The sequence below is a fragment of the Indolivaga macrotermitis genome, from assembly GCF_900128985.1.
GTDB classification, from domain to species: Bacteria; Bacteroidota; Bacteroidia; order Bacteroidales; family Dysgonomonadaceae; genus Dysgonomonas_A; species Dysgonomonas_A macrotermitis.
This window is the reverse complement of the sequence record NZ_FQUC01000008.1, coordinates 115,205-172,875: the sequence shown is the minus strand read 5'-3', so window position 1 is coordinate 172,875 and position 57,671 is coordinate 115,205. Positions and strand designations below refer to the sequence as shown.

The window sequence follows — 57,671 nt, the reverse complement described above, 5'->3', positions numbered from 1 at the left end:
TATTTATTGTTTTTCAGAAATATTTTTACCTGAGCATCAGGTATTGCCTGACGCATTTTGTTTTGAACCGTTTCTTCAGCTTCAGGAATACTTTGTCCTAATAGATGGATATCCCCAAAGAATGGGACTGTGATATTCCCTGTATCATAAATTGTATAGGATGAACTGGTTGTTGCATCAGCGCTTATTATTCCATTAAAAACATCTGTAAAATCTTTATTGTTCGTGAAGATAGAACAATAGATTTCGTCATTTATTTGCAGTTTGTAGTCCTTATATGGTTTCGCCGGATAAACAGGTGTTTTTTCCTGTAATAAATTAGTTGTTTTGGGAGACGTACAAGAATTGTTAAGTAGACCTATAGTTACAATTAATCCCAAAAGAAAATAAAGGTTTATGTATTTATATATTGTTTTCATTTTGTCAATCTGCTGATTAAAGTTACTGCTCCAACTATAGTACCCAGAATACCAAAAAGGCCAAGAACTCCTGTAAATGATGTTACTCGTCCAAAGAATGTTCTGGACATTTCACTCACATATATAACGTCATTAGGTTGTATGTAATAATATTCAGAGTCAACAATATCTTTAGATCTGATATCAAAAGTTTTTACTTCTGTTCCATTCGGGGTTTGTCTTATAATTTTGACTCTTGTCCTGTCACCAAATTTATCAAAAGGTCCTGACAGAGCCAATGCCTGAAAGATGTTGATTTTGTGTAACGGCATAGAGACCCGTCCTTGTCCGGCTTTTCCCAGAACCGAGAAATATCTGTTTTGAAGGTTTACATCAACGGTTAGGTTTGGTGAAAACGATGTGAATTTATCTTCCAGTATTTTCTTTATTTCTGGTATTGTATATCCTTCTACTAGTATATTGCCTAAATATGGTATTTTAACAGTTCCGTCCGAATATACGTTCAGAACATTATCTGTTCTTTGTGATGTGTTTGCTGATACTATGCCGGTTGACTTGGTTTCTATATAGGCTGAGAAAAGTTCCTGCATACTTTCATCAAGTGTAAATATCTTTAATACAAGCTGATCGCCGGGAATGACTTTATAGTCATTGTTCAAATTGACATCAATAGGATAATTTTTAGGTATATCCTGCAATAGGTTAGTATCTTTGGGGGTTACACAAGACCCCAAAAATAACACCATTAGTGTTGTTAATAAAAGCAGTTTGGTCTTCATAAAGTTATTATGGTTTATTTTTGAATTGCTTTTGTTCTGTAAGAACAGTTTACCCGTCCCTTTATCAGATTGTTGAGTTTTGATTTTATTAATTGTTTTCTGATTCCTGAAATCTTATCGATAAAAAGTTTTCCTTCCAAATGGTCGTATTCGTGCTGGATACAACGGGCAAAGAATTCGGAATATACCTCCACATGTTCGACAAAATTTTCATCGACATATTTTATTGTGATAGTTTCTTCTCTGGATACGGTTTCGTTAATGCCTGGTATGCTAAGACACCCTTCTTGAATGTTGACAATTTCGCCTGTCCGGTCGAGTATTTGAGGGTTTATAAATACCTTTTTAAATCCATGATATTGGGGTTCGTCTTCCGCAAGCGGTTCTAAATCTATAACAAATATACGGATGTCTAACCCTATCTGTGGGGCTGCCAATCCTACACCATCTGCATTGTACATAGTTTCAAACATGTTTTCGATAAGATTAGCAAGATTGGGGTAGCTTTTGTCAATATCGTGAGCTACTTTCCTTAAAACAGGCTGGCCATATAAGTATATAGGGAGTATCATAAATTTTTATTTTTGTATATTAGGCTTTCCATATAATCCTGCAGAATAATGGTTGCGCTTATTTCGTCAATAAGAGCCTTGTTCTGCCGGTCTTTCTTTTTTAAGCCTCCTTCAATCATACTTTTCTGGGCGAGGGCTGAGGTGAATCGTTCGTCGTAACCAATTATAGGCATGTCCGGGAAATTTTTAATGAATTGAGATATGAAAATTTTAACATTTTTCATGTTTTCAGACGATTCATTATTCAATTTTTTAGGCATCCCTATTATGACTTCTTCAATACTTTCCCTATTAAAATATTCTTTCAAATAAGTCAAAAGGGTGTGGGTTGGTACAGTTGTAAGTCCAGTAGCAATGATCTTGAGAGGATCAGTTACCGCTAAACCAGTACGTTTAGTCCCATAATCTATCGCGAGCAGTCTCCCCATTCGAAGCAAAGATATATCTTTTTTTTTATTCTACAATTCTCGAAGATGTTCGGTCGGTCTTCTCTTTAATTCGAAATCCCGTCCTAAATATTTTTCTTTAACAATTTCATTTGCCGCTAATTCCTCGGGGGTACCCTGAAATAAAACCCTACCCTCGAACAGGAGATAGGCGCGGTCGGTAATGCTCAATGTTTCGTCTACATTGTGGTCGGTAATTAAGATCCCAATGTTTTTATATTTTAACTTGGCTACGATTTCCTGTATGTCTTGTACTGCTATCGGGTCTACTCCGGCAAAAGGTTCGTCAAGCATAATGAATTTTGGGTCTATAGCCAAACAACGGGCGATTTCAGCTCTTCGCCGTTCTCCTCCGGACAACCGGTCTCCCAGGTTTTTGCGGACTTTTTGTAATCCAAACTCAGCAATAAGGTTTTCCAGTTTTTCTTTCTGGTATTCTTTCGGTTGCCCTGTCATTTCCAATACCGCCCGTATGTTGTCTTCGACGGTCATTTTCCGGAAGATGGATGCTTCTTGCGCCAGATAACCTATACCTTGTTGTGCTCTTTTGTATACAGGGTCTTTTGTTATTTCGGTATTGTCCAGGAATATCCGCCCTGCATTAGGCATAACAAGGCCTACTGTCATATAAAAAGTTGTGGTCTTACCCGCTCCGTTAGGGCCGAGAAGACCAACAATCTCACCTTGTTTAACTTCAATAGATACATGGTTGACAACTGTCCGCGATTTGTATTTTTTCACAAGGTCGTCGGTTCTTAATATCATTTGTGGTTGCTCGTTATCCATATGCACGTAACTATTTTATTTATTGCTGTAGGTAATTACAAAAATGGAATATTTATTCCACAATTGTAACCCAATTATGAGTGTCGGGCTCATCTCCGTATTGGATTGCCCTTAGTTTGTTGTATAATTTAGTGGAAACAGGGCCTGCTATTCCGTCTTTTGTGAATTTATACGATTTATTTTCTTCAATATCGTCGATACGTTCAACCGGACTGATTACGGCTGCCGTTCCGCAAATACCGGCTTCGTCGAATGTAGATAGCTCTTCTTCGAGAACAGGTCTGCGTTCTATTGTCATACCCATGTCTTCGGCTAACTGAATCAGACTTTTGTTAGTAATCGATGGGAGTATTGAACTTGATGCAGGGGTTATGTATGTATTACCTTTTATTGCAAAAAAGTTTGCAGGGCCTCCTTCATCAATGTATTTTTTTTCCTTTGGGTCAAGGTATAATACAGCAGAGTATCCCATCTGATGTGCTTTTTCTCCGGCAACGAGGCTGGCGGCATAGTTGCCTCCTATTTTATATGTGCCGGTTCCCTGGGGTGCCGCCCTGTCAAAACTCCTTAAGATAACAAGTGGGGTTGGCTTAAAGCCTTCTTTGAAATATGGTCCGACCGGAGTAACAAAAACAAGGAATAAATATTCTTTGGAAGCTTTTACTCCTACTTGAGGGCTTGTGCCTATCAGTAACGGACGGATATATAATGCTGCTCCACTCTCGTATGGCGGTACATATTTTTCGTTTAGTTTGACTGCTTTTAGAACAGTCTCTTCAAAAATTTCAATTGGAAGTTCTTGCATGAGTATGCCGCGGCACGATGACTGCATGCGAAGTGCATTTTCTTCTAGTCTGAAGATACGGATTTTTCCATCTTTTCCTCGAAATGCTTTTAGTCCCTCAAAAGCTTCTTGTCCATAATGGAGACATGTTGCAGCCATATGGATGTCGATACTTTCAGATGTTGTTTCCTGAGGTTTGCTCCACTGACCGTCTTTGAAATAGCTTCTGACGTTAAAGTCGGTTTTCAAATAACCGAATGATAAATTTTTCCAATCAATTGTGTCCATGTACCGAAAATTTTATAATAATCTGAGGATAAAGCCAAACACATTATGGCTGATAGTCTGCAAAAATACGATTTTACTTTAATTAAAGTATCCTATTATATGTAATAAATGTCTTATAAATTCATTTTATAAGTATGATTCTGTTAATAAAGATGTCTAATGAATATTGTTGATAGCTTTTATTTATATCTTTTCTTTTGTTCATTAAAAAAAAACTTTACTTTTGCATCGAATATGACAAGTGCAGTTTATAATTTGGGCTATCATTTGTCTTTTCCGATTGATAATGCTTGAATTTTTGAATATCAAAATATGGATTCTTCTCTTTTTTTAGTTGTATTCATTACCGGTTTGACTTTAGTTTGCGCAGGATTGGGAATGGCTATATTGCTTTCTCCTAAATCATTTAATGCCCAAAAAGGTCAGGCTTATGAGTGTGGGGTGCCTACTAAAGGTACTTCATGGATGCAGTTTCGTGTTGGTTACTACCTGTATGCTATACTTTACCTGATGTTCGATGTCGAAACTATATTTCTTTTTCCATGGGCAACAGTGGTTCGTAGCTTAGGTATGCCGGGGCTGTATAGTATACTGTTCTTTATATTTATTTTAGGTTTAGGTCTGGCTTATGCATGGAAGAAAGGAGTATTACAATGGAAGTAAAAAAAATCTATATAAAAGGTATTCCGAACGAAGAGTTCAGAGATAATGAATACCTGGAAAAATATGCAGAAGAGTTGCGCGCCGGTGGTGTGCCTATCGTGGTTGGCGCTCTGGATGATCTGATCAACTGGGGACGTTCCAATTCGGTATGGCCTTTGGCTTTTGCAACAAGCTGCTGTGGTATCGAGTTTATGGCGGCAGCAGGTGCTCACTTCGATATTGCCCGTTTTGGAATGGAGGTTACCCGTAATAGTCCCCGTCAGGCCGATACAATGGTTGTTGCCGGAACTATCGTGCATAAAATGGCTCCTTTGTTGAAGCGCGTATACGATCAGATGGCTGAACCAAAGTATGTTGTTGCTATGGGTAGCTGTGCTATTTCAGGAGGTCCGTTTGTGGATTCATACCATGTAGTTAAAGGTGTAGATGAGATAATCCCTGTGGATGTATATATCCCGGGCTGTCCGCCTCGCCCCGAATCTTTATTTTACGGGTTGATGCAATTGCAGAGAAAGATAAAGCTCGAAAGATTCGTGTTCAAAGTGAAAAAGTAATATCGAAAGATCGATTCTTATAAGTGATCAATGGAAAATATCAAAAGTATAATCTTAAAAGCAGTACCCGAAGCGATTGTTGCAGAAGATAAGCAGATATTGACTGTAATAGTAGAAAAGGATAAACTGCATCATTTGGCGAAAACTCTTCGTTACAATGCAGATCTGCCTTTCGACTATTTGGCTATGCTGACCGGAGTTGACCGGGGAGAGACACTTGGGGTTAACTACGTGTTGTCTTCATCAAAAGACTTAACCAAAGAAGTAGTTCTTCAGGTAAGTACAGATGATCGTCAGAATCCGCTCTTGTATTCAGTTACTGACCTCTGGGAAACAGCTCACTATAACGAACGGGAAGTATATGCGATGCTTGGTATCAGGTTTATTAATAATCCTGATATGCGACGCTTCTTCTTGAATTCGGATTGGAGAGGTTTTCCGTTGAGAAAAGATTATGACCCGGATCCTATATTGAACCCTGTAGTTGTGGAAAGTAAAGAGATCGAGGATATTGCTCCCCGTATCATGGAAACTCCGCAAGGGTTGAAAGAAGATATCGTAGAGATATTTGAAAAAGATGATTATATAATCAATGTTGGACCTCAACACCCTTCGACTCACGGAGTAATGCACTTCCGTATGGCTTTGGATGGTGAAATTGTGAAAAAAATAGATGTTCACAGTGGTTATATACACAGAGGGATCGAAAAGTTGAGCGAAAAGCTAACTTATCCTCAGATATTACACTTTACAGATCGTCTTGATTATTTATCGGCCAGTATCAACCGTCATGCCTTGTGTATGTGTGTGGAAAAGGCTGCGCAAATAGAAATTCCCGAAAGAGCACAATATATACGTACCATCATGGACGAACTAAACCGTGTCGATTCACACTTGATAGGTTGGGCCAGTATGTGTATGGACTTAGGTGCTACTACTGCTTTTATTTATGGAGTTCGCGAACGTGAGCACATATTGCAGATTTTCGAAAAGACCTCGGGAGGTCGCCTTATTGTCAATTATAATGTGGTTGGTGGTGTGATGTTCGATATTTATAATGACTTCCAGAAAGATGTGAAGGCTTTCATTATATATATGAGAGAGAGACTCACCGAATATCACCGTTTATTTACAGGAAACGTTATCGCTATCGGTCGTATGGAGGGATTAGGTATCTTGTCCCGCGAGGATGCTATTTCGTACGGAGTAACAGGTCCTGCCGGACGTGGTTCGGGCTTCTCTTGCGATGTGCGGAAATATCATCCTTACGCCCTTTACGATAAGGTCGAATTTAAGGAGGTAATCCGTACAGAATGCGATGCATTTGCGCGTTACAAAAACCGTCTGGATGAGATTGAAGAGTCATTGCATATTATAGAGCAGTTGATCGATAATGTTCCCGATGGAGATTTTCAGGCTAAGACCAAAGCTATTATTAAATTACCGGAAGGCGAGTTCTATCAAAAAGCAGAAGCTGGTCGTGGTGAATTCGGTGTTTTTATTGAAAGCCGGGGCGATAAGTTTCCTTATCGCTTGAAATTCAGGTCTCCGTCTATGGCTGCCGTTTCGGTTATGCCTTTGATTTGTAAGGGCGAAAAACTTTCGGATTTTATCAGCATCGGAGGGTCTATGGACTATGTGATTCCTGACATCGACCGTTAACTTTAGATTACTTATATTATCAATATACAAATATGTTGTTAGATATTTCAAGACCATTGGAGCTTTCAAGGTTGACAACTATGTTCGATACATTCTTAAGCGAGAATCTTCCTACCTGGGGGGTATTGGCTATTGAGTTTGTTCTTATCGGAGTTGCTCTATTGACAGCTTATGCAGTTATAGCTCTGATTCTTATCTATGCAGAACGAAAAATTACAGCATTCTTTCAGGCTCGTTTAGGGCCTAATCGTGTAGGTAAATACGGTATGATACAGAGTGTTGCCGATATGATCAAGATCCTGATAAAGGAGATTATACATGTTGATAACGTCGACAAGTTCTTGTTTTATACAGCTCCTTTCTTTATGATTGTGGCTTCTATGCTTACATTCGGGGCTATCCCTTTTGGAGAAGGCTTGCAGGCTCTCGATTTTAATATCGGAGTATTTTATGTGATAGCTGTATCTTCGCTCGGTATTGTAGGGGTTCTTTTGGCTGGGTGGTCCAGTAATAATAAATACTCGATGATCGGTGCAATGCGAAGTGGGGCACAGTTTATCAGCTACGAATTGTCTGCCGGATTTTCGTTGATGACCATGGTTGTTCTTTCAGGGACTATGCAGTTTTCGACAATGATCGAAAGTCAGGCTTATTGTTGGAATCTATTTAACGGACATATTGCTTCGGTTATTGCATTTGTGATTTATCTGATCTCAGGTCATGCCGAAACTAACCGCGGGCCTTTCGACTTGCCGGAAGCCGAGTCGGAGTTGACTGCCGGATATCATACCGAATATTCGGGGCTTCAGTTCGGGTTCTTCTATTTGGCCGAATACTTGAATATGTTTATTATCGCTGCCATTGCCACTACTGTGTTCCTCGGGGGCTGGATGCCTATTCAGGTACAAGGTTGGGATGGATTCAATCAGGTGATGAATTATATACCCTCTTATGTATGGTTCTTTGGTAAAACCGGAGTATTGGTATTTATAAGCTTATGGGTGCGTTGGACATTCCCCCGTTTGCGTATCGACCAGTTACTTACATTGGAGTGGAAATACCTGCTTCCGATCAATATGTTCAACATTTTGTTGATGGTTATTATTGTATTGGCAGGTTTGACATTGAAAGATATTTTTAATATACTTTAACTAGAAGGAAATGAGTTCAGTTTCACAATATTTTAAAGGCTTATTTCAGGGCATAGGATCATTGCTTACGGGCATGACGGTGACTTGGAAAGAGCTGGTATCGAAGAAGGTAACCTCTCAATATCCCGAAAACAGGGATACGTTGGTTATATCTGACCGTTTTCGTTGCGAACTTGTAATGCCTCACGATGATAACAACGAGCACAATTGTACTGCTTGTGGTATCTGTCAGATAAACTGTCCGAATGGTACTATTGAGGTACGTTCAAGAATGATCGAGACCGAAGACGGTAAAAAGAAGAAAATTCTGGATGAGTATCACTACAATCTGGGTTTATGTACATTCTGTAACCTGTGCGTATTAACATGTCCTTCGGATGCGATTGTTTTCAGCAATAACTTCGAAGGTGCGATGTTTACCCGCAAAGGATTAGAGTTGACGTTAAATCGTCCGGGGTCTAAGCTGAAAGAAAAGAAGAAACCGGAGCCAAAACCTGCTGCTCCTAAGCCTGTAGCGGAAGCTCCTGCTGTAAAGCCTGAGCCGGCAGAGCCTGCTGTTGCAGTAGAGGCACCTGTTGTAGAGAAAAAAGAAGATAATGTAACAACTGCTCCGTCTACAGATGCCGGAACAGATAATGTGACTAAAGAATAAATAATCGAATACGTATAGATTGATTATGGCACAGCTCATTGTATTTTGCGTTTTAGCGTTAGTAATAGTCGGATGTTCTCTGATGGCTGTCACTTCGCGATTGATAATCCGCTCGGCAACTTATTTATTGTTTGTATTGTTGGCGACCGCCGGATTATACTTGATGATGGATTACCAGTTTCTGGCTGCAGTACAAGTTGCTGTTTATGCCGGAGGTGTGATGGTATTGTTCATCTTCTCTATTTTATTAACTAATCGTCCGGGTGAAGATGTACAATTCGAAAAACCGAAGAGGATGATTCTGGCTGCTGTTGCTGCTCTCGCAGGTTTAGGTATTTGCGGACATATAATTTACTATAATGTAAATCGTGTTTATGTTTATATGGAGTCGAACCTTGATATGACACAGTTAGGTACTGCTATGATGGGTACCGATAAGTACCAATACCTGTTACCTTTCGAGGCTATCAGTTTGTTGCTGCTGGCATGTATCATCGGAGGTATCATGATTGCCCGTAAACGTTGATTTTTCGAAAATAGAGTCAAAAGCTTAATAATAAAATAATATGAATGGATTTCTTGTAGAAACCTTTACTGTTCCGATGGAAGCATATCTTGCAGTAAGTACACTGATGTTTTTTATCGGAGTATACGGTTTTCTGTCTCGAAAAAATATGCTGATGGTATTAATGTCGATAGAGTTGATGTTGAATGCTGCCGACCTGAATTTTGTGATCTTTAACCGGTTTCTTTATCCGGGGCAGATGGAAGGCCTTTTCTTCGCATTGTTCGCTATTGCTATTGCCGCAGCCGAAACAGCTGTAGCTATTGCTATCATCATAACTATTTACCGCAATGTGAAGAGTGTGTATATAGATGAAAATATAACCACGATGAAACACTGATAAGGATTGTTTTTTCGGAATTAATAATCAAAAGGATACAAAATAATAAATAGGTCTGCGACCTTAAACGATATAGATATGCCTTATTCGTATACGTTATTAATAATTGTTCTACCTGCTGTCATGTTCTTGATATTAGGACTACTGGGGGGCAAAATGAAACCGATAGTTGCCGGGGTACTGGGCACTTCATCACTAGCTGTGATGACGGTGCTGGCATATATGACCGGGTATGAATATTTTTTCAAAGTTGGCAGAGGTGCTTCGGGTGCGTTCGAAAGTGTAATGCCTTATAATTTTGAATGGTTGAAGTTTACTGAGCATCTGCATATTGATCTCGGTATTATGCTCGACCCGATATCAGTAATGATGCTGGTTGTTATTACAACAGTTTCATTAATGGTGCATATATATAGTTTAGGCTATATGAAAGGAGAAAAAGGATTTCAGCGCTATTATGCGTTCTTATCTTTGTTTTCTTTTTCGATGTTGGGGCTGGTTGTAGCTACTAACATTTTCCAAATGTATATTTTCTGGGAATTAGTAGGAGTATCTTCTTTCTTACTGATCAGTTTTTACTATACTAAACCAAGTGCGGTTGCTGCTTCTAAGAAGGCATTTATTGTAACCCGCTTTGCCGACTTGTTTTTCCTTATCGGTATTTTGGTATTATCGTTCTATTCGGAAACATTCAGTTTTTCGGCTTTAACGAGTCTTGATGCTCCGTTCTTAGGTTCGGCATTAGGTGCTTCGTTCTTGGGAATATCAGCTTTGTCTTGGGCAATGATGTTTATCTTTATCGGGGGTGCCGGTAAATCGGCTATGATGCCGTTCCATATCTGGTTGCCCGATGCGATGGAAGGTCCTACACCTGCTTCGGCTCTTATCCATGCTGCAACAATGGTTGTTGCCGGTGTATTCCTGGTAGCACGTCTTTTCCCAATATATGTTTTCGGTACGCCCGAGGTTCTCACTATTATCGGATATATTGGTGCTATCACTTCGGTATATGCAGCAATAGTAGCTTGTGCCCAAACTGATATCAAACGCGTACTTGCATTCTCTACTATATCGCAGATTGCTTATATGATTACCTCTCTTGGAGTGTCATCCTATGGTGGACACGACGGATTGGGTTATATGGCTTCTATGTTCCACTTATTTACTCATGCTTTTTTCAAAGCGTTGCTGTTCTTGGGTGCAGGTGCTATAATCCATGCGGTACATAGTAATGAGATGGATGATATGGGTGGTCTTTGGAAAAAACTTCCTATTACACACATTACTTTCCTTATCGCATGTTTGGCGATTGCCGGAATCTGGCCTCTGTCAGGGTTCTGGAGTAAAGACGAAATCTTAGCTGCTGCCTTCCATCACGACAAGTTCTTGTTTGCTTGCTTATTCGTGGGTGCAGGCCTTACAGCTTTCTATATGTTCCGCTTATATTACAGAATATTCTGGAACGATACACAAAAACATTATCATCACGAACCGCATGAAGCCGGAGCTTCTATGACCATTCCGTTGATTATATTGGCGTTTTGTTCAATCTTCGCAGGATTTGTTCCATTCTCCGATTTAATCACAACCGATGGAAAACCATTCGAGGCTCATCTGGTAATGCCTATAGCTCTTGCCAGCATTGGTGTTGCGGTATTGGGTATAGCTGTGGCTACGGTGATGTATTATAAGAAAACAAGTATCCCCGACCAGTTTGTATCGAAAGTACAATGGTTGTATAAGGGAGCAGCCAATAGATTTTATTTCGATGAGATATGGTTATTCGTTACCCGCAAGATTATCTTCAATTGCATTTCTAAACCTGTTGCTTGGTTTGACCGCAATATCGTTGATGCGTTTATGGACGGACTTGCTTTTGTAACCAATAATGCATCGGATAAGATTAAAGGATTCCAGTCGGGACGTATTCAGCAATACGCACTTGCTTACCTTGTGGGAGCATTGGTATTTGTGGCGATATTCGCTTTCTGCCTGATCTGTTATATTTGTCAATAAGTTTAGCTTAAATATTATAGAACAATGAATATTCTTTCATTATTTGTATTGATACCGGTTTTAATGTTGATTGCATTTGTTTTTTGCAAGAACATACAACAAGTAAGATGGGTTGCGGTTCTGGGAACAGGTGCCGGACTTGTGCTGGCTGTGGCATTTCTCTTTATGTTTTTTGCGGCAAGAGAGGCTGACCCTACAAGTGCTATGTTGTTCAGATATGATTATGTATGGTTTAAACCATTGAACATCTATTACTCGATAGGTGTAGACGGTATCTCGGTACTGATGTTATTGCTTACGGCTATAATCATGTTTACCGGAACGTTTGCATCGTGGAATATGGATCCGTTACCTAAAGACTTCTTTATGTGGCTAACTCTGTTGGCTGTAGGTGTATATGGTTTCTTTATCTCGATAGATATGTTTACCATGTTCTTCTTCTATGAGATAGCATTGATACCGATGTACCTGCTTATCGGGCTTTGGGGAACGGGACGGAAAGAATATTCGGCGATGAAATTAACTTTGATGCTGATGGGTGGCTCGGCTTTCCTTTTTGTTGGAATTCTGGGGATCTATTTTAACTCGTCTACTGATGGTAATTTGACATTTAATATTTTAGATATTGCACAAAACGGTGCTATTCCGGTTGTTGCACAACGCTGGATATTCCCGATTACATTCTTAGGATTCGGTGTGTTGGGAGCTTTGTTCCCATTCCACACATGGTCTCCCGATGGTCACGCTTCAGCGCCTACGGCAGTATCTATGTTGCACGCCGGTGTATTGATGAAATTAGGGGGATACGGCTGTTTGCGTATTGCAATGCATTTACTACCTGAAGCTGCCGCCGAAATGTCTTGGATTTTCTTAATCCTTACCGGTATAAGTGTGGTTTACGGTGCGTTTGGGGCTATTGCTCAAACCGACCTGAAATACATTAATGCTTATTCGTCGGTAAGTCACTGTGGATTGGTATTGTTTGCTATCCTGATGATGAATAATACTGCTGTGACAGGTGCTGTAATGCAGATGTTGTCTCACGGTTTGATGACAGCCTTATTCTTCGCCCTTATCGGTATGATTTACGGAAGAACGCATACACGTGATATCCGTGAGTTAGGGGGGCTGATGAAGATTATGCCTTTCTTGTCGGTATGTTATGTAATCGCAGGTCTTGCATCTTTGGGTCTTCCCGGATTGAGTGGATTTGTTGCGGAAATGACGATATTTGTTGGGTCATTCCAACATACTGATATGTTCCATCGTGTACTGACTGTTATGGCTTGTGCTTCTATTGTAATTACAGCCGTATATATACTGAAGGTCGTAGGGAAAATCCTTTACGGTCCTGTAATAAACGATCACCATCTGGAACTGACCGATGCCGTATGGTATGAGAAGATTGCAGTAGTGGGATTGGTGCTTAGTGTAGCCGGAGTAGGTTTGTTCCCCGGTTGGATTTCAGATATGATTTATGCTTGTTTACCTTAATATTGGCAAGTTATGAAAAAATTAAAATTATTCGTTTTGACTGCTTTTTTTGCAGTTGCAGGTTGGAGTTCGGCACAAAGCTTTTCATTGCCGGAGTTAATTGATTTGGCAGGCAGGGATCAATCCTATTTTAATACTGCGGTTTCATCCAAAGGTTATAATTTCTGGGGAGAATATGCCGGAGGTTTGTCTACCAACTATGTATATTCATATAACGGTAACTCGAAAGTATCGTATATCGTTCCCGATTTTGCCAGCGATATGAAATTGGCTGCTTGGGAGTTTTATTCTCCAAGTATTTACAATATGGTGAAAAAAGACTTGGCAAACGGTCAATATAAACTGGTAAGCCGCGAGTCGAGAGAAAAAGGTAAATACGAATCTTTGTTTTACTCTAAACCCGGTATTGATATTATATTGACTACAGATAAAACTATTGGTCAGTTTGGATCGTATATAGTTGCTGTTCGTCAGACAAATATGGCTAAGTATCAATATCAGTCTCCTGTGCCTCCTGCTCAGAATTATCCTTATCCAGTTAACAATAATAATTTGGATGATTATGATTCGGACAGAGCGAGGTATATTGATATGTCGAGATATCTTTATCGTTAAGGCATAAGAAAACTATTACTGAAATTAAAAAATACAGGGTTAGATTCCCTATAGGTCTGAGACCTTAAAGTTTTAAAATATAGATTTGAAAAGATGGATTTAAGCAATTATTTGTTGATGAAGCCTGAATTATCCCTTATCGGGGTATTTCTAATACTAATTTGTTACGATTTATTTGCTTCTGACAATGCAAAGAAGTATTACTTCCCGTTTGCATGCTTGCTGCTTTTAGCACATACCGTTTATTGTTTTTTCATAAACAAAGATACTGCCGAATCTTTTGGTGGTATGTATCTGACCGGGGCTGCTCAGCTGACAATGAAAAGTGTGTTGAATATCGGGGTAGTTTTAATTGTACTTCAGGCAAACGAATGGTTGTCTAAAGCTGAATCTATTATCAAACGGGGTGAGTTTTTCATGCTGACTATCTTAACCTTGTTGGGCATGTACCTGATGATATCTTCAGGAAACTTCCTTCTATTCTATATCGGGCTTGAAACTGCATCGTTGCCTTTGGCTGCTTTGGTTGCATTTGACAAATACAAGCATGATTCGGCAGAGGCGGGGGCTAAATATATCTTTAATGCGATATTCTCGTCGGCAGTGATGATCTTTGGGCTTTCGTTCTTATACGGAGCTTCCGGTACGTTGTACTTCGCAGATATCATTCAAAATATATATTCGACTCCGTTGATTATCATGGCGATGATTTTCTTCCTGTCGGGTTTGTTCTTCAAATTGTCTCTGGTGCCTTTCCACCTTTGGGCTCCCGATGTATATCAAGGTGCTCCGACAAACGTTACTTTATACTTATCGACTATATCTAAAGGGGCGGCCGTTTTTGCTCTTATGTTGATTATATATAAAGTGTTCCCGGCTTTAGAAGCTATTTGGCATCCGCTTATCTGGATTGTTATCCTGATCACGATCGTAGTAGGTAACTTGTTTGCCCTGCGCCAGAAAAACATGAAGAGATTCCTTGCCTTCTCATCTATATCTCAGGCAGGATATATTATGTTAGGTGTATTCAGTGGTTCTACGCTAGGTATGGCTGCTACTATATTCTATGTGTTTGTTTATGTATTCTCTAATCTTGCTGCCTTTGGGGTAATCACAAGCATTGAGAACAGGACAGGTAAGGTAAATATGAATGACTATAATGGTCTTTACTATACAAATCCTAAACTGGCATTGGTGATGATGATATCGATGTTCTCTTTGGGAGGTATTCCGCCTACAGCAGGATTCTTTAGTAAGCTGTTTGTCTTTATGTCTGCTATGGAGTCAGGTAATCCATGGAATACCGTCCTTGTATTCCTGGCATTGGTTAACACTGTGATATCATTGTTCTACTACTTGTTGGTCGTTAAGGCTATGTTCATCAAGAAAACAAATGATCCGATCGCGACATTGCAGACCGATGGTTATCTTAAGTTGTCATTAGTATTCTCTATGATAGGTATATTCTTTGTAGGAATGATTAGTTGTTTCTATGAATATATCAATTCGGTGAGCTTTGGTTTTTAAGAAATATTCCATTTTAAGATAGAACTTAATTCGATAAACATTGTTTGTATGTTTATCGAATTAGTTATTTTTAGCCTGTATTTATAATAACAAAGTTGTGTGTGTCTCTTTCTTGCAACTTATCTTTCATTTATAATAAATCCTTTTTATGATGAATTTATTTGTATTGCTTCAAGCTGTAACTTCCAATTTAGAACCTACTGCGACTGTAGCCCCTGAAAGTTATTTCAGTTTAATTATGAAAGGAGGATGGGTAATGATACCTATTGCTATCCTTTCAATCCTTTCTATTTATTATATTATCGAGCGTTGGATTACAATAAGTAAAGCCGGAAAGAAAGACTCAATCTGGCAGTCGCGTATTATCGAACTGATATCGGAAGGCAAAACAGACCGTGCTCTTAATTTTTGCTTCGAAAAACCATACGTTCTAGGCAAGGTGGTAGCTGCGGGATTGAAAGACGAAGTAGAGCCGATAGAAGATATTGAACAGAGTATGGAGATAGAGGCGAGACAACAGATCTCGAAGCTGGAGAATCATATGAACTATCTTGGTATTATAGCATCAATTGCTCCTATGTTAGGATTCTTGGGGACTATATTCGGGGTAATCACAATATTCTATAATATTTCTCAGACGGCGGATCTGGATATTGCTACAATTTCGGATGGATTATATCAAAAGATGATCTGTTCGGGAGCCGGGCTTCTGGTGGGTATCGTTGCTTATTCGGGCTACTATGTTTTAAATGGCCGTATCGACAAGATAACTTCTAATCTGGATAAAGATTCGAATGAGGCTCTTAGAGCCATTAAAAGCTATAAAAAAAATATAATGATCGATGTTCAATCGAGCGTAAATTGAGATTGGCATGAAAATAGAACGTAGAAAAAACAGAGCTGCCGAGGTATATACGGCTTCTTTAAATGATATCATGTTTTTCTTGTTATTATTTTTCCTCATTGTGTCTACAATGGTGACGCCGGCTGCTATACGGGTACTTTTACCAAACTCGTCGACGGCCGAAAAAGTGGCGACAAAGAAGAATATCACCCTTATTATTACTTCTGATTTGCAATATTATGTGAATGATAGTCCTGTAACATTTGAGGGATTAGAACCTGCTCTGATTGCTGCTATAGGAGAGAGACAAGAAGGTGATGATATAAATGTGCTTTTACAGGCTGACAAAATGTTAAACCTGCAGGATATAGTAAATGTAATTGATATAGGTAATAAGCTGCGTGTCAAGATGGTGCTTTTTACCGAAAAGAATAATTAAACGGTTATAGTTTCCATTCAGTAAAGGATATCATACTAGATATCCTTTTTTTTCGTTATATTCGAGAGACTGTTTCCCGAAAACGAGGCAGTTTATATAGATAAATAGTAAAGATCGTTTTTTTAGTGAGATACTTCTACTGTATATTTCTACTTTTTTGTTTATGTATAGGTTCTTATGCTCAAACCGTAACAGGTACACTCCATAGCAGTTTGAAGAATGAGCCGGTTTCTTATGCCTCTATCCGTCTGCTTAGTGCCAATGATAGTACTTATGTTATGGGAGCCCTTACTCGTGACGAGGGAGAGTTTACACTACATCCGAAGAGGGGAAGTTATATATTGGATATTTCGAGCTTGGGTTACGATCGATCTACATTTTCATTAGAGGTCAGTGATAAATCAGATATAGATCTGGGGATTATTTTATTGAAAGAAGCTGAGAATGTATTAGGGGAGGCTGTTGTGACGGCTTCTGTTCCGGATATTATAGTAAAAGGCGATACTATAGAATATAATGCAGATGCATATCGGGTAGGAGAGGACGCTCTGTTGCAGGATCTTGTGAGAAGAATGCCCGGGATAGAAGTAAGCTCGGACGGAAAGCTTATGGCAAACGGAAAGATCATTTCTAAAATATTGATTGACGGAAAGGAGTTTTTCGACAATGATATTGACCTTGCATTGAGAAACTTACCGGCATCAATGGTCAATAAACTGCAGTTGTTTAAAGACCAATCGGAGATGTCTAAACTTACCGGTTTTAAAGATAGTAATGCGGAGCAGGTTTTAAACCTGACGGTAAAAGAGGGGATGAAAAAGTCGGTATTCGGGAATGCCCGCGTAGGTTATGGTACTGATGACCGGTATAGCAATAAGGTTAATGCCAATTATATGGAAGACGATAACCAGTTTGCATTAATCGGTAATATGAATAATGTAACCGATAATTTCGAATATAGCGGAGTTTCCAGTCAGTATGATGGGATAACCAAAGAACGAAATCTGAGTACCAATATCAATATTCAGAGAAACGATAAAATATCGGTTGGGGGAAATATCCGCTACGAAGACAATGACAACCTTTTTAAGATGGATAGTGATACCGAAACGTTTATCGAAGATGGTAACCGTATGAGTACACAATCGTCATCTTCTAACAACAGGAAAAGAAACCTGATATATTCTATGCATTCTAAATGGACCCCCGACTCACTTACCACTGTTTATACCCGTATGAGTATTAATACAGGTACAAGTACAGATATAAGGAGAGGAGAGAGCCTGTCGTATATTGAGAATCAGAATGACACAACTTCGGGGTGGTCGGATTATGTGACTAAGGGTAATACTTATAGCCTGAACGGGTCACTGGTTATAGGCCGTAAATTGAATTCGAAAGGGCGTAATATCAGCTTAAGCCTTACCGGGGCTTTCAGGGGCTCGAAAGATAATGGAACGAATTATTCCACTACGGAATATCAGTCCTTGAATTCGACTAAGATAATAGATCAGGAATTAAGTATCAGGGGATCGGGTAATAACTGGGGTATATTGCTATCATATGTAGAGCCTCTAAGTAAACATCATTCATTATTGCTGTCTTACAATTACAGGCAGGATTATTCAGGACGGGATCGCCTTACTTATCGGAAGGACGGAGAGGGTGAGTATACTATAATTGATAAAGATTATACCCGTAATACATTATCGCGATATAACACACAGCGTTTCAATGTCGGATTTCAAGGGGTACACGAGAAATATGAATATTCGTTAGGGTTTAGTGTTGATCCTACTTATTCCAAAAATCGGTCGGCAGTTGGTGATTCCCTAATAGAAAAACAAAGCCAGAATGTTGTGAATTATTCTCCTACCCTTAAGTTTACTTACAGACCGAGCAGTAATGCAACTTTTGACTTTGATTATTATGGGTCGACCGAACATCCGACCTTACGGCAATTGTCGAAAGACACTATCATTATTGATGCTCTTTCGCGCACGTATGGTAATCCCGATCTTAAGCCGAGTTTCGATAATAATGTGAGTATGTATTATCAAATTTCAAATTATGAAAAGGGGGCTTTCTTTATGATAACCGCATCCGGTAACTATATTGTGAATAAGATTGTCGATTATACAATAATTGATCCTCAAGGAAATACCGAAAGTTCGTATCGTAATGTAAAAGGGAACTGGGGGATGAATGGAGGGATCATGTTTAATACGCCCTTACGGAACAAGAAGATTACGGTTGACAATAGTTCTTTTGCATATTTTGTCCGCAATATAGGATATTCCAATGGGGCAAAGAATATAACTTATAACCTGACTCTGAGCGAGTCTTTTTCTATTAATTATAAATCTGAGAATTTTAATCAGCGATTGCAAGCCAATGTTGCATTTAATATAACCCGGAACAACTTATCGAAGGAGGGTGATCTGGGTACTTCCAATCTGGGGATAAAGTCGTCGTCGATGATTAAATTTCCATGGGATATTACTCTCCAGAATGACATAAGCTATACATATAACCATGGTTATTCGGCGGCATTTAAAAACTCTGAATTACTATGGAATTTGGCTGTTTCGAAGCAGTTTATGAAAAAGAAGGCTGCCACTGTAAAATTACAGTGTTATGACCTGTTAGGTGATCGGAATAATCTTGTCCGTGTAGTCTCTGGTAATTATATATCCGATACTAAAACAAATATGATCGGACGGTATGTTTTGTTTAGCTTTAATTACCGCTTCAATTTTCTGAATGGAAAAACATCATCTGCCGAAACTCAGGCTCCTGAAGGTTACGGATATTGAAGCAAAGGAATTTTTACCAATAAAAAAGGATCGATTTATTGTCGATCCTTTTTGTATTAGTACTTGCCTTAATACTCGTCTTCGTTGAAGAATATATTTTGACAAATAATGCATTGATAATAAGAGGCTTGGTGTTTTTTAGGAGTTGTTTTAGTGAAACTTATTTCATTGTAAATCATATTAATTTATGGTCTATGTAGTAATTGAATATTTTCCCTATCAGTATCAAATAAATCATCCCACATTGTTTTGACATAAAAAGTTGATGGTGTTCCGTAAAAAGCCATGAATGATATTTCTGCATTATCATGTGGACTAAGCATTGCAAAAGGAAAAGGATTCTCAGTTATAGACAAAATGTCTTCTTCTGTATCTTCTTTGTCATCCAAGTATATCTTAACTCTAATATTTTTTGCGATAGAATTTCCTGAATTAAAGACCTTTATTGCATACGAGCCTTTATTCTTTTTTATAATATTTGCTTTAATAAGGGCTTTTTTCTTTTCTGTCTCAGCCTCTTGATGTGTTTTAAGCTGATATTCATTAATCAACACTTCTTGTGATTTAATTTTCTTATCATGATTAAAGTAAATAAATATTGCAAAGCCTAATGAAATTATAGATATGATAAATCCTATAATCCCCAAATAATCCACCGAATCCATATACCTATTATTTGAATTTCTTAAACATATCTTTAAATGCCTGTTCTATATCATCTCTAACCTCATGTTTAACATCATCAACAGTTTGATTTATTTTTCCTTGGTTATACTCTACCAATTCGTCATAACCGCCCAAATACTCCCTATCACAAGTGTTGCATTTAATATATGTTTTGTCATCATTGGATTCAAAATCTTGTCCTCCACAAGTTGCACATTCAAGTTGTACACTTCTATTGTAATTATCCTTCAGCATAAAATAGATTTGTTAGTTATTAAAATATAAAGATACATAAATACCAATTTCAATAACAAGGGTTTTATCTCTAAATATTTTACTATTAAGCACTATATTTGTAAAAATAAGTTTTCTATGTCTATATTATCAAAATCTCAATTACAGACCCTTGCTCTTGGTGTTGAAATTCAGTCCGAGTCAGGATATTCGAAAAAAATTATTGTTAAGAATAAAGCAGAAGCTAGAATATCAGTGTTTTTGTCACATAAACACACAGATAAAGATATTTTAGAAAGAGTTATAAAAATACTCCAAAGTTTGGGTGTTTCTGTATATGTAGATTGGCTTGATGATGATATGCCCAAACATACATCAACCATAACAGCCGAAAAAATAAAGAAAAAGATAATTGAAAACGATAAATTTCTTCTTGTTGCAACAGATGATGCAATTAATTCAAAATGGTGTAATTGGGAATTGGGTTTTGGTGATGCCCAAAAATTCGACAAACTGAATATTGCATTATTCCCTATTCGAGAGGATAATCGTGATTGGTCAGGAAGTGAGTATATGGGGTTATACCCTATTATCGAATTTGAGGATGGTTCAACAGACTATATTGCAAAAGAAAAGATTAATGGGGGTGGATATCTATATATACCTTATTTTGAAGGTTGTAATGAGCCTATATCGGGCAAAATTCCTGTTGGATATTATTTTACACTAAAAAAAGAATTATTCAAACAAATAGGTGAGTTTGAAGGCGATGAACCTGCGGAAGTAAAATTGAGTTTGAAAGATTGGTTGAACATGAAAATAGATAACGATAATGAATAATATATTGAACAATAAAGAAAATTCAGCAATTCAGAAACATATTGATATATTACAAAATATAATATCAAGAATGTCTTCTAATAGTGCGAGTTGTAAAACGTGGAGCTTTGGTTTGGTAGGTGCAATGTTGGCTTTGTTTATTGAGAGTGGAAAAGTTGATTGTCTTTGTATTGCTATAATCCCTTCATTATTGTTTTATATAGCCGACAGCTATTACGTTTCTTTGGAAAGAGATTTTAGAACGTTATATACCCAATTTGTCAGTTCAATTAATGATGAGTGTATAGACAATAAAAATATTTTTGTAATACAACTACCTTCATCATGGAAACATAGAATTATAGCATTGATTACCTCTATGTTTTCGTTTTCAACAGTAATATTTTATATGCCTCTTATAATAACTATTATAGTTATACAAATAGTTATTTAAGAAAATCTTTCATACAATCTCACAACCTGTGTCATTCCAAACATACAACCCCTCCGAGTTCTGAACCCGTTCTTATTCAGTGTCGTTGTTATCTCGTTCCATGTTTTGCCCGACTGGCGAAGCGAAACTACTAACAAGCCTGCCTTGCGGTTATTCTCATTATTCATAGCATTGTTTTGTCTGGTGGCTAAACTGTTGGTATATGCTTTTTCGAAATTGTTAGATAAATTTTCGGGCTTGCCTAACTTAATACCCTTCTTTTTCTTTTCAGCAAGGGCGACTGTTATACGTTCCGATATTCTTTCACGTTCACTCTGAGCAAAGGTTGAGAAAATTCCCAATGTCATGGTCGTTAGTTCGGGCATATCAACACACACGAAGTTTACTCCCGAATTTTTCAAACTGAAGATAAATTCAACGCTTCTGGACAGCCTATCCAACTTCGCTATTAAAAGAGTACTGTTGGTTTGTTTACATTCTGCAATCGCAGTATGTAATTGTTCTCTATTATCGTTTTTACCACTTTCAACTTCAACAAAAGAATTTACTATTATACCTTTCTGATTTTCTACATAATTTTCACAAATAGTTCTTTGTGCATCAAGACCTAATCCCGACTTACCTTGCTTTTTTGTAGACACTCTATAATAACAGATATATTTCTTTGCTTCCATTGGTTAAATATTTAATATACAACAAATATACTTATTATTTTTAATAATTATACATTTATTGAACATTAGTTTAGTAAATGTGTAATAATATTTTGAAATAGTTAAAATAATCATTTACTATTTTATTATTTTAGCAACTATCTGGACTAAAGAAGATTATGTATAATTTGTATTGACAAAAATTTGTAGGATTAATATATTTTGTTAATCTTTGTATCATAATCTAACCGAATAGCCAAAGCGTTGGTTGGTTAGAGGACATAATTAGATATCTAAGCGTTCAATATTATCCTTGAAAGAGAAATCTGGTAAATTTCAAATATGACAGAGGATGATGGGCATGACGCTCCACTTTCTATATATAATATAGGCGGTGGAGCTGTGCTTATTCTGTCATATGGGCTTACCAGAGCCTCTCTTTCAGATAAGTTGCAGTCTCCATCGCTTTTTGTATTTATGCTTATTTGGGGATTGATAAGCAAGCAAAATTTATTTACATGAAAAAACTTTTCATACCATTACTAATGGTATTTATGGTATCTGGTGGCATCCATGCTCAGGATACAAAAAACTCTTTACAGGCTAACCTCTTGTATGGCTCAAAGATTAAAACAGCAGGGTTCGGATTAGTCTTTAATCTAACGGGAAAGAAGCACGAATTTTCTCCATCTATCAATGCCTATCTTAAAAAAGATGGTGTAAGCCTCAAAGAAATCAATTTTGATTACCATAGGTTGTATGGCATTGGCAACAAGATAAAAGTATTTCCCATTATTGGCTTTGGTATTAATTCTTGGGATGGAAGCGGTGCTGAAAAGGAAACAAAGTTCGGAGTTAATTTAGGTCTTGGCGGTCGCTATGACATCAATGATAAATTCCATGCAGGATTTCAATACAAATACAGTGCTATGAGCCATTCAGGGTCTCAAAGTGTACCAATGCTAACAATCGGCTATAAACTTTAATTACAAACTTAATTTATATATAATATTATGGAAAAGAATAACTTAAAACATTCGATACTTTTAGCTCTATTACTAACATTTGGCTTTATATTCCCATCTTGTTCAAGTGATGATGAGGATGGAGGAGAAACAGGAGGACAATCGACTTTAACAGTAGATGGACAATCCGCAAAGATTGATGATTTAGAGGCTGAATATGACGATGGAATATTTTTCTTTTGGGTGAATGATGTTGCAACAACAGACAAACGTGTTTACATTCAGGCTGAATTTACAGCAAAAGAAAGTGTTAGTGCAGGGACAGATATTACATCTAAATTTGAAATTTTATTTCAAAGAAATGGCGGTAGAGAATGGTTTGTTGGTGAAGGGAAAAACAGTGGTAGTTCTATGCTTGGTGAAGGATACAATGCGTATAGGGCTGGAAATATTGTGGTCAAAGAAATTGATAGTAACAAGAAAACTATAACTATCGAATTTAAAGAAGTTCAATATTTTTCTAATCTGAAAAATACGATAACCATCAATGGAATATTAAAATTGAATTATAAAGTCATTTAAGAATCAATCTAACCTTTTTAGATTAACTTCATACAAAACGAAAATGTGTCAATAAATCAATTATAGATTATGTTGACACATTTTTATTTTCATACAAAATTCTATATCTGGGCATAAGATAATCCTTCAGAAGCGATACACGCCAAAATCAACGCAAATAGTACGTTTCAAAGCTAAAAATGATGGTCTGAGCGTGTCAAATTTGAGCTGGAATAGGTGCTTTTTCGCCTAATTTCACTCTAATTTCTGTCAATATTCCTCTGGAATTATACAATCTCTCGTTTCGTTGTTCTATAAGTGCTTTAATCTTCTTCATTCTTTCCGATAAGCCATTACGAGAATTGGAACTGTAAACATGCAGGTCTTTCATTTCCTGTTCTATTTTCTTGATGTCACCACTGTGTTTCTCAATTATGGCATCCATTGCGTAGGTTTCATAGTTAGCAATGTATTGCCTGTCTTCAATTTCTCCTATTCCAAAAATTTTATTAAACTGAACAAGTAAGGGGTTTTCCTTTGAATTGAACACTTTACTTATATGGGTGGTATCAATATTCAAAGCCTTACATATTTTCTTTGGTTTATCCAATTCCATTTCAAAACGTGTGACTCCATCAAAATAATCAATTACTTCATTCGGCTTGCTGAGAATTGAAAGAAAATCTACATTGTTTACAATCTCCTTTTCTTTATTGTACATAACAATGCTCTCTTTGCAGGATATTGATTTTACATCCTTTTTAAAGCGTATGCCGTCTTTTCGATAATGCTCCCATTGGTAACGCCTATAATCATTAACATTTGAATTAAGGCTATCTAATACATCATTTGTCAAAGGATATTTTATATCATTGGTTATATGAACTTTTGAGAAATAGCAATCATTTGCAATAGAATCAGCATCGAGGGTGCAAATATCAAGTTGGTTGATATTCTCTAAACATTGTTTGAATGTATCTTTTGTTATAAGTTTTGGATAATCATCTAATAATATTTTAGATGAAAATTCTAATGTTAGTGATTGAGAATTATCACTAATTCCAATATATAAATTATATGGAATCAATTTATCATCCTTAGAATTATAATATTTATTTATTAAATCTCCATTTGAATTATATTTGGAATTGAATTTAATAAGTGTGTCTTTTAAGTATTCTTTATTTGTTCTAATTTTTACTGTATCAAATTTTAAATGTTTATTTTCACAACTACTCATTTTTAATTAATATTAAACTTCTTATTTTTCAAGTAAACTTTACTAATGATTAGTAGTGTAGTTTACAGGCTACATTTTCCCCTTCTTGATAGAGAGAATGAAACTTCTTTCTAAAAAAATAAAATTTGAAATTGAATAATCAATAGTTAATGAAAAGTATTATTCATATAAAATAAAGATGTTGCCGTATCCGGCAACATCCAATTTAAATATTCAAAAATTTATAACTGCATTTGCGCGCGATCCCGCGCGCTTAAATAATTCATTTCTTATCAAATTCATTTTTAAATGGGACTTCTGACCAATACTTTTTCATGCTATCCGAAATTTTTTGTTTAGTTTCTTCATCTCTTGGTTTCCCATAGTTAGGATTTAACGAATTAGATTTGCTTAAACTCATTTTGTACTTAGTCATCTCATCCGCTTCTCTGTAAATTCTCTTATTCATACTTTCTCATTTTAATTTTTATTAAATTCTTACCTTCATATCATACAACTAAGTGTATATAAATAAATATTACAATATTTTTGAAAGTTCAATATAGATGACCTTTTTAAACATAATTTTTTTGAGAATTTATTTATTCACAACATAATCCCCTTATATATGAGGGGTGGGTCAATGGGGATAAAGTAGTTCAATAGATTTAAGGATGCCACAAATATGACATTTCAAATTTTGTTAAAGCCTCTTTTGTTTTTCAAAATAAAAAAAGGTATATTTGTTTTGGTTACTTCAATAATAGAAGTACAATGATTTTAAGTATAGCTTGGGATTGTGAAATTTCATGAAAAATAAAGTTGCTAAAATTCAGAATGATGAGCACCTTGATTGCAGTTCATAGCGATGAACTAAACGAATTGAAACAAGAGATAAAAGATTTAAAGAACTTATGTTCTACTCTAATCGAACACAATAAAAATAATATTGTAAAACCTTTTTACACCAATAAAGACCTTCCCGAACTTTTAGGGGTCGGTCAAAATTGGATAAAGAAGTATCGTGACGAGGGTTATTTACCCTATACTCAGGTTGGTGATAAATTTTTATACAGTTATGAGGATATAATGTACTTTTATCAAAAGAATCGTTTAGAAGCTTATGCTTATGACTAAAATAATATGTTGGTTAATATCCATCAGGAAGGAAGTTGAAATCGAGTTTGGTTTCAACTTCTTCTTTTATAGTGGTAGGTAGAAATTCTGCATAGACTTTTTCAGTAACCATAATACTACCATGCCCTAATAATAAACTCAATTTATGCAAACTCACATCTCTGTTGATTGCCAAAACTGCATACGTGTGTCTGCCCTTGTGCATAGTCAAAGTAAAAGGTAAGTCCATCTTCTTACCCACGACCTTTAATGATTGAAGAATAGTTCGATTTTTTCCACCTATTGTGTCTTTCAAAAGCTTATCATTATTAAGGTCGAAGTTATCGGGCAATAGACCAAATACATATACATTGTGATTATAAGTAATTTTCCACTTCTCAAGTATTTTTAAAGATGGTGATGTCAGTGGTATGGATAAAGATTTTCGTCCCTTTATTATAATTTTGTTTTTAATATCTCTTGTTTCAAAATCAATCTGAGACCATTTTAGGGTAACAATATCTGAGATTCTTAATCCTGTGTGTACTGAAAAAAGGAACATATCTAAAATTTCTCTTGTCCTCTCATTATTTAATGTTGGGTATATCTCTAACAATATTTGAAGTTGCTCTTCTGTCAAATACTTCACATCGTCATCCTCTTTGTCAACAGAATCATTTTCTTCGGGCAAATAGCTTTTTGAGATTAAGTAAACCATTTCTGCACTTGCAAGACCTTTGATAGAGGCTAATTCCAATGTTTCTTTAATAGGAAACAGAGCTTTGTTTATGGTTACAGGTTTATTTCCTTTTTCTTGTTTCCATTTTATAAATCCATTGATTAAATCAATGTCAATTTCATTGCACTTTATAATATCTTCTTTGGTTTCCTGCTTTACAAATCTTTGAAACATATTGATTTGGCAAAGGTTATTCTCATACTTACTAATACCTATTTTGTTTTGAGAATAATTAGTTTCCTGTAACTGTTTCGCCATAGCAAAAAACTCATCATTTTCAATCTTTCCAAGTGTTGATAATGGTTTTCGTTGAACAATGGCTCGCAATATATCAATAGTTAATCTTCGTTTTGTATTACCTCTTGTATTATCTAAATAATCAATAATATCCTTATCAATACCATTTTTCAATTTAGCTAATTGAGCATTGATACGATTGTAATTCGCAACAGTACCTTTTACTTTTTGGTTTTTACCATCCCATTCTGTTGATGCAAATTTATATTCAGTAGTAGTTTTGGCAAATTTCCTATTGAGTGTATATTCTAAATATAAAGTGAATTTACACTTGCATTTTTTCTTGTCTGTGCATTCGCATTTCGTTTGGTCTGTACGAAGTTTAAACTTTCCTGTCGGTCTATCAGCTTTTCTTCTACCCATTACTATGTATTTTTTTAGGAATATCACCCTTTTTAGGGTTGCATTTAGGGTAACAAATATAGTAAAAAAGGGTATAAAAAAGAGATTAGAGTAATTATTTGTTACCCTAATCTCTTGTATATCTGCTTTATTTTAAAGCATTTTACAACTTTTTGTTTCTAATATTCGTCCTCGTTAAAGAAAAAGTCTTCTTTGCTGGGATAGTCAGGCCAGATATCTTCGATTGTATCAAATATTTCGCCTTCGTCTTCAAGCTCCTGAAGGTTTTCGATAACTTCTAACGGTGCACCTGAGCGTTGAGCATAATCAATCAACTCGTCCTTTGTTGCAGGCCATGGTGCATCTTCTAATTTCGATGCTAATTCTAGAGTCCAGTACATATTGATATATTTTTTAATTGTTTTTCCTTATTATTTTCTAATTTTTTTATTTTCGGCAAAAATAACCTATTATTCTTTACAAACAAGTAGTATCCCAGAATATTTCTTTTCCATCCTTATTACACTCCCTGCGGGCTACTATAAAAAAGTAGTCCGACAAGCGGTTTACGAACTTCATAATGTTATCTTCTACCGGATATTCTGCCTTTACCTTATAGATACATCTTTCGGCTCTCCGTGCTACGGTACGGCAGATATGTGCCCGGGCTGCGGCTTCGCTGCCACCGGGTAATACAAACTGTCTTAAGCGTGGAAGTTCGCTGTCTATACGATCCATTTCCGATTCGAGAAGCTTAATATTATCTTCTGTAATGATACTGGCTGCTTTAGGTGCTATTGCTTCTGTCTCCGTTGCAAGATAGGATCCGACCGTGAATAATTTGTGTTGGATGAAGGATAACACTTTAAGGGTTTCTTCGTCTTTTATCTGGCAGATGAGTAGGCCTACAAATGAGTTTAGCTCATCTATAGTTCCGTAGGCATCTAATCTTACGTGCGATTTAGGTACGCGTGTTCCTCCAACGAGTGCTGTTGTTCCTTTATCACCTGTTTTTGTATAAACTAAACTTTTTTTCATATCGATAACCTTCAAAAACTGAGTTTATAATTGCGCTTATAATATTTAGAGTCGAAGAACAATAATCCCATATGAAATAAGTCCATTGAGACTTTCACTTCTTCACTGTTTATTAGTCTTTTCCATAACATCTGATGTTTCCTATTTGTTCGGATACCGTCTACTATAATAAAACTATTTTCTCCGGTGACCGAAAATAAGTATTTGACCAGTTGTTCATGATTGGCTGTATAGTCTCTTAAATTGAGTAATATACAATCTTGAACCTCATTTACAATAGGAAATTGATCGTTGGTAAATTTAATTGATCGCGGCCATTTTGAATAGATATGTTTTGCTAATTGTTCTTTCTCCTGATTAGTCCCTACACTGATGCATGTACCTTGAGAAGAAGCAACTGTGAGATACAGTGTGTTTATACCATAGCCGCAGCCCAATTCTAAGATACTTTTCGGTTTAAAATGATTTACCGTTTTAAATAAAAGTCTTTCGAATTTACTTTCATTAAAAGATATTTCAGGAAAAAGTTCAAGATAGCTCTTTATATCTTCATATGCATAATAGGGAGTTTTCTCCTCGATGCACTTAGTAATATAGCTAAAAACGAAGGGTGAATGTATCCCATGCCCCTTATGATGCCTCACTTTGTATAAAATGCGTACACCGGTTCGCGATAGTTTATATATTCTTGGCATAGATCCCCTTTAGTTTAAGAAAATACAAAAATATAATCTTCCTGATAAAATCAAAATTATAGATGCTACGAAGATGTAATTATTTTCAATATAAGAGAATGTATTGTCCTTTTGCTTAAGAAACCAATAAAAAGGTCTGAGATATTAATTAGTTACCTCAGATAAATACCATTAGCATATTATTTTTTATCTTTGGTTATTGACTGTAGAATTAAGATGTATTTTATGAAATATTTGAGTCTGATTATTATACTATTTTGTCTGGCGTTGACATCTGTAGCCCAAAATGCTAAGGAGCTGGCACAAGCTAAACTGGACTATAAAAACGGAGTTTTCGAAAAAGCATTGCCTGTGTTCGAAAGAGAATATAATGCGAAGCCAACCGATCCCTCACTGAACTTGTGGTATGGAGTATGTCTGGTCGAGACCCGTGGTGATTTGGCTAAGGCTGAAGAGTGCCTTGTTGTTGCTTCAAAGCGAAATCTGCCCGAATCGTATCTGTATTTGGGTGGTTTGTATATTGACCAGTATAGGGTAGGTGAAGCCGAACAATTGTTTGCCCGTTATGCAAAGGCGCGCCCCCGGGAAAAGGAAACTACATTAGCCCCTTATACAGCAGCATTGGAGAAAATGCAGCGTGCAATATCCCGAACCGAAGATATACAGATAATAGATAGCCTGATTGTAGATAAAAGGAACTTTCTGTCTGCATACAAGCTGTCTCCGCAGTCCGGGACACTCAGCCTGTTTAACGATATGTTTGAATCGAAACAGGCAGTTGAGTCGACAGTCTATATGAATGAGAAAGGCACAAAAATATATTACGGACAATTGGTTAAGAATGAGTTTTCGCTCTTCTCAATGGAGAAACTCCTTTCGGGATATGGAAATGAAAAGTCTTTGTCTGCCGATAATTTTGGTTTGACAGGTGATGTAAATTATCCTTTTGTATTGACAGATGGTTCTACTATCTATTTTGCAGCTAAGGACGATAACGGCTTGGGAGGATATGATATATATGTGACCCGCTATAACTTCAATAATGATTCGTATTTGGCTCCTGAAATGCTGAATATGCCTTTCAATTCTCCTGCAAATGATTATCTTTACGTATTCGATGAAGAAAAGGGAGTGGGGTGGTTTGCTACAGACCGTTTTCAACCCGAAGGAAAGGTATGTATATATACCTTTATACCTAACGAAGAAGTTACTTTGGTCGAAAGTGAAGACAATGGATATATTGAGAATAGGGCACGTATTACATCTATCAAGGCATCATGGAAGTCAGGAAAAGATTATCGGGCGATAAGGGATAAAGCCAGAAAAGAAATAGCAAAAGTTGAGAAGAAAACCGTAGACTTTACTTTTGTTATTAACGATGATCACGTCTATCATACCAGTGCTGACTTTAAAAGCAATAATGCCCGGAGTTTGTTTGCTAATCTCCAATCGAAATACAAAGCTTTGGAAGATCTGAACAATGATCTTGAACGCAGGCGTACTGCTTACAGGGAGGCTCAATCGACTAAACGCAGTGATTTGTCTTTAGTTATCATTGATCTGGAGACTTCTCAGGAACAATTGATGAGGGATATAGAAGACCTGGAAGTCAGGGTAAGAAATGAAGAAATAAAAGTATTGAAATAATAAAATATGACAGTAGAGATCATTATTATTGTTTGTTTGATTCTGGTAGGAGTAGCTTTACTTCTGGCAGAAATATTCTTGTTGCCGGGAATAACCGTTGCCGGAATAGCCGGAGGGGTAATGATGGTTGGCAGCATTGTGTATGCTTTTTATTATGTAGGGCCTACCACCGGATATATAACTATTGCGGCGAATATAGTCATTGGGGTCGGTGCTTTTATATTTGTAATCAAATCGAATGCTTTAGATCATATTGCATTGAAAACGGATATAGAATCAGTCGTTGAACAACCTGAAATACAGAAGCTGTCTGTAGGGCAGAAAGGTATTGCCTTATCCCGGTTAAATCCGATAGGGAAAGTAGAGTTTAATGATGAGTCGACAGTTGAAGCCAAATCTGTCACCGGAGAGTTTATTGATGCCGGAGAATGGGTTGAGATAGTCCATATTGATAAATCAAGTGTGCTTGTAAAGATAAGTGCAACAGACCAAGTATAAATATTAACTTAAACCTGAATAAATTATGCCGATTTTAATTGCCGCGATTGCGGTCTTGGCAGTCATTTTACTGCTGATATTCTTTTATTATGTTCCATTCTTTTTGTGGATTAATGCTATTTCGGCAGGAGTACGTGTCTCGCTGATCCAGTTGTTCCTGATGCGTATTCGTAGGGTTCCCCCACGTACTATTGTAACAGCAATGATCGAAGCTCATAAGGCCGGACTTAAGTCTATAACAAGAGATGAACTTGAAGCTCACTATCTGGCCGGCGGTCATGTAGAGAAAGTAGTACATGCTCTGGTATCTGCATCAAAGGCAAATATCGATTTGTCGTTTCAGATGGCTACAGCTATCGACTTAGCAGGTCGTGATGTTTTCAATGCGGTACAGATGTCGGTTAATCCAAAGGTAATCGATACCCCTCCTGTAACAGCAGTTGCAAAAGATGGTATTCAGCTTATAGCGAAAGCCCGTGTAACCGTTCGCGCTAATATCAAGCAGTTGGTCGGTGGTGCCGGAGAAGAAACTATCCTGGCTCGTGTAGGTGAAGGTATAGTATCGTCTATCGGTTCGTCAGATAGCCATAAGTCGGTACTCGAAAATCCCGATTCTATTTCTAAGCTCGTACTACGCAAAGGTTTGGATGCCGGTACTGCATTCGAGATCTTGTCTATTGATATTGCCGATATTGATATAGGTAAGAACATCGGTGCTGTGCTTCAGATAGATCAGGCGCAAGCTGACAAGAATATTGCTCAGGCAAGAGCCGAAGAGCGTCGTTCTATGGCAGTTGCCCTTGAACAGGAAATGAAAGCGAAAGCTCAGGAGGCACGTGCGAAGGTTATCGAAGCTGAAGCAGAAATACCTAAAGCTATGGCCGAAGCGCTACGCAGCGGTAATCTGGGTGTAATGGATTATTACAAAATGCAGAATATACAGGCAGATACTGAAATGCGTGACTCAATTGCCCGTCCTTCGGGAAGTGGTGGCGCTAAAACCGATAAAAAGTAAAGTTCGTCCTTGTAACGAAAATATTAAAAGGCTGTCCTCACCGGACAGCCTTTTCTTATATCAGACTGAAAGTTCCTTCATTAGGGTAGAGTAGTTTATACTCTTCGGTTTTCTCGTCAGCATAGGCTATTTTAAGGTCATTGAACAGGAATCCTTCTTCGTCCAATGCTTCTATTATGGTTTCTGTAGCTATGGCTTTGTCTATTACATAGCAAAAGAATGTCGCAATCCCGTTTTCCGTATCTCCCCCGTCGCAATGTCCGTTACCGGTCCAGCCGAGGCAATTGTTGAGAATTCCTTCTATGGACTCTATATCTTCGCTTATAGCTGTCTTGGAAGTCCCTGATTTTACCGGATACTGCAGGATAAGCTCTGTAGACAGGATATCTGAGATATAACCCAGATCCTGATACGTTTTAATGGCTTTAGCCATTGCTATTCGTGGAGGCAGAAACTCACTATCCTTATCCGGTTCTGTAAAGCTTTCGGTTTCTCCTATCTCACCAAGGATACCTTCGTGAGTGGTGAGTGTATTATCTTCGTCGATCCATACTTCGAAGTAATGTATAGCGCCATCAAAAGTCTTGTATAGCTTGACCATATCGCAGTCCGATTCTTCTTTGAAGGAGGAAGTATCATCAGTCCACTTTCTGAGGTCAGGGAGCCTGCAATCGCTGTAATAATCATCAAATACAGCTAATACCTCTTCGGCGGTGGAATAAAGATTACTATAATGTTTAAAATCATCGTCAGACCCGAAGATCAGGCGTGTTTCTACCTTATATAACCCTTTGTGTATAATAACCTGAAGGTATATACTGTTTTCGATGGGTTTCTTGGGTTCGAGTATGATGTAGCAATCTTCGTCTTCTTTTAGATTAAAGATTACCTGCTTAAGGATATCCCTGTCGTGTTTGCGGACTGAGTCGCCGTTTTCAATCAGTTTAAATTGCATATATCTTTCGTTACAGGTGTTTACAAAAAGGTGACATTGCTGTGTACTTTGTTACTTTAGTGTCACTTTATATGTGTTTGATATTTAGGTTTATATCTGTTTTAAAGTGACAAAAGTGACACTGTTTTTGTATTTATATTATATCTATTGGACTGTTGCTTTTTTATATAGATAAATATTATTGAAACTTTTTTTGTAATGTATCGACTCCTTCATGTAAGAAATGCTTGAAGTCGAGTTCAAAATTAGGTGTGAATATATTCTTACCCAGATTACCGGAAATTTCGTCTATAGTCCAGAAACGTCCTTCCGAAACTTCGTTCATATCGGCTTGAGGCTGTTTGTCGGTAATAGTGAAGAAACAATAAGTCAGTTCCCTTTCCCTGTCAGTTTCTATTATATATTTCTGAATGTATTGTATTGATATGTTTTGTAAACCTATCTCCTCGCGTGCTTCACGTTTAGCGGCTATTTCGGGTGTCTCTCCCAGATCGATGTGCCCACCTACCGACGAGTCCCATTTGCCGGGCTGTATATCTTTCGTAGCAGACCTTTTCTGTAAGAATAACTCTCCTTTGCTGTTGAATACGTGCAGGTGTATGACCGGATGAAGTAGCATCGATCCACTATGGCATTCTTTACGGGTTGCCTGTCCGATAACTGTTCCGTTTTCATCTACCAGAGGAAATATTTCGTCTGTCATTGTCTTTCTTTTAAATATTTATCCAGTTCGTCGTTGCTCAGATTCTCTACTGTTCCATCAAAAGGTAAGCGGAAGGTACATCCGGCTTTCCATTCCGAACAACCGTAAGCGGTTTTACCTTTCAGAAGTTTTCCTTTTTGGCAAAGCGGACAAATTACATCTTTGTCAGTTTTGGGTGAAGATTCTTTTGTTTTTTTCTCTTTGGTATCTTCTTTTTTCTTTCTTGGAGACGATTTTTTAGCCGGCTTTTTCTCAGGTTCTTTTATTTCTTCTATCTCGATAGATTTTTGTGACCAGTCATTTCTGACATTAGTGACTACCTGTATCAACATCTGCTTCAATTCATCGATAAATACACGTGTATCGTATTGATTCCGTTCGATCTGTCTCAGTTTATTTTCCCAGATTCCGGTTAGTTCTGCTGATTTAAGTAGTTCTTCCTGAATGGTTTGTATTAGCTGTACACCTGTAATAGTCGCAAACAGGTTCTTTTTTTCTTTGCGGATGTAATTCCGCTTAAATAAGGTTTCTATAATAGCTGCACGGGTAGACGGACGCCCGATACCATTTTCTTTTAAAGCATCTCTCAATTCTTCATTGTCGACAAGCTTTCCGGCGGTTTCCATCGCACGAAGTAAGGTTGCTTCGGTATAATATTTAGGAGGGGTAGTCCACTTTTCGTTTAACGAAGGTTCGTGAGGTCCTGTTTCTCCTTTTTGAAAATCGGGAAGAATATTTTCTTCCTCTTTATTATTATTTTCATCGTCCGCCTGATTATTAGCTGCTTGCTTATCGAAAACGACACGCCAACCGGGTTCGAGTATCTGCTTGCCTGTTACTTTAAATTCAACTTTGGCAGCTTCGCCCAATACGGTTGTTGTCGAAACTTTACAATTCGGATAGAATACGGCGATAAAACGGCGGGTAATCATATCATATACCTTCCGTTCATTTTCGCTCATGGCAGTAGCTCTTACGCCTGTGGGGATAATGGCGTGGTGGTCTGTGACCTTACTGTTATCGAATACCTTTTTCGATTTCTTTATTTTACTCGCTAAAACCGGCTCTACTAATGCTTCATATCCATACAGGCCTTTTAATGTTGCCGGTACTTTCGGAAATATATCATCGCTGAGGAAAGTAGTATCCACGCGGGGATAAGTTGTAAGCTTTTTCTCGTACAGCGATTGAATCGTTTTCAACGTATCTTCTGCCGAGAAGGCGAACTTTTTGTTGCACTCTACTTGTAAAGAGGTCAGGTCAAATAATCGGGGAGGGTATTCCTCTCCGTTTTTAGTCGTAACATCTGTCACTTCGAAAAGGCTTCCCTGTATTTCTTCGAGAAACTTATTACCTTCTTCTACCGTGGTGAAACGTCCTTTTGTTGCAGAAAAGGTAGTATCACGGTATATGGTCTTTAATTCCCAGTAGGGTTCAGGCTTGAAGTTTTCAATTTCCAGCTGGCGGTTCACTATAAGTGCAAGGGTAGGAGTTTGTACCCGCCCGATAGAAAGTACAGATTTGTTTTGACCATATTTAACGGTGTAAAGTCGTGTCGCATTCATTCCGAGCAACCAGTCTCCGATAGCTCGCGACAATCCTGCCTCGTACAGTTTGTCAAATTCTTTTTGGTCTCTAAGTTTTTGAAATCCTTCGCGGATAGCATCCTCTGTAAGCGACGAAATCCACAGCCGCTTAACCGGGCATTTACACAGCGCTTTTTGCATTACCCACCGTTGTATAAGTTCCCCTTCCTGTCCGGCATCACCGCAGTTTATAACTTCATCGGCGCTGGCGATCAGTTTTTCTATTACCCCGAATTGCCTGATTACTCCATCGTTTTCTAGTAGCTTAATACCAAAACGGGGAGGGATCATCGGAAGAACATCCAATGACCAGCGTTTCCATTGGGAATAGTATTCGTGAGGCTCTTTGAGGGTGCAGAAGTGCCCGAATGTCCATGTCACCTGATAACCATTACCTTCGAAGTAGCCATCCTTCTTAGAACTGGCTCCTAATACATTGGCTATTTCACGTGCAACACTGGGTTTCTCTGCAATACAAACTTTCATCTCTTTGTTTAAAGTAACAGCAAATATTTAATGATACGTTGTCTTTGGAATTTAACTGGTTATTACTCTCGTATTTACCAAGATAATAAAAAGGCCTGAGACCTTAATAACTTTCTTTTTCATTGGGGAAGTCGCTTGTTTTTACATCCTTGATGTAATTCTGAACGGCTTCTGTCATTACTGTATGAAGATCGGCATAACGGCGAAGGAATTTAGGGGAGAATCCCTTATTTATTCCCAGCATATCGTGTATAACGAGTACCTGCCCGTCTACTTCGCCTCCGGCTCCGATACCTATAATAGGTATATTAACGGCTTTGGCTGCCTGTCCTGCTAATTTTGCGGGTATTTTCTCCAGTACTATACCAAAACAACCGACAGCTTCGAGAAGTTTAACATCGTCAAGAAGTTTTTGGGCTTCGTCTTCATCCTTAGCTCTGACTGCATATGTGCCGTACTTATTTATCGATTGTGGCATTAGTCCGAGGTGACCCATAACAGGGATACCTGCGTCGATAATTTTCTTAATGTCTTCTATAATTTCCTTGCCACCTTCTATTTTCAGTGCATCTGCGCCTGTTTCTTTCATTATGCGAATGGCTGATTCCAGTGATTGTGTCGGATTTCCGGAGCAGGTACCAAACGGCATATCCACTGCGACTAAAGCCCGTTTTACTCCATTTACAACCGAGCGTCCGTGATAAATCATTTGATCTAATGTCATAGGTAAGGTTGTCATATTCCCCGCCATCACATTAGAGGCCGAGTCTCCCACCAGAACTACATCCATTCCGGCTTGATCTACGATTGAGGCCATAGAAAAATCATATGATGTAAGCATCGATATCTTTTCGCCCCGTTGTTTCATTTCCAGTAGCCGGTGTGTGGTTACTTTACGATTATCTTCTGTGTAAGTTGACATGATAGTTTAATATATAAGTAACTGTAAATAATTAATAATCTATTTCGGAATTATAACTAATTTATTGTTGTTTAGTCAGCAAACAATAAATCAGACTGAGACCTGAAATGAATAGGCAAAGGTATAAAAAGCAAGTGGAATAATCTTGAAAAAACAAGAAAGCTGTACTATCCCGAAGGATTTAGTACAGCTTTCTTATTATAAACTTACTATTTGCTAGTTATCAGAAACGGCAGCCTAAAGTTAGCAGACCTGTAAATTCGCTGGTTTTCAACGAACCTCTGTCCGAATCCTCGAAGCTATATATGTTATCTTTTCTGTTCTTGATAACGAAAGCGATATCAGTATAGAAATTTCTTGTAAACTGGTATCCCAATCCCCATGTAAAGTAGTTAGCATCGCCTACAAGAGTGTAGTGAGTTACAGTACCTGCTGTTACAGGAACGATATTTCCGTCTTTCACTTCTTTCTCGTATGGGCTTTGTTGCCACATGTAACCGATACGTCCCGAGAATTCAGGAGTGAAAAGTACTTCAGCTCCAACTCTTATGGTAGAGGAGTTTTTGAAGTCTTCTTTAATGAATCCGTTTTCATTAGAATATGCATTACCATTTCTGTCGGCAAGGTGCATTCTGCCGTAACCGGTCAACTCATAATCGGCACTGATAGTAGCGTATCTGCCGATAACCCCTGCTAAACTGAATACCCATTTGTCCGGAGTACGGAATTTATAGTCGGTATTGGTGTTGCCAACTTCATTCCATGTGTCGATATAAGTATCAGATATAGTACTTTCCATAGCTGCAGAATAATAGTCTGTCATTTCGTACCATGTTGGAGAGTGGTAAGCTACGCCGATGCGTAATTCTTTTACAGGTTTAAAGATAAGTCCTGCTTTTACCTGCCATCCTGTACCTTCGGTCTTGAGGTAGTTGTCCAGAAAATATTCACCTAAATGAGTATCTCCACTATACATGTTTTCACTGTAAGTCGATGTCATATGATAGTTGATGTCGGTTACCGAAACAGTAATACCGGCGCTCAACACATCAGCAAAGGTTGTACCTACATTGAAATCATAGGTGTCGACAGATCCTTTTTCGCGAATATTCAGATTGTTATCAAGGCTGGGATCCGATTTTCCTGCCAATATTGATTGGTAGTTATTCTGAGAGCCCGTAATGATTCCCGAGTTATAACCAAGAGCCGGCATCCACAGGTCAGAATATCTGAAAGGTTTAGATGCTAAAGCTAAGTCCGAAGCAGGAACATTGGCGTTATTCGCAAGGTCGGCAATGTAATCGGTCATTGATGCCCCTACATAGTCGCCCTGCATAGAAATTTTACGGTCGAACGATTTAAGACGGTTATATGAAAAACCGAAGTTAATCAAAGGTACAACATCGCTGTTGATAGGAACTACCCCAACGAAAGCCAAGTTATCGAAACTGAATTTGAATTTACTTTCATCTACAGAAGTACCTGTCAAATTAGTTTTAGTCGAATTATTGGTGAAGTTAAGTGTAGTTACTACTTCCGATGATTTGTATACACCTATACCGGCAGGGTTAATGCTTATGGCAGAAATGTCTCCACCGAGAGCCCCCATAGCTCCCCCCATCCCGATCGAACGGGCTGTTCCTTTCAAATCGTTATATGATAGGTTAAATGCATCCAGCTCGCCTTGGGCAAATGCGCCGGCAACTACGGATGAGAAAACTAATGCTAGGGTAAAAATTCGTTTCATATTGTCTATTATAAAAGTATGGTAAGTATTTATAAGGACTGACCTTTTTATTAAAAAGGAAAGTTGCTTTATAAAGTCTACAAAGCAACTTCCGTATACTTTAGCTGGGTTTTATCTGCGGCTGCTGCTACGGCTGCCACCGCCTCCTCCGCCTGAGGATGATCTACTGCTGCTGCCGCCACCGCCGTAAGAAGAACTACTGCCGGATGATGAACGTCCGCTGCTGTAAGACGATGATCTGCCTGAATCATACGATCTGGTGCTGGAAGAACGGTTCACGTTGCTTGAGCTTGATGAAGAACTTCCGCTATTGTATGTTCTGCTGGATGATCTTGTACTACTGTTTGTCGGTGTGCCCGAACTTCTTGTTCCCGAAGTCGAAGAAGTACGTCCGTTTGTAGTAATACGTCCGGTGTTAGCATCGTATGTTGCATTGCGGTTTACTTGTGTACGTCCTGTGGTCGAAGATGTACGACCGCTGGTATTATACGTTGGTCTTGTACTTATGCCGGATTCTCTTGTCGAAGATGTACGTCCGGTAGTTGTACCATTATTGTTACTGTATCTTCCGGTTGATGTCCGGTCTGTACTGTAACGGCTGGTCGACCGCACATTGCTGCTGCTGTAACGTCCGTTGGTTGTACGTCCGCTTGCTGTACGTGACGCAGTCGAGTTGTAGCGGCTGTTAGATGTTCTGCCACTATTGTATGTTCCTCTGTTAGAAGACGCAGAGTATCTGCCGTTGCTGGGTCTCGAGTACCTGTTGTTGCTCGATCTTCCGTGATAGTAGTTGTTTCCGTAGTACACAGGGCGTGAATACCATGGGTCGTACCATCCGCCGGACCAACCCCAGCCTCCGCCCCAGCCCCAATTCCAGCCGGCATACCATCCGCCACCCCAGCCCCAGTAGGGTCTGCTGTACCAAGAGTAGTATCCGGGGTAGTACCATGAGTCCCAATACCATGGATCGTACCATCCACCATACCATCCGCCCCAACCGAAGCGATAGCTGGTGTTCCATCCTCGTGAATAATAATAATCGCTGTACAGGTCGTCTACAACATATACATTAATATCATTATCGCTTGTGATAGTAACGCTGTTTGCCGGATTGTGATATTTTACAATACGGTCGGTGTATTCGTATTCGGCTTCATCGTCGGTATATGCCAACGTGTCATTCGTGGTGTTATATACATTTACGTCTCCGCCTCTACGGTTGTAGGCATCCACATCTACATTTACGTTACCGTTGGTGTAGATATCCATGCCGCTATTGCTATTATTGGGCACGATAACTTCGTTCGAATATCTGTTTGTATTCGAGCTGGCAGGTGCTACTTTCTGAGTTTTGGTTGTTTCTTTTTGGGGAGACGATCCGTATATGTCATCATTCCGGCCTTGAGCAAAACTCACCAGTGGCAATAATGCAGTTAATATTAGTACTTTACTTTTCTTCATTGTTTTATCTCCTCTCCTTATGTTGATTGAATAGTGCTTTTTTATACTTATTATTTAGACTGTAAATAGTGATTAAAGGTTTAATCTTAAATAAACTAAAAAACTTTAATGTCACTAATCTCTTTATTATAGAGATGCAAAAACTATGCAATTGTTGCTTTGTTGCATATTCTACCGGGTTAAAAAATGTATAAAAACCTGTTTCTTTATGTTTTATATTTGTATTCTTAATATATAACAAAATTAAGATGTGAAAGTTAAGAAAAAAAAGCAAACAGTTATAGACTAAAATGTGAAAACCTGTGAGAATAGTCGAAAATGAAGTTAAAAAGTGTACTTTTGCTCGATAAATTATAATATTTAGATGAATTACATTGAAGTAGATATTGTTTGTACTCCCAATAACGAGACCATATCGGAAGTACTTTCCGCGACTTTGGGCGAAATAGGATTCGAAAGTTTTGTCGATACCGATACCGGAGTAAAAGGCTATATTCAGAAACAACTGTTCGATAAAGAAGCTTTGGATAGTTTGCTGTCGGATTTTCCGTTGGAAGCGGCTTTTGATTACCGGGTGCACGAAGTGGAAGATAAAAACTGGAATGAAGAGTGGGAAAAGAATTATTTTCAGCCGTTGATTATCGATGACAGGTGTATCATACAAAGTACATTCCATAATGTGCCTGCGACTTTCGAATACAATATATATATCGATCCGAAAATGGCTTTTGGTACAGGACATCACCAGACTACAGAGTTGATGATCCGCGAAATACTGAATGCCGATTTCTCGGGAAAATCGTTGCTGGATATGGGATGCGGTACAGCTATTTTGGCTATATTGGCTTCCATGAGGGGAGCAGATCCTATCACGGCGATAGATATTGATGAGTGGGCTTATGATAATGCGAAAGAAAACCTAAGCCTCAATAAGATTTCGAATATCGAATTGAAAATCGGTGGTGCTGAACTGTTGAGTGCGAACGAAACCTTTGATGTTATATTAGCGAATATCAACCGTAATATCTTGTTAAATGATATCCATGCATATGTATCTGTGCTGAATAGTGGAGGTGAGTTGTATATGAGTGGTTTTTATATCGAAGACATTCCCGTAATACAGGCAGAGTCCGAAAAATACGGCCTTTCATTCGACCATTTTAAAGAAAAGAACAATTGGGTTGCTGTTAAATTTACGAAGAATTGATCGTAGCAACTATGTGAAAATATTACAGCTTTCCGTTATGATGAGGAAGGCTGTTTTTTTTATATGCGATTTCTCTGTGGAGGAAGCGTTTTAAAACAATGAAGATTATTAACTTTACAGGCTTAACCTGTAACCCAATTGCCCTATGAATATTTTATTATTAGGAAACGGCGGCCGAGAACATGCCTTGGCTTGGAAAATAAAGCAAAGCGTAAAAGTGAAAAACCTTTTCGTTGCACCCGGTAATGCCGGAACCGGATTGATTGCAGAAAATGTGAATATTGCTGCAACAGATTTTCCTGCAATAAAAAGATTCGCTTTGGAGAAGAAGATCGATATGGTTGTGGTAGGGCCTGAAGATCCTTTGGTGAAGGGTGTATATGATAGTTTTATCCAAGACCCCCAAACCACACATATTCCGGTAATAGGCCCTTCGATGGAAGGCGCGCAACTTGAAGGGAGTAAGGATTTTGCGAAGCAGTTTATGATAAGGCACAATATTCCTACTGCCCGGTATAAAAGCTTTTCGGCTAAAGAGCTGGATGATGCATGTCGTTTCCTTGAGGAGTTGTCTCATCCTTATGTCTTAAAGGCCGATGGATTGGCTGCCGGTAAAGGTGTGGTCATAGTTGATGATCTGGATTTAGCTAAAACGGAATTGAAAGCGATGTTCGATGGACGTTTTGGTGATGCCGGAGCCCGTGTTGTGATTGAAGAGTTTCTGTCGGGGATCGAATGTTCGGTATTCGTAATGACTGACGGAGATTCGTATAAGATACTTCCTGTCGCAAAAGATTATAAGCGGATAGGTGAAGGCGATACCGGTTCTAATACCGGAGGAATGGGTGCTGTATCTCCCGTTTCATTTGCTGATACTGAATTTATGGAAAAGGTTGAAGACAGGATTATCATTCCTACAGTAGAAGGGCTGAAGAAAGATAATATCGATTATAAAGGATTTATATTTATAGGACTCATTTCGGTAGGCAATGAGCCGATGGTAATAGAATACAATGCCCGTATGGGAGACCCTGAAACCGAAGTGGTGATGCTCCGTATTAAATCGGACTTTGTAGACTTGCTCGAAGGGGTTGCAAATAAATCTCTGAACAGAAAATTTCTGGAGATCGACGAACGGTATGCAACTACCGTAATGTTGGTTTCGGGCGGATATCCCGGTGATTACGAAAAGGGAAAGCCTATAGCAGGATTAAGTGACGTGAGAGACAGCATTGTTTTCCATGCAGGAACAACAGTCAGCAGCGGAGCTGTTGTTACTAATGGTGGACGGGTATTGGCCGTTAGTTCTTACGGACAGTCTAAAGACGAGGCATTGGCCCGGTCTTTTAAGAATGCCAGCCTGATCTCGTTTGCCGGTAAAAACTACCGGAAAGATATTGGTTACGATCTGAAATGAGACCCCGGTCTTATTTGTTGTTAGAAAGAATTTTCTTTAAAAAGAAATAATGGATATAGTTAAATCATTCAGAAGAGGTATGATTGAAAATAAAAATCTGATTTTTATTTCAATCATACTTTCTTGTCTTTTGCGTTTGGGTTTTATACTACTATCCGCAGATTATGTACCTCAATACGCCGGGGGGGGGTATTTATGGGATGGGGTAGCTTCTATATTATTGTCCGAAAAGATAGTCTCGGCCATAGTTAGCTTGCTGTTTACTATCGGGCTGGCATTTTATCTGAATCAGCTTAATGCCCGTTATGCATTAATCCGTACACGTACTTATATTGTTCCGGTAGTGACGATGCTGATATTCAGCCTTCATCCTGCATTTGTATCCATGACGCCACAATATATAGGAGGCTTATCGGTAGCTATGTCCGGTTATATACTATTAAGTACATATCAGGATGTGAAATCTTCGGGAAAAGCATATTCCATAGGATTTGTTCTGGCTGTAGGCAGTCTTTTTTCTTTCTATACCCTCATGTATTTACCTTTGTTTATACTGGGTTTGAGAATGATGAGATGTCTTACTTTTAAATCCTTTGTGGCTATAATATTAGGAGTGCTGTCTATCTACTGGCTGGCCTTTTTTGCTTTTCTTGCACAAGGTGACCTGGATGGGTTTGCGGCTCCTTTCCGGTCTTTATACCCTATATTGAATTTATCGTTCAATTGGTCAGATTTGGATGAATTATATTATCTGGTTCCGGCAATATTGCTTAGCTTACTTTTATTTTTCAATTATCAGGCAAATTCATTTCATGACAAAATACAGATCAGGGCAAATATGCTGTTTTTCTATGTCTGTTTTGGATTTTCTTTACTTTCCTATATTTTTATTCTGTATGATTCAGGGCTCAATTTGTATATTACAGTAATGAGTGGGGCATTGCTATTATCTCACTTTTTATCTTTAGCCCACGAAAAATGGAAAGTTATGCTTTTTTATTTACTCGTATTGTTGTGTGTGGCGATTTATATTTACAATTTGTAAAATGTCAATAAAGGCTATATTAATGGTCTAAAGCACAATTTCGTCTAAAAAATATACATTATTGAAAAATTATTCCTTATTTCGCAATCTAAATCTTTAAATATTCCGATATTTATATATGCAACTTTCTTTTACTGCTCAGCAAATTGCACACGTGTTGGAAGGAACCGTCGAAGGTGATCCAAATGTCGCTGTAAGCAATTTTTCTAAAATAGAGGAAGGAAAGCGGGGAACTCTTACTTTTCTTGCTAATCCAAAATACACTCATTATATATACGATACCGAGGCTAGTATTGTTCTGGTGAATTCTGATTTCGTAGCAGAGAAACCTGTCAATGCAACATTGGTTCGGGTACAGAATGCTTATGCTTCATTAGCTGTTTTGCTGGATATGGTCGAAAAGGCTAAACCTCAGAAAGTAGGAATAGAAGCTATGAGTTATATTGCCGATACTGCTACTCTCGGAGAGAAAACGTATGTAGGCGCTTTTGCCTATATAGGAGGGTATTCGTCTATTGGTAACAATACAAAAATATATCCGCAAGTATATATCGGTGAAGGCTGTAAGATCGGAGAAAACGTTATCTTATATCCCGGAGTGAAGATATATGCCGGATGCGAAATCGGTAATAATTGTATTATTCATGCAGGAGCAGTAATCGGATCGGATGGATTTGGTTTTGCACCTGAGGACGGTGTATATAAGAAGATTCCCCAAATGGGTATCGTCATAATTGAAGACGATGTAGAGATAGGGGCGAATACAACGATAGACAGGGCGGTGATGGATGCCACTATCATACGGAAAGGCGTGAAACTCGATAACCTTATTCAGGTTGCTCATAATGTGGAAATTGGCTCTAATACTGTTATGGCTGCACAAGTGGGTATTTCGGGCTCTACCAAGATCGGAGAAAGTTGTGTTATCGGAGGTCAGGTTGGCTTCGGAGGACATATAACTATCGGAAACAAAGCCAGTATCGGTGCCCAGTCGGGTATAATCAGCAACATAAAAGAAGGAGCGCAGATAATCGGTGCTCCGGCTATTCCGGTGAAAGACTTTTTCAGGTCGAGTGTCGTATTCCCTAAATTACCGGATATGTACCGCCAGATGGCTCAGCTTGAGAAAGAAATAAAAGAATTGAAAGATAAACTGAATAAATAAAAAAATAGGATGAGCAATATTTCCGGTGTCAGCGGAATATTTGCTTAAGAAAATCAGACATGGAAAAGCAGAAAACGCTAAAGGATAGTTTTACACTAAAAGGTAAAGGCTTACATACAGGCCTGCCTATAACAATTACATTTAATCCCGCACCCGAAAATCATGGTTATAAAATAAAGCGAGTTGACCTCGAAGACCAGCCTGTTATCGATGCTTTGGCAGAGAATGTAGGAGCTACACAGAGAGGTACGGTTTTGATGAAAGGGGATGTACATGTAAGTACAGTGGAACATGCTATGGCGGCATTGTATGCTTTACAGGTTGATAATTGCCTGATTGAGGTGAATGCACCTGAGTTTCCGATTTTAGACGGTAGTGCCCTCGAATATGTTCGTGAAATAAATAGAGTAGGGTTGGTCGAGCAGAATGCTGACCGTGACTTCTTTATTGTACGTAGGAAGATAGAGGTAAAAGACGAAGAAACCGGTTCTAAACTGATACTTCTTCCGGATGAGAATTTCTGTGTGAATTCTTTCATTGAATTCGAATCTACATTTATCCCGAATCAATCTGCGACATTGGATGATCTTTCTGATTTCGAGAAAGATATTGCAAGCAGCCGTACTTTTGTATTTGTAAGGGAAATTCAGAAATTGCTGGAAGCCGGATTAATAAAAGGCGGTGATCTGGACAATGCTATTGTGATTTATGAGCGTCAGATTTCGCAAGAGGAATTAGATAAATTAGGAGACTTGCTAGGGGTGCCTCATAAAAATGCCTCGGAGCCGGGATATCTTAATCATAAGCCTTTGCAATATCCGAATGAGCCGGCACGTCACAAGTTACTTGATATTATCGGAGATATGGCCCTGATAGGTAAGCCTATTAAAGGACGCGTAATCGGAACCCGTCCCGGACATAAGATTAATAACCAATTGGCTCGTGTTGTCCGTAAGCAAATAAAGCAAAATGATGTACAGCCTCCTATTTATGATGTAAATAAAGAGCCTGTTTTAGATATTAATAAGATTAAAGACTTGCTGCCACACCGGTATCCTTTTCTGATGGTAGACAAAATCATAGAAATAGGACAGTCGCATGTTGTAGGGGTTAAAAATATAACAGTGAATGAACCGTTCTTCATGGGGCATTTCCCTCAGGAACCGGTTATGCCCGGAGTTTTGCAGGTCGAGGCTATGGCACAGGTAGGAGGGCTTCTGGTTTTGTCCAGTGTAGAAGAGCCGGAAAGATATTCTACCTATTTTCTGAAGATCGATAATGTAAAGTTCCGCCAGAAAGTTATTCCGGGCGACACTTTGATATTCCGTTTGGATATGATATCAGAGATTAGGAGGGGTATCGCAATTATGAAAGGCTATGCCTTTGTTGGCGAAAAGGTAGTGTCGGAAGCCGAGTTCACTGCTCAAATTGTAAAGAATAAATAATCAAGATACGCATGTCAGATATATCACCGAATGCATTTGTTCATCCGAATGCCAAATTAGGAAAAGATGTTATTATTGAACCATTTTCGTATATCGATGATAATACAGAGATTGGCGATGGGACACATATAATGTCGGGGGCTAATATCCGTTACGGAGCCCGTATCGGAAAGTATTGTGTAATACATCCCGGAGCTGTAGTTGCAGGAGTTCCGCAGGACTTAAAGTTTAAAGGAGAAGATTCACTTGCTATTATTGGTGACAATACTATTATCAGAGAGTGTGCTACTATCAGCAGAGGCACAAGCTCTAAAGGGACAACCAGAGTAGGCAGCTACTGCTTGCTTATGGCTTATAGCCATGTTGCCCACGACTGCGTACTGAAAGACCATATCATCCTGGGCAATGCAACTCAGTTGGCCGGAGAAGTAGAGGTTGACGATTTTGCTATACTCAGTGGTGGAACTCTGGTGCATCAGTTTACCCGAATCGGTAAACATGTAATGATACAGGGTGGTACCCGTTTAGGAAAAGATATTCCTCCCTTTGTAATTGCAGGAAGAGAGCCTGTTACTTATGCGGGGATCAATCTGGTAGGGCTTCGGCGCCGTAATTTTTCGAATGACCGTATCAACCAGATACAGGAAATTTACAGATTGCTTTATCAGTCGGGATTGAATTTTTCGGACGCTGTCGTTAAAATTGAACAAGAGTTTGAACGTACTCCGGAAATGGAAATGATTGTTGATTTTGTTAAATCTTCACCCAGAGGTATTGTCAGAGGATATCTGTAATTCCTATAAAGACATATAAAATATACAAACCCTATTGAATTTATTTCGGTAGGGTTTTGTTTTTTATGTAATAGTAAGTATTTATAGATATGCTTCCCCTCCCCTCGAAAAGGATGAGGAGGTTTTGAGTCCTTTAGAATCGTAAAACGACTTTTTCGAGTAATGCTTTAGCCAGAATGTCTTTGATGCGTTTGAGCTCCTGAAATTCGCTCAGAATGGCTGTCGCGGTTTCCGAGTCTCCTTCCTTCCAGCGTTGATTCATCTGATTCATCAATTCTTTTAACTTGAGAGAAATATATGCCTCTTTCAGTTCGAGTAAGGCTAAGGGTACGGATGTTTGCAGTTGTTTTTCTTCGGCTAATGGAGTGTCCTCGCGTTTTACATTCTCGCCATACTGTTTAGTGTGTATTTTTCCCAATTCATACCGGTCTTCTAACAAGTGTGCTGCTAGCTTGCTTATCTCCTGACGGGGATGAGCCAAAAAGTATCTGCTGGGTACGAAATTAGGGTCGTCCATCTGTGTTACAGCTTCGTCTAATATCTCGGTATAAAGAGGTTGCTGAAACCAAAGTCCGTCACGTTCTAAATCGTATTTGATATATTCCAGAACATTTACTTTTTCTTCGTCGGTTAGTTCTGTTTCATCGTCGTTCTGTATCATGGGTAAGTTTCCATACCGTATGATATAATAAAGAATCGATAGTTCATACTTGTCGAGCGTATTTTGCCTGTTGATCCCTGCCTGGGGTTTCAAATCGACAGAAGAGGCTACAACGGCAGCAGCTTCGTATTGAGCCTCGGGAGGAAGGGGTGTATTACCTGTCTGTACAGTACGTTTCTCGTATTCTTTTTCGAGATAGCTTTGCCGCTTCTTATTAACCTCGTTTATAAGCACACGTTCGTCTATCCCCAATAAGTTGCTGCAGTCCCGTATATATACCGAACGGATAATCCCGTCGGGGATAATGGTGATACTGCTCACAATATCAGTAATAAGCGATGCCCGTTTGATAGGGTCATCACCGGCATCTTCGAGAAGCAATTGTGTTTTGAACCGGATAAAATCGACCTCGTGTTCTTTTATATAGTTTTGCAGCGATTCGGCGTTTTGTTTCCGGGCGAATGAGTCAGGGTCTTCTCCATCCGGAAGGAGTACCACTTTGATATTCATACCTTCTTCCAAGAGAAGATCTATCCCTCGTAATGCAGCCTTAATACCGGCGGCATCCCCATCATATAAAACCGTAATGTTGGTTGTGAACCGGTGTATCAGTTTTATTTGTCCGGGTGTAAGAGCCGTTCCGGATGAGGCTACCACATTCTCGATACCCGCCTGATGCATGGATATAACATCTGTATATCCTTCTACAAGGTAGCAGCAATCTGCTTTGGTTATAGCCTGTTTGGCAAAATAAATACCGTATAGCTGATCACTCTTATGATAAATATCACTTTCCGGAGAGTTGACATACTTTCCGGTATTCTCGGCTTTTTTTAGTATACGGCCTCCGAAAGCAACAACTTTGCCCGAAAGGGTATGTACGGGGAACATGACACGGCCTCTGAAACGGTCTACCAGATAATTGTCCCCTTCGATAGTGAGCCCGGTTTTGATAAGGTATTCTTTCCGGAATCCGTTTTTCTGGGCGTCTTGGGTAAAAGCATCTCGTTGTTCGAGACTATATCCCAGTTGGAATTTTTTTATGATATCGTCTCTGAACCCTCTTTCTTTGAAATAGGATAAGCCGATGTTTTTTCCTTCCGAATGATTATGTAATGTGCTGACGAAGTAATTACGGGCATAATCATTCAGAATAAAGAGGCTTTCCCGCTCGTTATATGCATTCTTTTGGTCTTCGGTCAGTTCCCGCTCCTGTATTTCAATGTTATATTTTTTCGCCAGATACCGTAAAGCTTCGAAGTACGAAAGCTGTTCGTGCTTCATTATGAAGTGCACAGCACTTCCCCCTTCGCCGCATGCAAAGCATTTGCAAATATTCTTTGATGCTGAGACATAGAAGGAGGGCGTTTTGTCGGTATGGAACGGGCATAAACCGACTAAATTGACACCCCTCTTTTTGAGTGTGACGAACTCGCCGACTACATCTTCGATGCGGGCGGCTTCTATAATCCGGTCTATGGTGATTTGATCTATCATTGAGGTCTCTCTACAGGAATACGAAGTTAAGAAATAAACTGAGAATAACTTGGCGAATATGCAGGGAGGATATTCACACAGTTATTAACAGCCGGCGAAAGCACCTGCTAGAAAGCAAGTTGCTGCGAATAATATATTTCCTGATATATTTTTGACTTCTCGAGTAACTCCGAGGGAGTTCCTATTGCTTCTATCTGCCCATCTTCGAGTACCACCACCCTGTCTGCCGATTGCATTGTGTTGAGCCGCTGGGTAATGGTCAGTACGGTTGTGTCCTTCAAGGCGGCGCTAAGTCCCGATCTTATTTTTTGTTCCGTATCCGAATCTACTGCGCTGGTGCTGTCGTCAAAAATTAATATACGGGGATTTCGTATCAATGCCCGTGCTATACAGATGCGTTGTTTCTGTCCTCCGGAGACGTTTACTCCACCTCGTCCGAGTAGGGTATTGTACCCGTCGGTAAATGATGAGATGAAGTCATGGGCCTGGGCTATTTTTGCAGCAGCTTCAATTTCTTCATTTGTAGCATTGGGTTTTCCCCACCTTATGTTGTCGATGATACTGCCTGTGAAAAGCTCGTTCTTTTGTAATACCATACCTATCTTGTCATGTAGTTCGGTCAGGTGATAATCTTTTACGTTTGTTCCGTCAATCAGTATTTCGCCCGAAGTGGCATCATATAGTCTGGGGATGAGCTGAACCATTGAACTTTTTGCCGACCCTGTAGCTCCGACAATAGCGATAGTCTCTCCGGATTTTACATGAAAGCTGATATCTTTCAGTATATCATTTTCTCCGCCGGCATGACGAAAATATACATGACGGAAAGTGATATTTCCATCTTTTATCCTGTGCGTATTTTCTAAACCTTTTTTGGTATTAGCCAGTGACGGATCGGTATCCAGTACTTCCAATATACGTTTCGACGAAGCTGATGCACGGGCAAATGCCATCATGATCATCGAAAGCATCATTAGCGATATAAGTATTTGTGCTAGGTAATTGACGAATGATATGAGTTCACCGACTTTCAGTTCGCCCGAGGAGACTTTCAGCCCTCCAAACCATAGTATTGCTATTATGGTAATGTTCATAATTAGCTGCATCACCGGAAATGCCGATACAACTATATTGGATGCATGAATGACCATGTCTCTTAAGTCTTCGCTGCTACGGGCGAATTTTTTGCCTTCGAAATCTTCTCTTACAAAAGATTTGACTACACGTATATTGATCAGATTCTCGCGGACTACGCCATTTAACTTGTCTACTTGTTGCTGTACTTTGATGAAGAGGGGAAATCCTTTTCGCAAGATCAGGTATATACTTATGCTTAACACGGGTATAGCGGCTATGAGGACAAGTGCCAGTTCGGAGTTGATCTTTATGACGAAGAATACAGCCATAATCATCATAAGCGGGGCTCTCAGGAATATCCGCATGCAGATGAGTATAATATGCTGAATTTTCGATATGTCGTTTGTCAGACGTGTTATTAGTGATGCTGAGTTAAATTTGTCGATATCGGAAAACGAAAGTTCCTGTATTTTCCGGAAGAGCTCGTTCCGTAAATCGGTTCCGAATCCGATGGATGTGCGGGATGATGTGTAGATGTTGGCAATACTGGCAATGAGCCCGGCAACGGATACGAGTAACATGTATATCCCGATTGTAGTTACAGCCGATAGATTGCGGGTCATAACACCTTCATCGATGATATGTGCCATGAATAGCGGTTGAATGGTCTCGCTGAATACATTTACCAATATCAGAAACGGGCTGACGATCAATCCTACTTTATATCGTTTTAGTATATTCCAGTATTTTCTCATTTATAACCAGTTGTTTTTTCTGTACCAGGCGACGGATTCTTCTAATCCTTTTTCGAGATTATATTGCGGTGAAAAACCCAGTTCGTCTATAAGCGGGGTAATATCGCATTCCCAGTTGCGTTGTTTCATTATTTTATACTTATCCCGATTGAGGGTCGATGGTTTTTTCGTTATTTTCGAGATTTTTTCTGCCACAACAGAGATAACTTTCAATACCGATAACGGAACTTTAATGCTTAAGACATGCTTTTTGTTCAGTACTTTCTTTACAAGCGCAGTGTATTCCTTGTCGGTATATACATCACCGTCGGCAACAAAATAGCCTTTGTTTTTAACGGGGCTTTGCAGTGCTAAGTAAACAGCTTCTACAAGGTCTTTCACGTAAATAAATGTCAGGTGCTGATCTTGGAATCCGGCTCCGACATCTAAACCTGATTTCACCGTTTTCAGCATCAGAAAATAATCTTTCTCACGCGGCCCGTATACTCCGGTCGGCCGAAGTATCATATACGGGAAATCGGCATGTTTCTGTAAATACTCTTCAGCCTTGATTTTACTTATGCCATATGCCGTATTCGGTTTCGGGTTGTCGGATGTTTTGATCGGGGTATAATTCTTTTCGTCACCTACACCATATGCACTGAGGCTACTCATCAGAACGAATTTTTCGAGGGGAAAACCGGCTTCGTTTAATGCATCTGTAAGGTTAGCCGTGTACCTGAAATTGATTCTGTCGAATTCATCGCTGTTTAGGCATTTTGTTACCCCTGCGTTATGTATAATATAGTCGATTTTACCGTTGTTTTTGATAAAATCCATAAACTGACCGGTTAGTCTTTTTGTGTCACTGAATTCTAAATCAATAAATTGTATTCGCGGGTCTTGGAGGTATTCCCTGCTACTGCTGCGTCTGACTCCTGCCCATACCTGCCAGCCTAAGTCAAGTGCTTTTTCAACTAAAAAACTGCCAATAAATCCGCTGGCACCGGTTATTATGATCTTTTTCATCCTCGACAAAACGAAATTTATTTATCGTTGTAACGGTTTACCGAACTCAAATGTTTTGATGCATGACAAACCTTCTAATATTTCTTTTTCTGTGCCCACGTTATTTACATAGAGAGAAATTGAGCAACCGTGTGCAAAGGTAATAGCTGTTGAGTAATAAAACTTCCCTAATTGGTAAATCATTACATTCCATGTCGTATTTCCTGCTTTTATAACATTTGCCTGAATGTTGGAGATTCTCGAATTTCCGCCCCACGCTCGGACGTGGTCGCGTAATGCTTCTTCCATATTTTCGGGCTTTTCGTTTTGTGATATAAATAGCAAAAGAGGAGTTCTGTCACTGTATATATTCAGCCCGAAGGAATCGGTTGGTTTTGCTTTCATAATAATGCCGCTTGATGACATTTTGGCGCTTTTGCCGGATCGCGAAACCTGATAATCTTCGGGATCCCACGGAAGCTCGAATTTTAAGCCTAAGTCCATCATTTCCCATTTCGATGAAATAGAAAGATCGGGGTCGGGAATGTCGATTGCGGTAAACTCTACTTGCTCTCCTTCTTCAAGTGGTATAAGGTTCTGTAAGCCGGGTAAGGTTTTTCCCTGCCACCTGTAAGTGGAGAGTAATTTGTGTACATTGATCCGGTTTTTCAACGAATAACCGAAAACGCGTACATTATAGAATGAATTGCTTCCGTTGTCGAAAAATATATCCAATGTACCTTGATCTTTAGAACCGTAAAAATAAATATAAAAAAGGGTGTTATCCGATCGTACTTTAGCGGAATGGGAGACTTTGTAATTCTTTTTAAGAGGTTCTATATATTCGTCCGGATTATTTATGTTAGCGGAAAGGCTTAGACTAAGATTAAAATCTTTCATAAAATAAAATTCGCTGCATGACTTATTGTTGATATAGTCATTTTTGTCGACATAAATATATAGAGAGTCTTCTCCAGTTTCGGAAATATAATTTGTGTTGACAAGATATTCTGTTGAAGCCGGTATTTCGATTTCTGTTTCGGTAAAAGTATTTATGGCTTTATTCTTCCGGGTTGTTGTTCCCCTGTAATAATCGAATTTGTATTCTTCGTTCTTCGCCAAATCCACCCGTTTCTCCTTTTTATAATACCTGTATTTAGTTCGGGTTTCGTATTCGGTACGTTTTTGGAATAGATTCTTCGAGGTGATACTTTCTATTATGTTTATATATCGTTGTTGATCGGATGCATCGGGTACTACGGTTAAATCGAGATAAAAATTGAAACAATACTCATCTTTGTAAAAAGTATATTGATAGTACGATAATTCGTCATCTTCCAGAAAGTGGGTGATAGGTGTACCCAACTTCGATTTTACCGGAATAATGCTTTTATCTTTATCCGAAAGGGTACTGTAAGCATATTTGTAAATATCTCCATTTGGATTTGTGGTAAGAAAATCGGAAATGACGGTATTATCACTTTTCCGTTCTATCTCAAAGATCAAAGCAGGATATTTGTCGGTGTATGATTCGAAAAACTTGAATATACGAGTGCCGAATTCATCCAGATAGCTTAAATCATAGCTGTAATAAGAGACTTTACCTATCTCGAGGGCTACATCGTCTTTTTCAAGAACGGGCACTTTAAAGGTTGTATTTGCCGGAATCGTAAAAGCTATATCGAACTGAGGGAAATTGAACTCGATATCGTATTTTGCTTTTATTGTATTCAGATGCCCGGGCAGAGGGTCTTTATCCTGAATGGCAGTGACAGCTACTTTCTGGCTATAAATTCCAAGCGGGCATAAGAACATTAATAATATAAATAGTGTTGTTTTCTTTAGGCGCATCGGATTATTTGCTTTACGGGTGAAGATCAAATATACATACTTTATGTTTTATGGCAGTATATAGCGATTGTTTATTCTGTAAGCATTTTATCTGAAAACGCCAATATTTAATTATATTTGTAAAAGGGATATTTGTTACGACTAAACCCACAATAGAGAAGATATCCGAATAAGAAACAAAAAACAGGTAACTGTTTCTCATAAAAAGAAACCTGATTAGAAAATATATTTATTTATGTCAAAAAATAAAGTACCCAGTAAAACGCCAAAAAAGAGAAAAAAGAAAAACGATTTGGTGTCAATGGTAATTAACTTCTTTAATAAGAATACGGAGAAAGCATACAATTACAAACAAATAGGTGCCGAGATAGGTATAAAGACCCAGCCCGAAAGGATGTTGCTCATGAATATACTGAGCGATATGGTAGAAGATGCCTTTGTCATAGATACAGGCAAGGGGAAATATAAATCGAATACCAGAGGACTTTTTCTCGAAGGACATTTCGAGCGAAGGAGCAGCGGCAAAAACTTTTTCGTGCCTGATGATGGCGGGGAAAATGTTTTCGTAGCCGAACGCAATTCGGCTCATGCTATGAATGGCGACCGTGTACGTTTGCAAATGCTGGCTCGCCGAAAAGGACGCGGCTCGGAAGGCGAAATTGTAGAAATACTCGATAGAAAACAAACCCGTTTTGTTGGGACATTAAATGTACAGAAGTTCTTTGCCTTTCTGGAAATGGATAGCAAGATTCTGGCGAATGATATTTTTATCCCGAGAGATAAGCTCAAAGAAGGAAAGACCGGGGATAAAGCTTTGGTCGAAATTGTAGAGTGGCCCGACCGGGCTAAGAATCCGGTAGGAGAGGTTATCGATATCTTGGGGGTTGCCGGAACTAATAATGCTGAAATGCATGCCATCCTTGCAGAATTCGGACTTCCGTACAAATATCCGGAAGAAGTAGAGGCTGAAGCCGAAAAAATATCGGACGATATTACGGAAGAAGAAATCGCTAAACGTGAAGATTTCCGTCAAATCACCACTTTTACAATAGATCCACGTGATGCAAAGGACTTTGACGATGCACTGTCTATACGTCAGCTCGATAATGGAAACTGGGAAGTAGGGGTTCATATTGCCGATGTTACTCACTATGTGACTCCCGGCGGAATCATTGATAAAGAGGGCGAATCGCGTGCAACATCTGTTTATCTGGTCGACCGTACCATACCCATGTTGCCCGAGCGTTTGAGTAACGGGCTTTGTTCACTACGTCCGAATGAAGAAAAACTTTGTTATTCGGCTATTTTTGAACTGGACGATAATGCAAAAATCAAAAAATACAGGATCGGACGTACCGTTATTAAATCCGACAGGAGATTCACATACGAAGAAGCTCAGCAGATCATAGAAACCGGTGAAGGTGACTTTAATACTGAAGTGTTGAAGTTGGACTCTTTGGCGAAGAAATTACGTGAAAAGCGTTTCGAAACAGGTTCGATTGCTTTCGAACGGGAAGAAGTACGTTTCGAAATCGATGAAAACGGAAAACCTTTGAGCGTTTATTTTAAAGAGCAGAAAGATTCGAATAAGCTTATCGAAGAGTTTATGCTATTGGCAAATAAAACTGTTGCCGAATTTGTTGGTAAAGTTCCTAAAAGTAAACAAGCAAAGACATTCGTTTACCGTATACATGACTTACCGAATCCCGAAAAATTGCAAAGCTTGTCTGAATTCAGCCGTAAATTCGGTTATAAAGTAAAAACCGATGGAAGTAACATAGCTGTAGCCAAGTCTATCAATCAGCTATTGGATGAGGTGCATAACAAACCGGAAGAAAATCTTATTGCAACCATTGCTGTAAGGGCTATGGCTAAAGCCGTATATTCAACTTCGAATATCGGGCACTACGGTTTGGCATTCGATTACTATACTCATTTTACATCTCCTATCAGACGTTATCCGGATATGATGGTACATCGTCTGCTCACTTTGTATATGAATGGAGGACGGAGCGTCAGTAAAGAGGTTACGGAAGGAGAATGTAAGCACTGTTCTGATATGGAACAGTTGGCAGCAAATGCCGAACGGGCTTCTATCAAGTATAAGCAGGTTGAGTTTATGTCCGACAAAATAGGACGGGTATTCAAGGCTATTATTTCGGGAGTTGCCGAATGGGGTATTTATGCCGAAATAGAAGAGAACAAATGTGAAGGTCTGGTTCCGATGCGCGAATTAGATGACGATTTCTACGAATTCGACGAGAAAAATTACTGTTTGAGAGGAAGACGCAGCAAACGCGAATATCGTTTAGGTGACGAAATTGAAATAAAGGTAGTTAGGGCAAACCTTGAACGCAAGCAGCTCGATTTTGCTATTGTGGAATAAAATAGAGTTTTGTACTTTTGTGCGCTGTTACAACGCACAAAAGTGCGATCTGTAAGGTTAAAAGAGGATGGTCGTTTAAGGGAACGGAGTAATAATAAGGCTTTAAATTAAGGCTTAACATTTCCAGATGTTATTTAATTCAGGCATTTTTGCCATATTCTTCATTTGTGTATTTTTCCTTTATTGGTTTGTTTTTAATAGATCATTAAAGTGGCAGAATGTATTTCTGGCGGTCTGTAGTTATTTTTTCTACGGTTGTTGGGACTGGCGTTTTATGTTTCTTTTGGCTTTTTCTACTTTTCTCGATTATTATTCAGGACTGAAGATCGCCAACTCGGAGTCGCGTAACCTACGTAAATTCTGGCTGATACTGACAGTAAGTATTAATCTGGGTTTTCTCGGGATATTCAAATATTACAATTTCTTTATAGAGTCGTTTGCCGAATTATTGACATGGTTCGGATTAACCCCTCATTTTTCGACACTCAATGTAATTCTTCCTGTCGGTATTTCGTTCTATACATTTCATGGTTTATCGTATGTATTCGATATTTATTTCGGAAAGATAAAACCTACACGTGATCCTATCAATTATTCCTTATTTGTTAGTTTCTTCCCTCTTTTGGTGGCAGGACCTATTGAACGGGCTACACACTTATTGCCACAGGTCGAAAGACCCCGTACATTTAGTTATTCTAAGGCTGTAGATGGGCTGAAGCAGATATTATGGGGATTGTTCAAGAAGGTCGTAATTGCCGATAACTGTGCAGAGCTGGTAAATACTATCTTTGGCTCTCATTGGGCATATTCGGGGAGTACACTCGCTATAGGCGCTATATTGTTTGCGATACAGATATATGGCGACTTTTCCGGGTATTCAGATATCGCTTTAGGTACAGCGCGGCTATTGGGTTTCGAATTGTTGCAAAACTTCCGATTCCCCTATTTCTCCCGTAATATAGCCGAGTTCTGGAGGCGTTGGCATATCTCGCTTTCATCATGGTTCAAAGATTATCTGTACATTCCTCTCGGTGGAAGCCGCGAAGGAATGTTCAAGACTATACGTAATACATTTATTATATTTCTGGTCAGCGGATTCTGGCATGGGGCTAATTGGACGTTTATTATCTGGGGAGGTCTCAATGCTTTGTTTC

The 57,671-nt window shown here is 38.6% G+C and carries 56 protein-coding genes (2 of these 56 running past the window's edge); 31 read left to right on the top strand and 25 right to left on the bottom strand.

Annotated elements, in window-relative coordinates; all coding sequences use genetic code 11:
- The 6 genes in view from BUC12_RS12145 to BUC12_RS12120 are tightly spaced (at most 52 nt apart) and all read right to left on the bottom strand, a layout consistent with a single transcriptional unit that may run on beyond the window.
- Positions 1-419, bottom strand: partial view of a polysaccharide biosynthesis/export family protein gene (locus BUC12_RS12145; protein WP_062177878.1) — the 5' portion only. Its footprint begins 346 nt before the window's first position; 419 of the gene's 765 nt are visible here — the first part of the coding sequence; it begins with the start codon at positions 417-419; the stop codon falls past the left edge of the window.
- On the bottom strand, positions 416-1,198 hold the full coding sequence (locus BUC12_RS12140) for a polysaccharide biosynthesis/export family protein (RefSeq protein WP_062177881.1): 783 nt from the start codon (positions 1,196-1,198) through the stop codon (positions 416-418). Before BUC12_RS12140 ends, BUC12_RS12145 begins: the two co-directional genes overlap by 4 nt.
- A gap of 14 nt (positions 1,199-1,212) precedes the next feature.
- Positions 1,213-1,770, bottom strand: a complete 558-nt coding sequence (gene def, locus BUC12_RS12135; protein WP_062177883.1) for a peptide deformylase — start codon at positions 1,768-1,770, stop codon at positions 1,213-1,215.
- Positions 1,767-2,198 carry a Holliday junction resolvase RuvX gene (gene ruvX / locus BUC12_RS12130; RefSeq protein ID WP_062177886.1) on the bottom strand — a complete coding sequence of 144 codons (432 nt, stop codon included), beginning with the start codon at positions 2,196-2,198 and terminating at the stop codon, positions 1,767-1,769. Before ruvX ends, def begins: the two co-directional genes overlap by 4 nt.
- A 30-nt stretch (positions 2,199-2,228) precedes the next feature.
- Positions 2,229-3,002: an LPS export ABC transporter ATP-binding protein gene (lptB, locus tag BUC12_RS12125; protein ID WP_062177890.1), complete on the bottom strand. Its 774-nt coding sequence runs from the start codon at positions 3,000-3,002 to the stop codon at positions 2,229-2,231.
- Positions 3,003-3,054: 52 nt separating this feature from the next.
- On the bottom strand, positions 3,055-4,074 hold the full coding sequence (locus tag BUC12_RS12120) for a branched-chain amino acid aminotransferase (protein WP_062177893.1): 1,020 nt from the start codon (positions 4,072-4,074) through the stop codon (positions 3,055-3,057).
- A gap of 312 nt (positions 4,075-4,386) precedes the next feature.
- Between BUC12_RS12120 and BUC12_RS12115 the strand changes: the two genes are divergently transcribed.
- The 14 genes from BUC12_RS12115 to BUC12_RS12050 all read left to right on the top strand — a co-directional run bounded on the left by BUC12_RS12115 (position 4,387) and on the right by BUC12_RS12050 (position 19,412).
- Positions 4,387-4,737: an NADH-quinone oxidoreductase subunit A gene (locus BUC12_RS12115; RefSeq protein ID WP_062177894.1), complete on the top strand. Its 351-nt coding sequence runs from the start codon at positions 4,387-4,389 to the stop codon at positions 4,735-4,737.
- Positions 4,728-5,291, top strand: a complete 564-nt coding sequence (locus tag BUC12_RS12110) for an NADH-quinone oxidoreductase subunit B (RefSeq protein WP_062177898.1) — start codon at positions 4,728-4,730, stop codon at positions 5,289-5,291. Before BUC12_RS12115 ends, BUC12_RS12110 begins: the two co-directional genes overlap by 10 nt.
- Positions 5,292-5,321: 30 nt before the next feature.
- Positions 5,322-6,953 (top strand): NADH-quinone oxidoreductase subunit D, encoded by a 1,632-nt coding sequence (locus tag BUC12_RS12105; RefSeq protein WP_062177901.1) that lies wholly within the window; start codon positions 5,322-5,324, stop codon positions 6,951-6,953.
- A 32-nt stretch (positions 6,954-6,985) separates the two neighbouring features.
- A complete protein-coding gene (nuoH, locus tag BUC12_RS12100) occupies positions 6,986-8,104 on the top strand; it encodes an NADH-quinone oxidoreductase subunit NuoH (RefSeq protein ID WP_062177906.1) in 1,119 nt (372 codons plus the stop codon).
- Positions 8,105-8,114: 10 nt separating this feature from the next.
- The gene (locus BUC12_RS12095; protein WP_062177909.1) at positions 8,115-8,756 is read left to right on the top strand and encodes a 4Fe-4S binding protein; all 642 of its coding nucleotides are present in this window, start codon (positions 8,115-8,117) and stop codon (positions 8,754-8,756) included.
- 25 nt (positions 8,757-8,781) lie between these two features.
- Positions 8,782-9,282, top strand: coding sequence for an NADH-quinone oxidoreductase subunit J family protein (locus BUC12_RS12090; protein WP_062177913.1), 501 nt, complete (start codon positions 8,782-8,784; stop codon positions 9,280-9,282).
- A gap of 40 nt (positions 9,283-9,322) precedes the next feature.
- Complete coding sequence (gene nuoK / locus BUC12_RS12085; RefSeq protein ID WP_062177916.1) at positions 9,323-9,661, top strand: NADH-quinone oxidoreductase subunit NuoK; 339 nt, start codon at positions 9,323-9,325, stop codon at positions 9,659-9,661.
- Between the two features lie 78 nt (positions 9,662-9,739).
- Entirely contained in the window at positions 9,740-11,677 is a 1,938-nt protein-coding gene (gene nuoL, locus BUC12_RS12080) for an NADH-quinone oxidoreductase subunit L (protein WP_062177919.1), read from the top strand.
- 24 nt (positions 11,678-11,701) lie between these two features.
- Complete coding sequence (locus BUC12_RS12075) at positions 11,702-13,171, top strand: complex I subunit 4 family protein (protein ID WP_062177922.1); 1,470 nt, start codon at positions 11,702-11,704, stop codon at positions 13,169-13,171.
- Positions 13,172-13,183: 12 nt separating this feature from the next.
- Positions 13,184-13,786, top strand: a complete 603-nt coding sequence (locus BUC12_RS12070) for a hypothetical protein (RefSeq protein WP_062177925.1) — start codon at positions 13,184-13,186, stop codon at positions 13,784-13,786.
- 93 nt (positions 13,787-13,879) lie between these two features.
- The gene (locus tag BUC12_RS12065; protein ID WP_062177928.1) at positions 13,880-15,313 is read left to right on the top strand and encodes an NADH-quinone oxidoreductase subunit N; all 1,434 of its coding nucleotides are present in this window, start codon (positions 13,880-13,882) and stop codon (positions 15,311-15,313) included.
- Between the two features lie 148 nt (positions 15,314-15,461).
- Positions 15,462-16,178: a MotA/TolQ/ExbB proton channel family protein gene (locus BUC12_RS12060; RefSeq protein WP_236689375.1), complete on the top strand. Its 717-nt coding sequence runs from the start codon at positions 15,462-15,464 to the stop codon at positions 16,176-16,178.
- A gap of 7 nt (positions 16,179-16,185) precedes the next feature.
- Entirely contained in the window at positions 16,186-16,596 is a 411-nt protein-coding gene (locus tag BUC12_RS12055; protein WP_062177931.1) for an ExbD/TolR family protein, read from the top strand.
- Positions 16,597-16,721: 125 nt separating this feature from the next.
- Positions 16,722-19,412 (top strand): outer membrane beta-barrel protein, encoded by a 2,691-nt coding sequence (locus tag BUC12_RS12050; RefSeq protein WP_070808567.1) that lies wholly within the window; start codon positions 16,722-16,724, stop codon positions 19,410-19,412.
- Positions 19,413-19,597: 185 nt separating this feature from the next.
- Here BUC12_RS12050 and BUC12_RS12045 read toward each other — a convergent pair whose 3' ends face one another.
- The gene (locus BUC12_RS12045; protein ID WP_062177938.1) at positions 19,598-20,077 is read right to left on the bottom strand and encodes a hypothetical protein; all 480 of its coding nucleotides are present in this window, start codon (positions 20,075-20,077) and stop codon (positions 19,598-19,600) included.
- A 7-nt stretch (positions 20,078-20,084) separates the two neighbouring features.
- The gene (locus BUC12_RS12040) at positions 20,085-20,333 is read right to left on the bottom strand and encodes a hypothetical protein (protein ID WP_236689376.1); all 249 of its coding nucleotides are present in this window, start codon (positions 20,331-20,333) and stop codon (positions 20,085-20,087) included.
- Between the two features lie 117 nt (positions 20,334-20,450).
- On the opposite strand from BUC12_RS12040, the gene BUC12_RS12035 reads away from it, so the two are divergent.
- Positions 20,451-21,152 (top strand): toll/interleukin-1 receptor domain-containing protein, encoded by a 702-nt coding sequence (locus tag BUC12_RS12035; RefSeq protein ID WP_062177941.1) that lies wholly within the window; start codon positions 20,451-20,453, stop codon positions 21,150-21,152.
- Positions 21,145-21,585 (top strand): hypothetical protein, encoded by a 441-nt coding sequence (locus tag BUC12_RS12030; protein ID WP_062177944.1) that lies wholly within the window; start codon positions 21,145-21,147, stop codon positions 21,583-21,585. Before BUC12_RS12035 ends, BUC12_RS12030 begins: the two co-directional genes overlap by 8 nt.
- On the opposite strand, the gene BUC12_RS12025 is transcribed toward BUC12_RS12030, so the two are convergent.
- A complete protein-coding gene (locus BUC12_RS12025; protein WP_062177947.1) occupies positions 21,582-22,259 on the bottom strand; it encodes a recombinase family protein in 678 nt (225 codons plus the stop codon). The two genes, BUC12_RS12030 and BUC12_RS12025, sit on opposite strands and share 4 nt — an antisense overlap.
- Positions 22,260-22,580: 321 nt before the next feature.
- Between BUC12_RS12025 and BUC12_RS12020 the strand changes: the two genes are divergently transcribed.
- From BUC12_RS12020 to BUC12_RS12010, 3 genes are read left to right on the top strand one after another with little or no spacing between them, the layout of a single operon-like run.
- Positions 22,581-22,760: a hypothetical protein gene (locus tag BUC12_RS12020; RefSeq protein WP_062177950.1), complete on the top strand. Its 180-nt coding sequence runs from the start codon at positions 22,581-22,583 to the stop codon at positions 22,758-22,760.
- Positions 22,757-23,224: an outer membrane beta-barrel protein gene (locus BUC12_RS12015; protein ID WP_062177953.1), complete on the top strand. Its 468-nt coding sequence runs from the start codon at positions 22,757-22,759 to the stop codon at positions 23,222-23,224. Before BUC12_RS12020 ends, BUC12_RS12015 begins: the two co-directional genes overlap by 4 nt.
- A gap of 27 nt (positions 23,225-23,251) precedes the next feature.
- Positions 23,252-23,785: a hypothetical protein gene (locus BUC12_RS12010; RefSeq protein ID WP_062177958.1), complete on the top strand. Its 534-nt coding sequence runs from the start codon at positions 23,252-23,254 to the stop codon at positions 23,783-23,785.
- Between the two features lie 196 nt (positions 23,786-23,981).
- Here BUC12_RS12010 and BUC12_RS12005 read toward each other — a convergent pair whose 3' ends face one another.
- Positions 23,982-25,004 (bottom strand): hypothetical protein, encoded by a 1,023-nt coding sequence (locus BUC12_RS12005; RefSeq protein WP_062177962.1) that lies wholly within the window; start codon positions 25,002-25,004, stop codon positions 23,982-23,984.
- Positions 25,005-25,266: 262 nt separating this feature from the next.
- Positions 25,267-25,452 (bottom strand): NUMOD3 domain-containing DNA-binding protein, encoded by a 186-nt coding sequence (locus tag BUC12_RS12000; protein WP_062177965.1) that lies wholly within the window; start codon positions 25,450-25,452, stop codon positions 25,267-25,269.
- A gap of 353 nt (positions 25,453-25,805) precedes the next feature.
- Between BUC12_RS12000 and BUC12_RS11995 the strand changes: the two genes are divergently transcribed.
- Complete coding sequence (locus BUC12_RS11995) at positions 25,806-26,120, top strand: helix-turn-helix domain-containing protein (protein WP_139262054.1); 315 nt, start codon at positions 25,806-25,808, stop codon at positions 26,118-26,120.
- 13 nt (positions 26,121-26,133) lie between these two features.
- Here the strand turns inward: BUC12_RS11995 and BUC12_RS11990 are convergent, their stop codons facing one another.
- The 4 genes from BUC12_RS11990 to BUC12_RS11975 all read right to left on the bottom strand — a co-directional run bounded on the left by BUC12_RS11990 (position 26,134) and on the right by BUC12_RS11975 (position 29,210).
- Positions 26,134-27,498: a tyrosine-type recombinase/integrase gene (locus BUC12_RS11990; RefSeq protein WP_062177970.1), complete on the bottom strand. Its 1,365-nt coding sequence runs from the start codon at positions 27,496-27,498 to the stop codon at positions 26,134-26,136.
- Between the two features lie 158 nt (positions 27,499-27,656).
- A complete protein-coding gene (locus BUC12_RS11985; protein WP_026626020.1) occupies positions 27,657-27,878 on the bottom strand; it encodes a DUF2795 domain-containing protein in 222 nt (73 codons plus the stop codon).
- Between the two features lie 76 nt (positions 27,879-27,954).
- Positions 27,955-28,515: a cob(I)yrinic acid a,c-diamide adenosyltransferase gene (locus tag BUC12_RS11980; protein ID WP_062178394.1), complete on the bottom strand. Its 561-nt coding sequence runs from the start codon at positions 28,513-28,515 to the stop codon at positions 27,955-27,957.
- An 11-nt stretch (positions 28,516-28,526) separates the two neighbouring features.
- Complete coding sequence (locus BUC12_RS11975) at positions 28,527-29,210, bottom strand: O-methyltransferase (RefSeq protein WP_062177973.1); 684 nt, start codon at positions 29,208-29,210, stop codon at positions 28,527-28,529.
- Positions 29,211-29,435: 225 nt separating this feature from the next.
- On the opposite strand from BUC12_RS11975, the gene BUC12_RS11970 reads away from it, so the two are divergent.
- From BUC12_RS11970 to floA, 3 genes are read left to right on the top strand one after another with little or no spacing between them, the layout of a single operon-like run.
- Positions 29,436-30,857 (top strand): tetratricopeptide repeat protein, encoded by a 1,422-nt coding sequence (locus BUC12_RS11970; protein ID WP_062178397.1) that lies wholly within the window; start codon positions 29,436-29,438, stop codon positions 30,855-30,857.
- 6 nt (positions 30,858-30,863) lie between these two features.
- On the top strand, positions 30,864-31,355 hold the full coding sequence (locus BUC12_RS11965; RefSeq protein WP_062177976.1) for an NfeD family protein: 492 nt from the start codon (positions 30,864-30,866) through the stop codon (positions 31,353-31,355).
- Between the two features lie 25 nt (positions 31,356-31,380).
- Positions 31,381-32,370, top strand: coding sequence for a flotillin-like protein FloA (gene floA, locus BUC12_RS11960; RefSeq protein ID WP_062177978.1), 990 nt, complete (start codon positions 31,381-31,383; stop codon positions 32,368-32,370).
- Between the two features lie 55 nt (positions 32,371-32,425).
- Here floA and BUC12_RS11955 read toward each other — a convergent pair whose 3' ends face one another.
- The 6 genes from BUC12_RS11955 to BUC12_RS11930 form a co-directional block, all read right to left on the bottom strand.
- A complete protein-coding gene (locus tag BUC12_RS11955) occupies positions 32,426-33,325 on the bottom strand; it encodes a hypothetical protein (protein WP_062177982.1) in 900 nt (299 codons plus the stop codon).
- A gap of 178 nt (positions 33,326-33,503) precedes the next feature.
- Positions 33,504-34,028, bottom strand: coding sequence for an NUDIX hydrolase (locus tag BUC12_RS11950; protein WP_062177985.1), 525 nt, complete (start codon positions 34,026-34,028; stop codon positions 33,504-33,506).
- Complete coding sequence (locus BUC12_RS11945) at positions 34,025-36,100, bottom strand: DNA topoisomerase 3 (RefSeq protein WP_062177988.1); 2,076 nt, start codon at positions 36,098-36,100, stop codon at positions 34,025-34,027. The genes BUC12_RS11950 and BUC12_RS11945 overlap by 4 nt, the downstream gene beginning before the upstream one ends.
- A 103-nt stretch (positions 36,101-36,203) precedes the next feature.
- Positions 36,204-37,022 (bottom strand): 3-methyl-2-oxobutanoate hydroxymethyltransferase, encoded by an 819-nt coding sequence (gene panB, locus BUC12_RS11940; RefSeq protein WP_062177992.1) that lies wholly within the window; start codon positions 37,020-37,022, stop codon positions 36,204-36,206.
- A gap of 223 nt (positions 37,023-37,245) precedes the next feature.
- Positions 37,246-38,769, bottom strand: a complete 1,524-nt coding sequence (locus tag BUC12_RS11935) for an OmpP1/FadL family transporter (protein ID WP_062177996.1) — start codon at positions 38,767-38,769, stop codon at positions 37,246-37,248.
- Between the two features lie 111 nt (positions 38,770-38,880).
- Positions 38,881-40,230, bottom strand: coding sequence for a hypothetical protein (locus BUC12_RS11930; protein WP_062177999.1), 1,350 nt, complete (start codon positions 40,228-40,230; stop codon positions 38,881-38,883).
- A 364-nt stretch (positions 40,231-40,594) separates the two neighbouring features.
- Here BUC12_RS11930 and prmA point away from each other — a divergent pair, with 364 nt between their 5' ends.
- The 6 genes from prmA (at position 40,595) to lpxA (ending at position 47,303) form a co-directional block, all read left to right on the top strand.
- Positions 40,595-41,437: a 50S ribosomal protein L11 methyltransferase gene (gene prmA, locus BUC12_RS11925; RefSeq protein WP_062178003.1), complete on the top strand. Its 843-nt coding sequence runs from the start codon at positions 40,595-40,597 to the stop codon at positions 41,435-41,437.
- Positions 41,438-41,582: 145 nt separating this feature from the next.
- Complete coding sequence (gene purD, locus BUC12_RS11920; protein ID WP_062178006.1) at positions 41,583-42,854, top strand: phosphoribosylamine--glycine ligase; 1,272 nt, start codon at positions 41,583-41,585, stop codon at positions 42,852-42,854.
- A gap of 49 nt (positions 42,855-42,903) precedes the next feature.
- Positions 42,904-43,899: a hypothetical protein gene (locus BUC12_RS11915; protein ID WP_062178010.1), complete on the top strand. Its 996-nt coding sequence runs from the start codon at positions 42,904-42,906 to the stop codon at positions 43,897-43,899.
- 118 nt (positions 43,900-44,017) lie between these two features.
- Positions 44,018-45,064 carry a UDP-3-O-(3-hydroxymyristoyl)glucosamine N-acyltransferase gene (lpxD, locus tag BUC12_RS11910; protein ID WP_062178014.1) on the top strand — a complete coding sequence of 349 codons (1,047 nt, stop codon included), beginning with the start codon at positions 44,018-44,020 and terminating at the stop codon, positions 45,062-45,064.
- Between the two features lie 59 nt (positions 45,065-45,123).
- A complete protein-coding gene (locus BUC12_RS11905; protein WP_062178017.1) occupies positions 45,124-46,509 on the top strand; it encodes a bifunctional UDP-3-O-[3-hydroxymyristoyl] N-acetylglucosamine deacetylase/3-hydroxyacyl-ACP dehydratase in 1,386 nt (461 codons plus the stop codon).
- A gap of 11 nt (positions 46,510-46,520) precedes the next feature.
- Positions 46,521-47,303 carry an acyl-ACP--UDP-N-acetylglucosamine O-acyltransferase gene (lpxA, locus tag BUC12_RS11900; RefSeq protein WP_062178020.1) on the top strand — a complete coding sequence of 261 codons (783 nt, stop codon included), beginning with the start codon at positions 46,521-46,523 and terminating at the stop codon, positions 47,301-47,303.
- A gap of 133 nt (positions 47,304-47,436) precedes the next feature.
- Here lpxA and dnaG read toward each other — a convergent pair whose 3' ends face one another.
- The 4 genes from dnaG to BUC12_RS11880 all read right to left on the bottom strand — a co-directional run bounded on the left by dnaG (position 47,437) and on the right by BUC12_RS11880 (position 54,131).
- Positions 47,437-49,461 (bottom strand): DNA primase, encoded by a 2,025-nt coding sequence (gene dnaG / locus BUC12_RS11895; protein ID WP_062178024.1) that lies wholly within the window; start codon positions 49,459-49,461, stop codon positions 47,437-47,439.
- 107 nt (positions 49,462-49,568) lie between these two features.
- Positions 49,569-51,293, bottom strand: coding sequence for an ABC transporter ATP-binding protein (locus BUC12_RS11890; protein ID WP_062178027.1), 1,725 nt, complete (start codon positions 51,291-51,293; stop codon positions 49,569-49,571).
- Positions 51,294-52,301 carry an NAD-dependent epimerase/dehydratase family protein gene (locus BUC12_RS11885; protein WP_062178031.1) on the bottom strand — a complete coding sequence of 336 codons (1,008 nt, stop codon included), beginning with the start codon at positions 52,299-52,301 and terminating at the stop codon, positions 51,294-51,296. It abuts the gene before it with no gap.
- 21 nt (positions 52,302-52,322) lie between these two features.
- Positions 52,323-54,131, bottom strand: a complete 1,809-nt coding sequence (locus tag BUC12_RS11880; RefSeq protein WP_139262053.1) for a hypothetical protein — start codon at positions 54,129-54,131, stop codon at positions 52,323-52,325.
- Positions 54,132-54,366: 235 nt separating this feature from the next.
- On the opposite strand from BUC12_RS11880, the gene rnr reads away from it, so the two are divergent.
- Together rnr and BUC12_RS11865 are read left to right on the top strand one after the other, a co-directional pair.
- Complete coding sequence (rnr, locus tag BUC12_RS11870) at positions 54,367-56,517, top strand: ribonuclease R (protein ID WP_062178041.1); 2,151 nt, start codon at positions 54,367-54,369, stop codon at positions 56,515-56,517.
- 127 nt (positions 56,518-56,644) lie between these two features.
- Positions 56,645-57,671, top strand: partial view of an MBOAT family O-acyltransferase gene (locus BUC12_RS11865; protein WP_062178044.1) — the 5' portion only. Its footprint extends 410 nt past the window's final position; only the first 1,027 of its 1,437 coding nucleotides appear in the window; its start codon is at positions 56,645-56,647; the stop codon falls past the right edge of the window.

Excerpts from the sequence above, each read along its gene's own strand:
- BUC12_RS12140 (WP_062177881.1), bottom strand. The coding sequence starts at position 1,198 with ATGAAGACCAAACTGCTTTTATTAACAACACTAATGGTGTTATTTTTG.
- def (WP_062177883.1), bottom strand. The coding sequence starts at position 1,770 with ATGATACTCCCTATATACTTATATGGCCAGCCTGTTTTAAGGAAAGTA.
- ruvX (WP_062177886.1), bottom strand. The coding sequence starts at position 2,198 with ATGGGGAGACTGCTCGCGATAGATTATGGGACTAAACGTACTGGTTTA.
- lptB (WP_062177890.1), bottom strand. The coding sequence starts at position 3,002 with ATGGATAACGAGCAACCACAAATGATATTAAGAACCGACGACCTTGTG.
- BUC12_RS12120 (WP_062177893.1), bottom strand. The coding sequence starts at position 4,074 with ATGGACACAATTGATTGGAAAAATTTATCATTCGGTTATTTGAAAACC.
- BUC12_RS12115 (WP_062177894.1), top strand. The coding sequence starts at position 4,387 with ATGGATTCTTCTCTTTTTTTAGTTGTATTCATTACCGGTTTGACTTTA.
- BUC12_RS12110 (WP_062177898.1), top strand. The coding sequence starts at position 4,728 with ATGGAAGTAAAAAAAATCTATATAAAAGGTATTCCGAACGAAGAGTTC.
- BUC12_RS12105 (WP_062177901.1), top strand. The coding sequence starts at position 5,322 with ATGGAAAATATCAAAAGTATAATCTTAAAAGCAGTACCCGAAGCGATT.
- nuoH (WP_062177906.1), top strand. The coding sequence starts at position 6,986 with ATGTTGTTAGATATTTCAAGACCATTGGAGCTTTCAAGGTTGACAACT.
- BUC12_RS12095 (WP_062177909.1), top strand. The coding sequence starts at position 8,115 with ATGAGTTCAGTTTCACAATATTTTAAAGGCTTATTTCAGGGCATAGGA.
- BUC12_RS12090 (WP_062177913.1), top strand. The coding sequence starts at position 8,782 with ATGGCACAGCTCATTGTATTTTGCGTTTTAGCGTTAGTAATAGTCGGA.
- nuoK (WP_062177916.1), top strand. The coding sequence starts at position 9,323 with ATGAATGGATTTCTTGTAGAAACCTTTACTGTTCCGATGGAAGCATAT.
- nuoL (WP_062177919.1), top strand. The coding sequence starts at position 9,740 with ATGCCTTATTCGTATACGTTATTAATAATTGTTCTACCTGCTGTCATG.
- BUC12_RS12075 (WP_062177922.1), top strand. The coding sequence starts at position 11,702 with ATGAATATTCTTTCATTATTTGTATTGATACCGGTTTTAATGTTGATT.
- BUC12_RS12070 (WP_062177925.1), top strand. The coding sequence starts at position 13,184 with ATGAAAAAATTAAAATTATTCGTTTTGACTGCTTTTTTTGCAGTTGCA.
- BUC12_RS12065 (WP_062177928.1), top strand. The coding sequence starts at position 13,880 with ATGGATTTAAGCAATTATTTGTTGATGAAGCCTGAATTATCCCTTATC.
- BUC12_RS12060 (WP_236689375.1), top strand. The coding sequence starts at position 15,462 with ATGATGAATTTATTTGTATTGCTTCAAGCTGTAACTTCCAATTTAGAA.
- BUC12_RS12055 (WP_062177931.1), top strand. The coding sequence starts at position 16,186 with ATGAAAATAGAACGTAGAAAAAACAGAGCTGCCGAGGTATATACGGCT.
- BUC12_RS12045 (WP_062177938.1), bottom strand. The coding sequence starts at position 20,077 with ATGGATTCGGTGGATTATTTGGGGATTATAGGATTTATCATATCTATA.
- BUC12_RS12040 (WP_236689376.1), bottom strand. The coding sequence starts at position 20,333 with ATGCTGAAGGATAATTACAATAGAAGTGTACAACTTGAATGTGCAACT.
- BUC12_RS12035 (WP_062177941.1), top strand. The coding sequence starts at position 20,451 with ATGTCTATATTATCAAAATCTCAATTACAGACCCTTGCTCTTGGTGTT.
- BUC12_RS12030 (WP_062177944.1), top strand. The coding sequence starts at position 21,145 with ATGAATAATATATTGAACAATAAAGAAAATTCAGCAATTCAGAAACAT.
- BUC12_RS12025 (WP_062177947.1), bottom strand. The coding sequence starts at position 22,259 with ATGGAAGCAAAGAAATATATCTGTTATTATAGAGTGTCTACAAAAAAG.
- BUC12_RS12020 (WP_062177950.1), top strand. The coding sequence starts at position 22,581 with ATGACAGAGGATGATGGGCATGACGCTCCACTTTCTATATATAATATA.
- BUC12_RS12015 (WP_062177953.1), top strand. The coding sequence starts at position 22,757 with ATGAAAAAACTTTTCATACCATTACTAATGGTATTTATGGTATCTGGT.
- BUC12_RS12010 (WP_062177958.1), top strand. The coding sequence starts at position 23,252 with ATGGAAAAGAATAACTTAAAACATTCGATACTTTTAGCTCTATTACTA.
- BUC12_RS12005 (WP_062177962.1), bottom strand. The coding sequence starts at position 25,004 with ATGAGTAGTTGTGAAAATAAACATTTAAAATTTGATACAGTAAAAATT.
- BUC12_RS12000 (WP_062177965.1), bottom strand. The coding sequence starts at position 25,452 with ATGAATAAGAGAATTTACAGAGAAGCGGATGAGATGACTAAGTACAAA.
- BUC12_RS11990 (WP_062177970.1), bottom strand. The coding sequence starts at position 27,498 with ATGGGTAGAAGAAAAGCTGATAGACCGACAGGAAAGTTTAAACTTCGT.
- BUC12_RS11985 (WP_026626020.1), bottom strand. The coding sequence starts at position 27,878 with ATGTACTGGACTCTAGAATTAGCATCGAAATTAGAAGATGCACCATGG.
- BUC12_RS11980 (WP_062178394.1), bottom strand. The coding sequence starts at position 28,515 with ATGAAAAAAAGTTTAGTTTATACAAAAACAGGTGATAAAGGAACAACA.
- BUC12_RS11975 (WP_062177973.1), bottom strand. The coding sequence starts at position 29,210 with ATGCCAAGAATATATAAACTATCGCGAACCGGTGTACGCATTTTATAC.
- BUC12_RS11970 (WP_062178397.1), top strand. The coding sequence starts at position 29,436 with ATGAAATATTTGAGTCTGATTATTATACTATTTTGTCTGGCGTTGACA.
- BUC12_RS11965 (WP_062177976.1), top strand. The coding sequence starts at position 30,864 with ATGACAGTAGAGATCATTATTATTGTTTGTTTGATTCTGGTAGGAGTA.
- floA (WP_062177978.1), top strand. The coding sequence starts at position 31,381 with ATGCCGATTTTAATTGCCGCGATTGCGGTCTTGGCAGTCATTTTACTG.
- BUC12_RS11955 (WP_062177982.1), bottom strand. The coding sequence starts at position 33,325 with ATGCAATTTAAACTGATTGAAAACGGCGACTCAGTCCGCAAACACGAC.
- BUC12_RS11950 (WP_062177985.1), bottom strand. The coding sequence starts at position 34,028 with ATGACAGACGAAATATTTCCTCTGGTAGATGAAAACGGAACAGTTATC.
- BUC12_RS11945 (WP_062177988.1), bottom strand. The coding sequence starts at position 36,100 with ATGAAAGTTTGTATTGCAGAGAAACCCAGTGTTGCACGTGAAATAGCC.
- panB (WP_062177992.1), bottom strand. The coding sequence starts at position 37,022 with ATGTCAACTTACACAGAAGATAATCGTAAAGTAACCACACACCGGCTA.
- BUC12_RS11935 (WP_062177996.1), bottom strand. The coding sequence starts at position 38,769 with ATGAAACGAATTTTTACCCTAGCATTAGTTTTCTCATCCGTAGTTGCC.
- BUC12_RS11930 (WP_062177999.1), bottom strand. The coding sequence starts at position 40,230 with ATGAAGAAAAGTAAAGTACTAATATTAACTGCATTATTGCCACTGGTG.
- prmA (WP_062178003.1), top strand. The coding sequence starts at position 40,595 with ATGAATTACATTGAAGTAGATATTGTTTGTACTCCCAATAACGAGACC.
- purD (WP_062178006.1), top strand. The coding sequence starts at position 41,583 with ATGAATATTTTATTATTAGGAAACGGCGGCCGAGAACATGCCTTGGCT.
- BUC12_RS11915 (WP_062178010.1), top strand. The coding sequence starts at position 42,904 with ATGGATATAGTTAAATCATTCAGAAGAGGTATGATTGAAAATAAAAAT.
- lpxD (WP_062178014.1), top strand. The coding sequence starts at position 44,018 with ATGCAACTTTCTTTTACTGCTCAGCAAATTGCACACGTGTTGGAAGGA.
- BUC12_RS11905 (WP_062178017.1), top strand. The coding sequence starts at position 45,124 with ATGGAAAAGCAGAAAACGCTAAAGGATAGTTTTACACTAAAAGGTAAA.
- lpxA (WP_062178020.1), top strand. The coding sequence starts at position 46,521 with ATGTCAGATATATCACCGAATGCATTTGTTCATCCGAATGCCAAATTA.
- dnaG (WP_062178024.1), bottom strand. The coding sequence starts at position 49,461 with ATGATAGATCAAATCACCATAGACCGGATTATAGAAGCCGCCCGCATC.
- BUC12_RS11890 (WP_062178027.1), bottom strand. The coding sequence starts at position 51,293 with ATGAGAAAATACTGGAATATACTAAAACGATATAAAGTAGGATTGATC.
- BUC12_RS11885 (WP_062178031.1), bottom strand. The coding sequence starts at position 52,301 with ATGAAAAAGATCATAATAACCGGTGCCAGCGGATTTATTGGCAGTTTT.
- BUC12_RS11880 (WP_139262053.1), bottom strand. The coding sequence starts at position 54,131 with ATGCGCCTAAAGAAAACAACACTATTTATATTATTAATGTTCTTATGC.
- rnr (WP_062178041.1), top strand. The coding sequence starts at position 54,367 with ATGTCAAAAAATAAAGTACCCAGTAAAACGCCAAAAAAGAGAAAAAAG.